Origin of the sequence: Phytomonospora sp. NPDC050363 (assembly GCF_040655735.1) — a bacterium.
Taxonomy (GTDB): Bacteria; Actinomycetota; Actinomycetes; order Mycobacteriales; family Micromonosporaceae; genus Phytomonospora.
Genome location: NZ_JBFAKK010000008.1, coordinates 54,328 through 108,642 on the forward strand (window position 1 = coordinate 54,328; position 54,315 = coordinate 108,642).

A 54,315-nucleotide genomic window follows, 5' to 3' on the forward strand; every position below is an offset into this window, starting at 1 on the left:
GAGTTCCGGCTCGACCGGGACGTCTACCGCGTCGAGGTCCGGGAGGGCGAGCTGGTCTCGTTGTGGCGCGGGCGGTCGGGGGAGCCGGCCGCGGTGGTCGTCGAGACCGATGACGCGACCATGGGCGAACTCTTCGGCGGTGCGCTGACGCTCGCCGGGGCCGTGGAGAGCGAGAGAGCCGCCGTCGCCGGAGATGTCTCCGACGCGCAGCGGCTCCTCGACGCTTCTCCGCTCAGCGCGGTCCGCTAGGCAGTCCCGGAAGGCCGGAGCCGCTCGAACTCGACGGTCCGGGGGGTCCACCTAGGACGGTCACGGTCAGGACGGTGACCGGCATCGGTGGCGGGCCGGCGTAGGACGCGGCGCCGCCCTGGGCGGTGATCGAGTCGAGCACGCCGAAGCCGTCGATGACCTGGCCGATGACGGTGAGGTTGTTGGTCGGCACCGACTGGCCGCGGATGAGCGCGAACTCCGCGCCGGAGCGGCCGTCGGCGTCGTTGACGAGCGCGAGCGCGTCGACGACGGCGGTGTCGGCGAAGGGGTGCTCGCCGCGGACGCGGTAGCCGGGTCCGCCCTGGTCGGTGGGGATGCCGCAGCGCAGGATCAGCGTGGGCTCGGTCAGTGCCGAGGTCATCGAGGGGCAGGTAGCGGAGTTGTAGGACCCTTGGCGCGACAGGTGGGTGAAGGACGCGACGCCGCAGGGCGCGAGGTCGCCGAAGAGCATGACGGTGACCTGGCCGAGGTTGGTGGTCAGGACGGCCGTGGAGCGCTCGGGGATGCCTTCGACGGCTGGAACGCCTCCGTCGCCGGGCATCTCGTCGACCGTGCGCAGCTCGCAGGGGCCGCTCGGGTCGCTGACCGCGCCGGTGGAACCGTCCTCAATGGACGGGCGCAGCATGGCCCAGCCGATGAGGCCCGCGGCGCCCAGGAGGGCCACGGTGAGCAGGATGCCGATGACGGCGTTGCGGGGCCGGCCCGGGCTGTCCCAGGGCGGGGTGTCCTCCTGGGGCGGCGCCGAACGGCGCGGCGGCTCCTCGGCCTTGAGTACCTTCGTGTCGTCGAGGGGCTCGGAGTCCCTGATGGCGGAGTCGGGCTTTCCCGACTCGCCCTCGCTTGCGGCTTCTTCCGGCTTCTGGGCGTGCTTGCCGGTCGGCTCGTCGTCGTCGGCGGGCTTCACTGCGTCGTCGTCCACGAGGGTCGATCGTAGGGAGTATGGCGCCGGGATGCCAACGCGTACCCGCCCGCGAGCAGCAGATAGCCGAGCGCGATCGCCACGATCACGGCGAGGGACTTGCCGTTGTCGGGCAGCACCAGCGCTCCCGCGAGCTGGCCGAGGACCCAGCAGACGTTGAAGGCGGTGTCGTTGAAGCTGAAGACGCGGCCGCGGAACTCGTCGTCGCAGGCGATCTGGATCGACGTGTCCAGCACGATCTTGAGGCTCTGCGACCCGATGTTGAGCACCAGCGTCGCCACTATCAGCAGGATCTGCAGGAACGGCGAACCGAACACGATGATGTCGGCACCGACCCCGCACAGCACCACCAGGACCCACATGCGGGGACCGAACGCGCGTGTCAGCCTCGGGGTGATCAGCGCGCCGATGAGACCGCCGATCGAGCCGGCCACGAAGACGGCCGCCAGTCCGCCGATCGCCTTCTCGGAGTGGTCGCCGGCCTCGAAGTAGACGCGGAAGAGCTGGAGCGTGGCGATGGTGAGCACGCCGTAGAGGAAGCGGTAGATCCCCTGCACGATCATCAGGTAGGCCGCGCCGCGCCGGTCGACGAGATGCCTTACGCCGTCGACCATCCCGCGCGTCGTGCGGCCGATCTCGGCGACGATGCTGCGATCGGCGTGGCGTTCGGAGGCGTCGGGCCCGAGCGTCTCGACGCCGAAGGACGCCCGCGCGATGAAGGCGGCGCACAGGTAGCCGACGATGGCGATCATCGAGATGGTGCCGTAGTCGGCGGAGGTGTCGCCGATGAGCAGCCGGATCCCCGCCGCGGAGCCGATTCCGATCGTGTAGGCCGCCGTCCCCAGCGTCGGCCCGATCGAGTTGGCCGTCACCAGGTTCTCCCGGGTGACCACGTGCGGCTGGGCCGCCGACAGGCCGGCGAGGATGAAGCGGTTGACGGCGATGATGAGCAGCGCTCCCGTGGCGTAGAGCCACAGGTCCGCGCCGAAGCCGATGAGCAGCGCGGTCGGCACGACCAGCGCCGCGCGCACCAGGTTCGCCTTGAAGAGGATGTTGCGGCGGCTCCAGCGATCGAGGAAGACCCCGACGTAGGGCCCGAGGACCGAGTAGGGCACCACGAGCAGCGCGAAACCGGCGGCGACGGCCATCGCGGTCGTTTGGTTGTTCGGGTTGAACAGCAACGTTCCGGCCAGTCCGGCCTGGAAGAAACCGTCGGCGACCTGACTGGTCAGGCGCACTGCCAGCAGGCGGCGGAAACCGCTTTCCCGGAAGACCGCGCGCAGATGACCCTCGGTTCGCATTGGGCGAGCCTACGTGCTCGGACCGTGCGTGGGCTTCCTGCGGGGACCATCGAGTTCATGACGCCTCGTGTTCGCCGTAGTGTCACACCCGTGCGCCAAACTGCTCACATGCGCTGGACCACTGTCACCTCCCCGATCGGCGAGTTGAAGCTGGCCACCGACGGGACCGCCCTCACCGGGCTGCTCTTCGCCGCCGCCCCGGATCCCCGTGGTGAGCGCGATGACGCCCATCCGCTGCTCGCCGAGACGGCCAGACAGCTCGGCGAGTACTTCGACGGCACGCGCACCGAGTTCGAGGTGCCGCTGTCCATGGCCGGCTCGGACTTCGAGCGCCTGGTGTGGAAGGAGCTGCTCGCCATCCCCTACGGGCAGACCGCGACCTACACCGAGATCGCCGTGCGGGTCGGGCAGCCGCGTGCGGCCAGAGCCGTCGGCATGGCCAACAGCTACAACCCGATCGCGGTGATCGTGCCGTGCCACCGGGTCGTGGGCTCGAACGGGACGCTGAACGGTTACGCCGCCGGGTCCGAGGTCAAGTCGCGGCTGCTGGAGCTGGAGGCGGGGGTGCGTATGCGCGCGGAGTTCAAGGCGGCTTAGGGGCTGCTCTTCATGGGACGGGAGCCCGGTTTCCATGGGCTCTAGTTGACTAACTGGTTAGTTAGATTTAGTCTTCACGCACCATCGACCACGGAGCCACCCATGTCGCACGACCGCACGCACCTCTTCATCGACGGACGCTGGACCGAAAGCGACCGCCCCGACCGCCTCCACGTCGTCGACCCCGCCACCGGTGAGGTCTTCGGCACCGCCCCCGACGCCTCGGCAACCGACACCGCCTCGGCCGTCGCCGCCGCCCGCCGCGCCTTCGACGACGGCCCCTGGCCCGCGATGTCGCCGAAAGACCGCGCGGGACACCTGCTCGCCCTCGCCGAGGCGATGGAGCGACGCGCCGCCGACCTGATCGACCTGGTCGTCAAGGAGGGCGGCTTCCCGGTCTCCCAGGCCGGGCCCGTCCACGTCCAGACCCCCATCGCGCACCTGCGCGACGTCGCCGAGCGCCTGCTGCCCGCGTTCGCCTTCACCACACCGCTCGCCCCGCACAGCGGCTACACCCTGACCGGTCTCCCGCAGGCGATCCAGGGCGTCGTCGACCTGGAGCCGCTCGGCGTCGCCGCGCTCATCACGCCGTTCAACGCGCCCGTCGCCGGTGCCGTGCACAAGATGGCCTGGGCGCTGGCCGCCGGCTGCACCACGGTCATCAAGCCGTCGGTGCACACGCCGCTGACCGGCCTGCTGCTCGCCGAACTCGCCGAGGAGGCGGGTTTCCCGCCCGGAGTCGTCAACGTCATCACCGGCGGCCTCGACGCCGGAGTCGAGTTGACGACCGGTCCCGGCGTCGACGTCATCAGCTTCACCGGCTCCGACGCGGTCGGCCGCGCGGTGATGGCGCAGGCCTCGGGCCGCCTGACGAAGGTGATCCTCGAACTCGGCGGGAAGTCGGCCAACATCGTCTTCGCCGACGCCGATCTCGACCGCGCCGCCGCGGAGGCGGCCGGGAACATCGCCGCGAACTGCGGCCAGGGCTGCCTCCTGCTGACCCGGACCCTCGTCGAGGAATCGGTGCACGAGGAGTTCGTCGCCCGGGTCGTGGCGATGCTGGCGCACGTCACGGTCGGCGACCCCGCCGACGCGGCGGTGACGATGGGGCCGCTCATCCACGGTGCCGCGCGTGATCGCGTCGAGCTGATGATCGCCGGCGCCGAGGCCGAGGGCGCCCGGGTCGCCTTCGGCGGCCGCCGTCCGGCGCACCTCGACCGCGGCTTCTTCCTCGAACCGACACTCCTCACCGGCGTCGGCAACTCCATGCGCGTCGCCCGCGAGGAGATCTTCGGTCCCGTCGGGGCCGTCATCGGCTTCCGCGGCGACGACGAGGCCGTCGCCATCGCCAACGACAGCGACTACGGCCTCAACGCCGGCGTCTTCACCCAGGACTTCGCCCGCGCCCGCGCCGTCGCGGCCCGGCTGCGCACCGGCATGGTCAACGTCAACTCCTCCTTCGGCGTCCACCCCGACGCGCCTTTCGGAGGACGCAAGGCCAGCGGTCTCGGCCGGGAAGGCGGCGCCTACGGGATCGCGGAGTTCCTCACCGAGAAGGCCGTCACCTGGCCGGTCGGGAGGATCTAGGCGCCCGCGACGGTGGCTAGAGTGATGCCATGTCCCGCGCAGAGGCGACCAAGGCCCGCATCCTCCAGGCCGCCACCGCCGAGTTCGCGGCACATGGCATCGCCGGCGCGCGCGTCGACCGCATCGCCGCGGCGGCCAAGGCCAACAAGAACCTCATCTACGTGTACTTCGAGAACAAGCTGCGGCTCTTCGACGCCGTGTTCGACGCCGAGGTGGCCACGGGTCTCGAACGGGTCCCGTTCACCGTCGAGGACCTGCCCGGCTACGCCGTCCGGCTCTTCGACTACTACCGCGAGCACCCCGATGTGCTCCGGCTGGCGACCTGGCGGCGACTGGAGATCGGCGACGCCGGGACCGAACCCGCCGACGCCGGCGAGGTGCACGCCGCGAAGCTCGCCGCGATCGCCGACGCGCAGGCCGGCCGGCGGATCAGCGCGCGCATCCCGCCGGCGGCCCTGCTCACGATCATCCTGGGCATCGCCTCGGCCTGGGCGCCGGTCGGGACCGGCGCGGTGCCGCACGGCGCGGCGTCCGGGCAGGATCCCGAGGCGAGCCGTGCGGCGATCATCGAGGCCGTGCGGGCGCTGATCGCCTAGGGCACGCTCCAGGGCGCGAAGGCTCGGGGAAGTTCTCCCGGCCGAAATGTCGAAAAGCCGTCGAGGGCTGCGACCACCAGGTGAGCGGCCGTCCAGAGGCCCGCCCGAACCCGAGGAGCAGTCACATGAGCAAGGTCATCACCGACATGGCGATATCCCTCGACGGTTTCGCCGCCGGACCCCGTCAGAGCCTCGACAAGCCCTTCGGTGAGGGCATCTTCGAGCGGCTGCTCCAGTGGCGGTTCGATGAGCCGGAGAAGCACGCCGAGGTCCTTGAGCGCATCACCGACGCCGGGGCCTTCATCATGGGCCGCAACATGTTCGGCCCCGGCCGTGGCGAGTGGGACCTGGACTGGACCGGTTGGTGGGGTGCCGACCCGCCGTACCACGGCCCGGTGTTCGTCCTGACCCATCACCCGCGCGCCTCGATCCCGATGGAAGGCGGCACCACCTTCCACTTTGTCACCGACGGCATCGATTCCGCCCTCACTCAGGCTCGCGAGGCGGCCGGCGACCGGGACGTCTCCATCACGGGCGGCGCGCACACCGTCAACCAGTACCTCGCCGCCGGGCACATCGACGAGATGCGTCTCCACATCGCTCCCATCGTGGTCGGCAAAGGCGAGCGCCTCCTGGCCGGTGTGGGCGACCCGAAGCTGACACCGGTCGAGGTCACCGGCACCGAGCTCGTCACGCATGTGACCTATCGCGTCGGGTGAACGGCACGTCGGGGACCGGCGCCGTGCGCGGGGGCTGTGACGACGGGCGAATTTCTTTCGGCGGCCGGACGCGCCCGAGTCGAGGTCGGTGGCCGCCGTCTTCGGGCAGGTAGAAGGACCGAGCCCGCGCGCTCGATCACGGTCGGCGGCACGGGCCGCGCACGCGGAGTCGGCGGCGGGTTGGCCGATTCGGCCCCCAAAGGGCGTTTCGCATATGACGATGGACCCATGAGCCACGATCCGACGCCGCAGCCGCCAGGCCAGCCCGGTCGCCCGGACCCGGCACAGCCGATTCCCATCCCTCCGAGCCCGCCGGGCCGTCCCGGGGACCCCTGGTCCCCCGGTCCCGGCCCGAACCCACCGAGCCCGACACCGCCGGATCCGACGCGGCCCGAACCCATGCCGCCCTCGCCGGCCCCGACACCGCCGAGTCCGACGGAGCCGGCGCCCGAGCCTCCGAGGCCGCCCTCACCAGGGGATGTGCCTTCGCCTCCGGGCGCGGAGGAGCCGCCGACGGCGATCGTGCCGCCATCGCTTCAACAGCCCGGCACCCCTTATGGGGTGCCGGGCTTTCCTGGCGGAGGGCCCGGTGGCGCGCCTCCCGGCGGCGTTCCCGGCGGGCCGTTCAGCGGCGGGCCCCCGCCGAAGAAACTCTCGACCGGTGCGGTCGTCGCGATAATCGCGGCGGCCGTCGTCATCCTGCTGTGCCTGGTGTGCGGGATCCTCGGAGTCATCCGCGCCAACGACGACCGCGCCACCGGCGGCCTCGCCGTCGTGCCCACCCCCGGGTTGCCGACCGCGCCCAAACCACCCGCCGTCGCCCCCAAATCGCTCGTGCCGCCGAAGACCGACAGGCCCGCCACCGCCTTCGCCGGTGAGGGCACCTACCTCGTCGGCACCGACATCACGCCCGGCCAGTTCCGCGCGCTCGTGCCCGAGACGGCGATCCTCTGCTACTGGGAGCGGCTGTCGGGGACCAGCGGCGAGTTCGGCGACATCATCGCCAACGGCGAGGCGCAGCCCGGCGCGCCCGAGATCGTCACCATCGCCCACAGCGACAAGGCCTTCCGCACCCGCGGGTGCGGTTCCTGGAGCCTCATCGCCTGAGTGGTGCCCGGCCCTCCCCTGCCGCTAGTGTCGTAATCCCTTCAGCGGCAAGGTTTCCGAGAGGTGGGCAGCATGGCGGGCATCGATGACGTCAAGTCCGGGATCGCACAGGCGGCCGACTCCGCGCAAGACGGGGCCGCGCTGATCCAGTCGGCGATCGACAAGCACAACGAGGCCATCGCGCAACTGCGCGACAGCACCTCCGGCTCGTCGAACCCGAAGGTCGAGAGCAGCATCGGGCTTCTCGACCAGGTCATCCAGGCCCTCAACGAGGCCCTCGCCCACAACTCCGGCGCGATGAACGACGCGAACGATTACGCGGGGATGCTCTGATCCCTGCTCGCTGCGCTCGCAAGGCGGGGGAGACTGCGTCTCCACCCGCACCCCCTCTGGCTCGGGTTGCGCTGGGTGGGGTGCCCCGTGGGAAGTTTGCATACAGCCGGTGGTGCGCGGCTTGCTCTACACGTTGCGCTCGTAAGGCGGAGGAGACTGCGTCTCCACCCGCGACTCCTTCAGCTCGGCTTGTGCCGGGCGGGGTGGCGCGGTCTGCGGACGCAAGCCCATGCGTGAGCCGGGTATGGGCACCGGGCATCGGTGGCGGGTGAGCACCGTCTTCCCGTAGCGGCCGGGCCGCCGCGTGGGCCGGTCTTGGCGTCGCCACGGTGGCGCGAGGGTGTCGCGGGGGTTCGGCTTTGCCTCTCCGGCGGGTCCGAACGTCTCCCCTTGCCCTGTCGCAACGCGTGCTCACCTGCCTGAACACTGTGTCAGTCGGCTGTCAGGGGTCGCGACAGCGGAGCGTCAGGGCGTTGTCAGGTCGGCCGCCGATAGTTGCCGACATGAACAACGCCAGCACCGCCTCCGCCCCGTCCGTCCACTTCTCCGCCTCCACCTCCAGCGCCTCCACTCCCGCGCCCGCTTCCGTTCCCGCAGCCGCCGGTGTTCTTCCCTCTCTCCCCATCGGCGGGTACGCCGAGGTCGGTGGGCGGCGGATCTTCGTTCACCGTGCCGGTGACGCGGCCGGTCCCGCGGTCGTCTTCCTTCCGGGTGCCAGTGCGATCGGGCTGGACTACTTCGGTCTGCAGCAGCGGGTCGCCGGCTTCGCGACCGCCGTGGTCTACGACCGGGCCGGTACCGGCTTCAGCGACGATGCTCCTCTCCCCCGGTCGGGCGAGGCCGTGGTGACCGAGCTGCACGAAGTCCTGGCGTCGCAAGGGATCGAGAGTCCTTATGTCCTCGTCGCGCACTCGCTCGGGGGTGCGTTCGCGCATCGCTTCGCGCAGCTCTTCCCCGACGACGTCGCCGGACTGGTCTGGGTGGACGCCTTCCACCGTGACTGGGACGCGTTCCTGCCGGTCGAGGCGGGCTTGGCGGCGGGCGAGGAGCTGGCGCCCTCGGCCGAGCAGCTCGAACAGGCCCTGCCGTTGATGCGGGACATGATCGCCGCCATGTTCGCCGACTACCCCGAGGCCGTCCGTGACGCGGTCGTCGACTACCACGTGTCGCGGCGCTGGATCACCGCCGGCATCGCCGAGCGAGGCCAGATGGTGTCCCTCGCCGAGGAACTGCACACCGGGCCGCAGGTGCCCGACGTCCCGGTCATCGCCTTGACTCCCGTCGGTGTCGACCCCGCACAGCAGTCCCTCATGTCGGAGGAGGTCATGCAGGCCGTCCACGACGGGAAGGTGCGCCTCGACGCGGCACTGGTCGCCTCGGTCTCCAACGGTGAGCAGCGGATCCTCAGCGACACCAACCACAGTCAGATCATCGTCGACCGCGCCGATGCCGTCGTCCAGGCCGTCCGGGACGTCATCGACCGCGCCGGCCGCTGACCTCTTCGGCGACGACCTCCGCAACTCGGCAAGACCTCACCGCAGACCACGTCACATCTTCACCGGTACATTTTCCAAGGAGCACCAGTCATGACCGTCAACCTCTCCGACCAGGACAAGGCCACCATCCGCACCGCCGCCTTCGGCGCGATCACGCTGCTGTCCTTCGCCGACGTCGCCGGCTCGCCGCACAAGGTCGCCACCCACGGCACCCTCGCGCTGAACTCGGCGACCGGCCTGGTCGGACACGTCCTGTCCGCCAAGTCCAAGGACTTCAGACTCCAGACCAAGTCCGGCGCCGTCCTCGCCGACCAGGTCTTCCCCGCGCTCGCCGCGTCGGTGACCCTCCTCGATGCCCACGATCCCGCCGAGGCCGACAACTTCCGCGCCACCATCGCCGTCGCCCTCGACGCCGCCGCACGCGCCGGCAGCAGCGTCCCCAGCGCACCCCTGACCGAGATGATCCGCAAGATCACCGAAGTCATCGCCGTCGCGTAGACAGATGAGGGCTTCCCCGCCACCACCGTCACGAGGGCCCGGCTGGCCCCACACGGTGGTGGCCTTTCCAGTGATCGGGAACGTCAGGCCGGCGGCGTGTTTCGGCCAATGGTGTTGCCCTGAGCCGATCTTGCCGCCACACTCGCCGCATGTCGTTGCGTCACCATGAGATCGCCGAGGCGAACCACCGGATCCTCAATCCCTTCACCGAGTCCAAACTGGACCTTCTCGGTGAGCTGTGCCGGCTGCGGGCCGGCATGCGGCAGCTCGACCTGGCCTGCGGGAAGGGTGAGATGCTCGCGCGCTGGTCGTCGACCTACGGGATCACGGGTGTGGGCGTCGATCTGAGCGACTACTTCCTCCTCGCCGCCGAGCGTCGGGCCGCTGAGCTGCGGGTCGCCGACCGGCTCACCTTCGTCAGCGGCGACGCCGGCGCCCACGTCGCCGAGGAGGGCGCTTTCGACGTGGTGTCGTGCATTGGGGCGACGTGGATCGGTGGCGGACTGGCCGGGACGCTCGACTTGATGAAGCGTGCCCTGGCTCCCGACGGGTTGTTGCTGGTGGGTGAGCCGTACTGGATCGACGAGCCGCCGGCGGAGGCGGTCGAGGCGCTGGGGGCGCCGGACTCGGTGTCGCTTTCGGGGACGCTGGAACGGTTCGAGGCAGCGGGGTGCGAGCTGATCGAGATGGTCCACGCCGACCACGACTCCTGGGACCGTTACGTCGCCGCGCAGTGGCGGACGATCGCCGACTGGCTGCGCGCCAACTCCGGCGACCCTGAGGCGCAGGCGATGCGCGACTTCGCCGAGCAGTCGCGCAAGTCCTACATGGCTTACGGGCGCCGGTATTTCGGGTGGGGCGTGTTCATGCTGCGGGTGGTCTGAGGCTGCGGCCGACAGCTGTCAGGGTCGGCGGCGGGGGCGGATGATGACCTCGCTGCCGATCGGTGTGAAGCCGACGGCGAGGAACGCGCGCAGCGACCTGGCGTTTCCCGGTGAGACGGCGGCGAAGACGGGTTCTCCCGACGGGGCGAGCCCGAGGGCGTCGGTGAGGAGCGATCTCCCGCGACCGCGGCCGGTGTCGGTGACCTCGATGCTGAGTTCCCGGCGGCCGGCGAGGCCTTGGGAGATGGTGACCAGTCCGCGTTCGTCGCCGTAGACCTCGACGTTGCGGCGAAGGCCGAGGGCGTGGGCGACGCGGGGGTGCCCGGCGAGGTCGTCGCGGGCGGGTGGGCCGCCCAGGCCGGTGCCGAAGGCGACGAGGGTGGCGTCGAGGACGCCGATCTCGCCGTCCGGGCCGCCGAGGAGGCGCAGGACGTCCGGCGACATGGAGCCGCCGAAGCCGTCGGCGCCGGTGAGGGCGGCGGCGGGGAGTGCGGTGGCGATGAAGGCGTGGCCGGTGAAGGCGACGGAGGCTTCGAGGCCGTCGTCGAGGGGTGGGAGGACGGTGACGGCGCCGTCGACCTCGGGGAAGGTGCCGTCGGCGGCGGCGAGGAAGTGGTCGAGGAGCGGGTGGGCCATGGGGGAACGATATTCGCGGGGCCGGAGTGTGCGGCGGGGGTTAGCCTCGCCGCATGTGCGTCTACGCCGAGACGGCCTACAAGTTGCACTATGTCTGCGTCGTCTGCCGGTTGAGCTTCAAGCGGCACGCCGGGGAGCACGCGTGCCCGGCGTGCGGGGCGGCGATGGCGTGTGCGGGGCACGACTTCGCAGCGCCCCGGCGCGGTGACGTGAGCGGATGGTCGGTGGTGGTGGCGGTGCTGCGGGAAGGGCTGCGTTACGAGGGATTCGAGCCCTGCGGGTGCGGGAGGGATCCGAAGTACCGGCCCCGGACCAGGGCGCAGTTGCGGGTCCGCGAGGTGGAGGGCGAGCGGGCGGGGCTGTCGCGGGGCGAGGCCCTGGCGAGGCGGGATCCCTGGCCGAGGGGTTGAGCGGGCCGAAATCGCTGGACGGTTTCCGGGGGCCTCGTCGTACTCTGCGCACGTGACGAAACTGCGTTTGGAAGAGATCACTCCCGACAACTTCGACGCCGCCACCGCGGTGAGCGTGCGGGAGGACCAGGGGCACTTGGTGGCGCCGGTGATGAAGTCCCTCGCCGAGGCGTCGATGTACCCGGGGGTGGCGTGGCCGAGGTTGATCCTCGACGGGGATGACGTGGTGGGGTTCCTGATGGCGTTCCTGGACATCGACTGGCTGGGCGACGGGTCGAGGAGTGTCGTCCGGTCGGGGTTGTGGCGGTTGAACATCAACGGTGGGACGCAGGGGAAGGGGTACGGGCGCTTCGCGGTGGGGGAAGTCGCGGCGGAGATCCGGCGGCGTGGGGGGACGGAGCTGTACGTGACGTATCACCCGGGAAGTGATGGGCCGCAGGAGTTCTACCGGAAGTTGGGGTTCGTGGAGAACGGGGAGATGAGCGGGGACCAGACGGTCGCCGTGCTCGCCTTGGGGTGAGGCGGTGGGCCGGCGCGGGGTGAGGGCGTGAGACCGGGGCTCGGCGGGGTGGGGTGCCGCCGCCGGGCCGGAGGGGGTTAGAGGGTGTCGAGGCGGCCGGTGCGGAGGTCGGCGAGGAAGGCCGACCAGGCCGGGGTGGTGAGGGTGAGCACCGGGTAGTCGTGGCCGGCGGAGTTTTTCGAGTCGCGGACGGCGACGGTGGCCGGGGCGGTGGGGGCCACCTCGACACACTGGGCCGTGCCGTTGCTGCTGCGGGACGACTTGCGCCAGGGGTGGTCGTTGAGGCAGGCGACCTCGACGCACTGGCCGGTGCCGTTGCTGCTGCGGCTGCTTTTGCGCCAGACGGTCATTCGAGCTCCTTGAGCAACTGCCGGATCTTCGCCGCCGAATCGGCTGGACTTAGCGCGGCGGACTCGAGGCGATCGTATCGCTTGGCGATCACATCGGCCTCTTCTCCTTCGACCCACAGGTTTCCAGAGACTGTGTCGATGTGGCCGACATGCGGATACGGCTCGGGAAGATCGAGTAGCGCGAACGCGCCGTTCGGTGCGGGGTGGACGCGTGCATCACCTGGCAGAACGCGGATCTGGACCGAGCTGTTGTCCGCGAGGTTCAGCAGGTGGCGTAGCTGGCCGCGAATCACTTCGGTACCACCAAGCCGACGCCTCAACACTGACTCATCGACGACCGAGCTGAAGCGCACCGGCTGGTTTCCAGCGAGGATGCGCTTGCGCTCCATGCGAAGGTCGACCCACTTGTCGATCTGACCCGAGCTGACGTCCGGGTCACCGGCGGCGATCAAAGCGCGGGCGAATTCCTCTGTCTGGAGCATCCCGTGGAACACGATCGGGTCGAACGAGCGGATGTGCCGGGCGCGGCTCTCCATCCACGCGAGGTCGAGCATCCAGGCGGGCGCGTGTTTCGAGTAGCCGTCCCACCAACCCTTCTGCCAGGCGTCGCGGCTGATCTGTTCGAGGTTGGCGCGGACCATCGGGTCGTCGACGCCGTAGAAGTTGAGCAGCGCCATCACGTCCGCCACGCGGGCCGGGACGAGGCCGTTTTCGATGCGGCTGATCGTGCCCTGATCCCGCTGTAGGTACTGCCCGGCGTCGGCGAGCGTGACGTTGGCGTCCATGCGGTGCTTGCGCAGTTCCTCGCCGAGCCACTGGGCGCGAAGAGTCGGGAACTTCTTGGCAGGCATTGGTGTCCTCCAATATCGCGGGATCGAAGCGTTGTATTTACCCTTCTTGCACTCTACCGAACTCGTGTGTAATGCTGTCACTTGGGTAACACCAGCATCACGTTCTGGAAGGTGGGGGCCATGACCAGCGCGGACACGCCCGATTTTCGAGGGAAGGCGTTCACGGATCTCGTCGCCTGGCTCGGTGCAAAACGGGAGAACCACATTTTCGCGTTGCTCGCCGATTACGCATCCCTGTGGGGGACGTCGGGGACTTGGCGGTGCGAGGAAGACATCCGGTGGGCGGTGCACGTCGTGGGGTGCGAGCCCTACAAATCCGACGAACTGCGGTGGGCGACCAATCTCCTCGCGCGGCTTTCACTCACAGCTGATGAGGCGAAGGGAATTCGTTGTCGTGAGCGGCACTAATCCGCCTGAACCAGACCCGTGGACGGTGCACCGCCTGCACACCCGAGGCCGCTCGGGCCGCTGCGTCACCTGCAACGGCCCCTACCCCTGCGACGCGCTCGCCAACGCCATCGACGAGATCCGCGCTCGCCTCGATCGGCCCGAAGACCGCTGGCACTTAGTCGTTCGATCCCTAAACAGAGTGCAGCCGCCCGTGGCCTAGACAACTCCGGGCGGCTGCGATGACAGAGAAATCAGGTCTCAAATGTCACCGGAGAACGTAACACTCCTCGTCGGCGCCACCCTCCTAGCGACACTGCCTGTCGCGGCTGCGGTCGCCACTCTCGTCAGCGCCGCTCATAACCATGACCTCTCGGTCTTCAAGTACTGCACCTGTTACTTCTGTCTGCTGGCTTACCAACTCGACAGGCACCATGGGCGGCATCGGCTCGAAGACCACTACTCGAAGCAGCACGCGATCAGGGCGGACTTCCATCGCCTCCGCCCCGACAGTTGACCGGACAGTCGAACAACCCGCCAAAAGAGCCGCCCCCCACCTTCCGGTGAGGGGCGGCCCGAAGTACAGAACCTAAAGAGCTCAGCTCGCGATCTCGCCGCGGATGAACTGCTCGACGGCCTCGTGCGCGTCGTGGTCGGCGTACTGCACCGGCGGCGACTTCATGAAGTAAGCCGACGGCCCCATGACCGGACCCGCGATCTTGCGGTCGAGGGCGATCTTCGCCGCACGCACCGCATCGATGATGATGCCGGCGCTGTTCGGCGAGTCCCACACCTCAAGCTTCAGCTCCGCGTTCAGCGGAGTGTCGCCGAAGGAACGGCCCTCAAGCCGGATGTAGGCCCACTTGCGGTCGTCGAGCCACGGCACGTGGTCGGACGGTCCGATGTGGACATCGCTCTTCCCCATCTCGTGGGGGATCTGCGAGGTCACCGACTGGGTCTTGGAGATCTTCTTCGACACCAGACGCTTGCGCTCCAGCATGTTCATGAAGTCCATGTTCCCGCCGAAGTTCAGCTGGTAGGTCCGCAGCAACTCCACGCCACGGTCCTCGAACAGCTTCGCCAGCTCGCGGTGCACGATCGTCGCACCGACCTGGCTCTTGATGTCGTCACCGACGATCGGCAGCCCGGCGTCCTCGAACTTCTTGGCCCACTCGGGGTCCGAGGCGATGAACACGGGCAGGGCGTTGACGAAGCCGCACCCGGCGTCGATCGCGGCCTGCGCGTAGAACTTGTCGGCCTCTTCGGACCCGACCGGCAGGTACGACACGACCACGTCGACCTTCGCCTCGCGCAGCGCGGCGGCCACGTCGACCGGCTTCTCGTCGGACTCCTGCACCATCTCGCGGTAGTACTCCCCGAGACCGTCGAAGGTCGGTCCACGCTGCACCATCACGCCGGTGGGCGGCACGTCGGCGAACTGGACCGTGTTGTTCTCCGAAGCCGAGATGGCCGCGGCCAGATCCTGGCCGACCTTCTTGGCGTCGACGTCGAAAGCGGCCACGAACTGCACGTCACCGACGTGGTAGTCACCGAACTTGACGTGCATGAGACCCGGGACCCGCTGGCCTGGATCGGCGTCCTTGTAGTACTCCACGCCCTGCACGAGCGAAGACGCGCAGTTGCCGACACCGACAATGGCCACACGAACAGCACCCATCGCGCATGCCTCCTTAGTTCTCTTCTTTTCGGGCGGCGTCCGGCTCTGCCGGGGACGCCTCCTCAACGGATGGAGCCTGCGGCTCCGGGTTATTGGACCCGCCGACGGTCGTGACCGACGGCGGTCTGCCGGACTGCTCGGAGACGATGAGCTCGTTGAGCCACCGCACCTCCCGCTCGCAGGCGTCGAGTCCGTGACGTTGTAGTTCGAGGGTGTAGGCGTCGAGCCGCTCGACCGACCTGGTCAGCGTCTCGCGCAGGCCTTCCCGGCGCTCCTCGATGCGCCGGCGGCGGCCTTCGAGGATCCGCAACCGCTGCGCCTGGTCGAGCCGGGAGAAGAACGCGAAGTGGACCCCGAACCCGGAGTCCTCGTAGGTCTCCGGACCCGCCTGGGCGAGAAGGTCGGCGAACCGCTCCTTGCCCTCGGCGGTGAGCTTGTACACGATCCGCCCGCGCTTACCGGTCAGCGGCGGCACCAGCTGGTCGGGGTCGCCCGCGTCCTCGGCGATGTAGCCGGCCTCTTTGAGGCGCTTGAGCGTGGGATACAGCGAGCCGTAGCTGAACGCGGCGCGAAACGCCCCCAGCAACGACGTGAGCCGCTTGCGCAACTCGTAGCCGTGCATGGGCGACTCGTGCAGCAGACCGAGTACGGCCAACTCCAGCACGCGCCTCGCCTCCCATCCCGCCTCGTCGCGCGCGGTGATCTCCGTCCCGGCCGGGGACACCGGAGGACCACCGTTCACGAACCTCGATAATGTCAACCGATACGTGCGTCGATGTAGCCCGCAGATGTATCGGTCTGATACATCGAAACCCTAGCGCTCATCCTCCGAACCGGCAAGAGCTTGAGTCATGTTCCACATGAATGCGGACAAGGCGGGCGGCCAGGCGTGTCCAGGTGGCCCAACCCGCGTACGCTCTTGCCCGTGCATGCTCAGCGTCAGGTGGTGGACTACTCGCTTCAACGGCGAGCGCTTCTGCGTGACGTCTACTCTGGACGAACCGGTACGGCCGAGGTGTGCGACGCCTCGCCGTACCTGCTGAATGCGGCCAGGTTTCATGGTGAGGCGACGCAACGTCGCTGCCCCATCTGCCGGCGCGACAACGTCCGGAACGTGCACTACATATTTGGCGACGAACTGAAGACGTCGGCCGGACAGGCGCGCAGCCTCCGCGAGCTGGCCCTCATTGCGAACGGCTTTCGTGAATTCGAGGTCTACGCAGTAGAGGTCTGCCGCGGTTGTGGGTGGAATCACCTGGTGTTCCGCTTCCTCCTGGGCAAGGCGCACGGCTCCGGCGAACCCCGGTCGTCTTCACGTCCGAACCAGCTTGAAGAGGTGTGACCGAATGGCCGACCACTCCAGTCGCGGCTCAGCCCGCGTGCCCGGTGGTTACGACAACTACGACAACGGAGACCGCCGCTACGGCGAGGTTCCCGTGAGTGGCGGACCCGCAGGCGGACAGCCGTACGGGGACCGCCGCTACGGCGACGGCCCGGTGAGTGGAGGACCCGCGGGTGGGCAGCCGCCCGCCTGGGGTGACGGATACGACTACTCCGACCCGGCGCGCAACCACGCCGAGCCGGCGAGCGGTCGCGCGTCGGTGCCCGGCATGGTCTCGGCTCCGCCCGCGCACGACCCCTACGACTACGAGCCGCCCACCGTGGGACGCGCCTCGGTCGGCAAGGCCGAGGCGAAGGGCCGCGCGACCGTCACCGGTCCGCGCACGAAGCCCTCCGACGAGGAGCTCGCCGCCCGCAAGAAGCGGCTCAAGAAGAAGAAACGCATCCGCAGATGGGCCATCTTCGGCTGTGTCGTCGCGGTGCTGGGAGGCGTGAGCGTCTTCGGCGTCGCGACTTTCTGGGCCGGGGTCCCGCTGCCCGACGAGCTCGAACTGACCGCCTCCTCCTCGGTGACCTACGCCGGCGGGGAGTCGATGGGCGGCATCGGCAAGGAGTTTCGGGTCAACGTCCCCTACGAGCAGATCCCCGAGCACGTGAAGTTCGCGGTGATCGCGGCCGAGGACGAGACCTTCTACACCAACCCCGGTGTCGACTTCAAGGGCGTCATGCGCGCCTTCTGGAACAACATCACCGGCGGACAGAAGCAGGGTGCGTCGACGATCACCCAGCAGTACGCGGGCATCGCGGCCAACATGCGCGACGAGGCGACCTACGGCCGCAAGGCGCGTGAGGCCGTCATCGCCATGAAGCTCGACGACGAGTACAGCAAGGACGAGATCCTCGGCTTCTACCTCGACGTCGTCTACATCGGACGCTCCGCCTACGGCATCGGCGCCGCCTCGCTGGCCTTCTACGGCAAGCCGGTCACCGAGCTCAACCACGCCGAGGCCGCGTTGCTGGCCGCGCAGATCAAGTCGCCCGACGGCTTCTACGACCCCGAGCACCCCGAGGGCACCGGTACCGAGGCCGACGTGATCGGCCGGTACCACTACGTCCTCGACAGCATGCTCGCGATGGACAAGATCCCCGCCGACGAGCACACCAAGGTCTACAACGAGCTGCCGAAGGTCGAGAAGAAGACCAGCAACCCCGCCGACTTCGGCTACAACAAGTCGACCGGGTTCGTCTCCCACCGCTACGTCATCGACGAGCTGGAGAAGCGCTACGGCATCACCTCGGACATGCTCTACGGCAACGGCAACACCGCCGAGGGCATCCCGAACACGATCGAGAACGCCGGTGGTTACACGATCACCACGACGATCGACAAGAAGATGCAGGACGCGGCCATCAAGGCGGCCTCTCGCGGCAAGAAGGGCGAGATCATGCCCGACCAGCCGAAGAACCTGCTCGCCGCGCTCGTCGCGGTCGATCCCCGAACCGGTGCGGTGAAGGCCTACTACGGCGGCACCGAGAACGGCACCGGTATCGACAAGGCCGGCCGCCCGCCGAAGATCAAGGACAGCGACCCCGAGGGCGACGCGCACCCGATGGGTTCGTCGTTCAAGATCTTCACCCTCGCCTCGGCGCTGCAGAGCGGCGCGTCGGTCGACTCCAAGTGGGACGGCTCGACCCCGCGCGAGTTCGAGGGCCGCATGAACACCGACCCGGCCGGCCCGGTGGTCAACTCCGGTGACAGCAGCGGCGCCTGCGCACGCTGCACCCTCGCCGAGGAGATCCGCCAGTCGTTGAACACGCCGATGTTCGCCATCGCCGACAAGTGGGGCGCCGAGAGGATCGTCGAGATGGCGGCCGCCATGGGCATCACCGGTCTTGAGGACAACCAGGGCAAGTGGCACGAGTTCGACAAGGACTTCGACTTCAGCAAGAGCCGTGAGTGGTTCGACCGCGAGGTGTCCTTCGGCCAGTACCCGGCCACCGTCTTCGACATGGCCGTCGGTGCGGGCACGATCGCCAACAACGGCACGCACATGGAGTCGCACTTCATCGCCGAGGTGACCAAGGACGGCGAGAAGGTCGAGCCGAAGTACGAGCCGGCGGCGACCCCCGCGATGGGCTCGGCCGAGTCGGCCGACATCTCCTGGGTGCTCTCCTCGGGGATCCAGCCCTCCGTCGGTCCGCTGGAGGGCGGCATGCGCCCGAACGGCAGCAAGACCGGCACCTGGGAGCGCGACTGCGTCAACGGTGAGGTCGAGAACTGCAACGACGGTGAGAACTCCAACACCTCGTATGTCGGATACACCCCGCAGCTGTCGACGGCGGTGTGGGTCGGCGACAAGAAGAACGACAACGGCAAGGTCACCGACGTCAACGGCAACGAGCTCTACGGCTCGATGACGGCCGGCTCGGTGTGGAAGAACTTCATGGAGAAGGCGCTCGCGGGCGAAGAGGTCATCCCCTTCCCGGCGAAGGTCGGAACCGGTGACATCAACGCCGGCGACGCCAAGCCCGACAAGGAGAAGGACAAGGACAAGTGCACGCCGATCATCGACCCGAACTGTCCCATCATTCCCGGTGGGCCCGGCGGCCCCGGGACCGACGGTGAGGACGGCCAGGACGCCGATGGCAACAATGGCAATGGGAACAACGACAACTGGGGTATCGCGGGGGGCGCCGGATCGGCACCCTTCGCGAGCGACGGTGCCATCCACAGTGGCGAGTCGGCTCACTTCGGTGACTCCATGAGCGTGCTTCCCTACGCCACCTTCGAGCGCGGATATTCGCTCAGCAGCACCTGATCCACACGAACCCGCCGACGAGTAGTCTTCGTCGGCGGGTTCGTCGTATCCCGGGCCGAAGTACCACCGTTCACGACGAATCCCCGAGGCACCACCAGACCTCCGTACCAGACCGAAAAAGGCGGGACCGGATGGGCAGGCACACCGATCGCGAACCGGCGCGCGGCCAGTACGACGACTCGCGGGCCGACTATCGCGACCACGGCGATTATCGAGACCACGGCGACCACGACGACTACCGTTCGTACGGTGATCGTGGCGGCCGGGCCGAATCGGCCGGACAACGCGACGGATACGCGACGGGCGGTGACCACCGCAACGACCGCCGCTATGACGACGAGGTCTGGGACGACTACGACTACCGGTCGCCGCGCGAGTCGCCGGCCCGGCGGAAGGCCGTCGCCGGAAGTGCCTCGGTCGAGGCGGTCGCCCAGGAACGCGAAGAGGCCCTGAAGGCCGCCTACGAACGGCGCGGAGGAACCCGCCGCGCCGGCGCGGGCAAGCGCCGGGTGGGAACCCCGAAGGACGACGATCCCGAGGGCAAGGCGAAGCTGCTCAAGAAGCGCAAACGCAAGCGGCGCCTCATCGCGATGGGATGCGTCGCCGTGATGCTCTCGGGCGTCGGGCTGCTCGGCGGGACGATGTTCTTCCAGAGCGTGGCGCTCCCCGAGGACATCCCCATGCCGCAGACGAACGTCGTCTTCTACGACGACGGTGAGTCGGAGATGGCGCGGCTGGGCAGCGCCTACCGCGAGAAGGTCGACGTCGCCACGCTTCCCGAGCACGTCAGGTACGCCGTGATCGCCGCCGAGGACCAGTCCTTCGAGACCAACCCCGGCGTGGACTTCAAGGGCGTCATGCGCGCCTTCTGGAACAACATCACCGGCGGCGAGACGCAGGGCGCCTCCACGATCACCCAGCAGTACGCCGGTATCGCCGCGGAGTTCCGCGACGAGGCGTCCTACGGCCGCAAGGCCGAGGAGGCGGTGATCGCGATGAAGCTCGACGACAAGTACACCAAGGACCAGATCCTCGGCTTCTACCTCGACCTCGTCCCCTTCGGACGGACCGCCGAGGGCATCGGCGCCGCGGCCAAGGCCTTCTTCGGCAAGAGCGCCACCGAACTGACCGTCGCCGAGGCCGCGCTGCTGGCCGGGCAGATCAAGTCGCCCAGCGGCGCCTTCGACCCGATGGACCCGCTCGGGATCGACAACGAGCAGCAGGTCAAGGAGCGCTTCGACTACGTCCTCGACTCCATGGTGACCATCGGCCACCTCGACGCCGCCACCCGCGCGTCGATCACCGAGGTCCCCGAGACCCTGGAGAAGACGAGCAACCCGGCCAGCGTCGGCGGCGACAAGCACACCGGTTTCGTGTCCCACAAACTGCTCCACGGCGAGCTGGAGGAGCGATACGGGATCTCCAAGGAGGCACTGGAGAAGACCGGCGGCTACACGATCGTCACGACGATCGACGAGAAGATGCAGAAGGCCGCCAAGGACGCCGCCTCGGACAAGGGCAAGGTCTTGAAGTCCCAGCCCGACAACCTGCGCGCCGCCCTGGTCGCCGTCGATCCCAGCAATGGTGAGGTCAAGGCCTACTACGGCGGCAGCGACAACGGCTCGGACGTGGACAAGGCCGGCCTGCTCAGCCCGCACCAGCCGGGCTCGTCGTTCAAGGTCTTCACGATGCTGACGGCGTTGCGCGGCACCGAGACCGTCGGCGGCGCCTCGATCGACTCGCTGTGGGACTCGACCTCGCCGAAGAAGTTCGACGACCGCGAGGTAGAGGTCACCAACTCCGAGAACGACAACAGCTGCGGCAAAGACTGCAAGATGATCGACGCCATCCGAAAGTCGCTGAACGTGCCGACCTACTCGATGACGACGACCTATGGTGCGGAGAACGTCGTGGCGACCGCGCGGGACATGGGCATCACGCACATGACCGGCGGCGGCGAGAACCACTGCAAATTCAAGCAGGTGGACCTCGACAACACACCGATCGAGGAATACCACAACTGCTTCGACAACGAGGTCGGCTTCGGCCAGTACCAGGTCAGCGTGCACGACATGGCCGCCGCTTTCGCCACCCTCGCCAACAAGGGCGAGCGCCACGAGGCGCACTTCATCAAGAAGGTGCTCAAGAACGGCGAGGAGATCGAGCCGACCAAGAAGATCGAGGGTGTCCAGGTGATCCCGCAGGAGGTGGCGATCGACGCCAGCCACGTCCTCAAGACGATTCACCCGAGCGTCGGCGGGACCACGCTGGACAACGGCAGCGAGTACGCCGGCAAGACCGGCACGTGGGAGCGGTACTGCAAGGACACCTGCGACGAGAACTCGCAGAACTGGTACGCCGCCTACATTCCGCAGTTGGCCGCGGCGAGTTGGCTGGGTGACAAGTCCGAGGAGAACGGCTCCCTCAAGGACGCCGACGGCAACCCCACCTACGGTTCCGGCCTGTCCGGGCAGGTCTGGTGGGAGTTCATGAACAAGGCCGTGAAGTACGTCAAGGACAAGGATCCCAAGGTCTTCGACCCGCCGACGAAGACGGGCAGCCCGACCAACGGCGACCACTCGGCGCCGATCGAGCCGGAGCCGACCAAGGAGCCGGATCCGACCGATGAGCCGGATCCGACGGGAACGCCCGATCCGACCGGTACTCCGGATCCGACCGGTGGCCCCTCGCCGACGCCGACCTGCGACTTCTGGGAGCCCAACTGCGAGGACAACGGCAACGGCAACAACCGGGTCGGTGAAGCCGACCCGGCGCCGGAACCCTTGGCGGGCGCGGGATCGGTGCTCGTGCTGGGGTTGGCCCTCGCGGGCCGTAGACGACGGCGGGCATTCGGCGATTGACGGCGCGCGTCGCCGCGTGATGTGAACGGCCCCGGGGCTTTCGAGTCCCGGGGCCGTCGTCGTATCCGGGGTCAGGTCGCGCGCAGCCAGTTCTCGGCGAGGTCGGCGGCGACGGCGGCGCCGCGGTCGTTGAGGTGCACGCCGTCGACCAGGACCCGGTACCCGTTGGAGCGCCCGATCTCGTCCCAGTTCTGCCCGAGGTAGTAGTGCCGCAGTCCCGCCAGGGCCGCCGAGCCCAGCGAGAAGTCGCTGGGCTGGGAGCCGCCTTCGGCTCGGACGGTCTCGGCCAGGGTCTCGTTGAGCGGGAGGTAGGCGGCGCCGTGGGCGAGGGCGACCTCGGCGACGACCTGGTTGAAGCGGCCGAGGCGGCGGTTGCCGTCGTCGTCGAGGTCCTCGCCGAGGGGCTGGAGGGAGTAGAGGGCGATCTCGGCGCGGGTCTCGGTGTCCAGGCGCGCGATGAGGGCTTCGAGGTCGCGGCGGTAGTCGGCGAGGGCGGTCTCCTCGTCACCGTCGGCGGCGGCGAGGACGTTGTTGGTGCCGACGAGAACGGCGGCGCGGTCGGGGTTGACGGCGACGATGTCGTCGGCGCGGGCGAGGAGGTCGGCGGCGGTGTCGCCGTTGGATCCGGCGTTGACGAAGGTGTGCCCGTCGGCGGCGAAGCGGTCGCGGAGGAGGCCGACGAAGTCGGCCGATCCGATGCCGTGCACGGAACTGGCTCCGGCGATGACGACGACGGGGCCGTCGCCGGAGCGGTCGCCGTCGAGGAAGTCCTGGGGGTCGAGCGCGGGCGGGCGCAGGAAGGTCAGGTAGGCGAGGGGTGCCATGGCGGCGACGAGTACGAGGAGCGTCGCGGCGGTCCAGACGAGGGCGCGGCGGCCGCGCCCTCGTGGGCGGATGGGCTCGGCGTCTTCTCCGGTGGGGGCGAGCTCTTCTTCGGTGCGCATGAGATTAGGTTAGTGAGTATTCACTAACCATGCCACGTGGGGCCCGTCACTCCTGCACGCGACGGTCGTTCACGCCGATCGGGCCGCGCGGAACGCCCGCCGGAGCGACAATGGGCGTGGGAGACCGCGCCACGTCGCGGCCACGTCGAGCGGACGGGGGAGCCATGACCTCGACGACACCGGACACGCCCAAACGCGGCATCTCGATCACCCGCATCGTCGTCGGGCTGATCATCGTCGGCCTGGCGCTGTGGTTCGTCTTCGCCAACACCGGCACCGTGACCGTCCAGCTGTGGGTGGCGAGCATGTCGATGCCCATGTGGATCACGCTGCTGGTCACCTTCGCGGCCGGCTGGCTGACCGGCCTGCTGCTGCGCGGCCTCAGGAAGAAGTAACCCGCGCGACGGGCTCGCCGCGACGCTCCGGCGGGTCGCGCACGGTCGCGGCCGGACGTCCGCCCACCGCTACCATTAGCCACCATGACGCCCGTCCAGGCCGCCCCGTCCGACACCGACCCGGTGGTCCGCGAACTCTCCGAGGCCATCGGCGGCCCGGTCGGCGAGCACGCGATCCGCCCGCCCCGCCGTCGCTTCTGGACGGTCCTGCGGGTGGTGCTCTTCGTGGCGATCATCGGCTTCGCGTTCTCCTTCCTGCAGAAGTCGCCCTGCCGCGACGGTGGTTGGGCGGACAACAGCCAGTACAAGCAGTTCTGCTACACCGACGTGGTCGCGCTCTACTACGCCGAGAACATCTCCAACGGCGCCGTCCCCTACCGCGACCACCCCGTCGAGTACCCCGTCCTGACGGGCGTCTTCATGGGCGTGCTCGGCCTCCCGGTGTACTGGATGGGCCAGGGGAACCCCGCCCTCGACCAGGCCCGCACCTTCTTCGACATCAACGCCGTCGTGCTGTCGTTGCTCGGGATCGGGGCCGTCGCGGCGATCTGGGCCCTGCGCAGACGCCGGCCGTGGGACGCGATGATGCTCGCGGCGGCACCGGCGATCATCTACACCGCGACGGTCAACTGGGACCTGCTGGCGGTGTCGCTGGCGACGTTCTTCCTGCTCGCCTTCGGGCGCAAGTACTTCGTGTGGGCCGGGATCCTGCTCGGCCTGGCGGTCGCGGCGAAGTTCTATCCGCTGCTGTTCGCCGGGCCGATGCTGCTGCTCGCCTGGCGGTCGAGACGCTACGCCGAGACCATGCTGACCCTGGGCACGGCGCTGCTCACCTGGGTCATGGTCAACGCGCCGGTCGCGCTGCTGTGGCCGGAGAGCTGGAAGCGCTTCTTCGAGCTGAACTCCGAGCGCGGCATCGACTGGGGCACGCTCTGGTACGTCCTGCGCTTCCTCACGCCCTCCGAGGGCGTGCACCTGCTCGACGGCCGCTCGTTCCTCAACTCCGCCTACCTGCTGCTGTTCGTGGTCGCCTGCGTCGGCATCGCCGTCATGGTCGCCTTCGCGCCCCGCAAACCGCGCCTGGCGCAGCTGCTCTTCCTCGTCGTGGCCGCGTTCCTGCTGACCGGCAAGGTCTGGTCGCAGCAGTACGTCCTGTGGCTGCTCCCGCTGGTCATCCTGGCCCGCCCCAAGTGGGGCGCGTTCCTGGCCTGGCAGTGCGCCGAGCTGTTCTACTTCCTCGCCTTCTACGGCGAACTCATCAACGCCAGCGGCGGCTTCGCGTTCCCCGAGTGGGTGTTCATCGTCGCCTCGCTCGGCCGGATCACCACCGTCGCCGTGCTGTGCGCGCTGATCATCCGCGAGATGTGGCGGCCCGAGCTCGACGCGGTCGCCGGGTACGCCGTCGACGACGACGAGGACTCCGTCTACAAGGGAGACTCGCTGCTGTCGCCGACGGCGCTCGGTACGGCCGAGAAGCCCGCCACGGCCTGACGGCCCGCTACGACAAGGTGAACACGACGATCTCGCCGAGATCGGCCACGAGCACCGTCGGGTCGGTCGGCGGGAAGTCGAGGACGTGCTGCCAGGAGGTCCCGGCGATCTTCTCGCGCTGCACCACGACCGTCTTCACGCCGAGCCGGCGCATTGCGGCGACCGCGTTGGCCTGCGGGAAGGAGACCGCGATGTCGAGGATGCGGTCCTGCGTCCTCGGCACGAAGGTCGCCGCCCCGTTGACGACCTGCGGGTAGCCCTGCGAGGACCACAGCATCGCCAGGGCGTCATCGGCGCGCGAGGACGGCAGCATCAGGGTCGGCCCCTGGACGGTCGCCAAGGCGGCGGGCGCCTGCGGGACGGTCGGATGCGCCATCACCGAGACGCCTTCGAGCAGCACCAGCACGACCGGCAGGAACAGCGCCACCCGGCCCAGCAGCGGCCGGTGGACCGGTTCGCGCGGGTCGATGCGGCGCTCGACGGCCATGTCGTGCAGGCGGTCGCCGAGCCGCGTGATCGTTCCCGCGGCGAGGATCGCCAGCACGATCGTCACGTAGAGCACGAGCCGGCCGCTGACGCGCAGCGCCTCGAAGCCCGGCAGGTAGCGGTGCAGGGCCGCGTAGGCCCACTCGCCGTCGTCGAGGAAGTTCGTGCCCATGGTGAGCACGATCCCGGCGACCAGGCCGATCGCGAGGAACCAGCGCTGGCGGCGAGACCACGCCGAGTACAGGAAACCGGCCAGCCCCAGGCCCAGCAGCGCGAAGCCGACCAGCAGCGTCGTCTCGGCCGGCCAGTACATCGCGTCGCGGGCCGGTGCGTGCAGTCCGCCCCACAGCCACGACTCGGCCGGCGCGGTGATGAAGCTCAGCCACGACGGCGAGAAGCGGTCGGCGAGGTCGAGGTCGGTCACCGCGTACGGGTACTGCTCGGCGACCCGGTAGTACGGAATGGACAGCGCCACGGCGGCGCCGGCGAAGACCAGCGCGCCGATGCCGTCGGCGAGCAGGACCCACTTCGGGATCCGCGGGCGCTTGGCGAGCAGCCAGGCGATCGCGGCGACGACGACGATCCCGGCGAGCAGGTACCCGAAGGGGACGCCCATGCCGAAGCCGAGGGTCAGCTGCCACACCGCGACGCCCCAGCCGGCCGCGACCCAGCCCCAGCGTGCGCGGCGGTGGCGGTATCCGCGCCGCATCGACCAGCCGTGGCCTTTGGCCAGCATCGCCAGGGCCAGCAGGATCCCGCCGACGGCGACGATCTGGATGTGCCCGGCCTGCGCCAGGCGCCACGGCGCGAAGGCGAGGGCGGCGGCGCCGAAGACGGCGCCGGGGACGCGCGATCCGATCTGCCGCAGGAGGGCGTAGGCGCCGAACACGACGAGCGCGACCGACAGCACGTAGAGGACGTTGTAGCGCAGCAGCGCCGCTTCCTGGCCGTGGCCGATGGTCCCGGCGGGCGCGAAGCCGAGGAGGGTGTCGCCGAAGGCGTAGCTGAGCGACTGGCCGAAGAAGACGTTGAGGTCGAACAGGTTCAGCGGGTCGGTGATCAGCGCGTGGCCGCCCCAGCCGATGAGATAGGCCGACACGAGGGGGTCGCCGGCGTCGTGCGGGATGGTGTGCGTCGGGTCGGCCATGGCCGGCCAGGTCATCCCGACGGCGGCCAGGACGCTGATGACCGCGGCGATGCTCCACTCGTGGCGGGCGACGAACCACGCGCGGACGCGGGCGCGCCGCCAGCGGTCGAGCTCGGCCGGGTCGGGGCCGTCGTCGTCCACTGTGGATCCGGTGGCGAACCTGTGCCAGGGGTCGGCGTCGGAGGCTTCGAGGAGGTCCTGCTCGGCGCTGAGGACCGAACCGCGCCGGGGCTCGGGAGCGGTCTCGGTGGTGAGCGGTTCGGCGACCGTCGTCGTGCCCGCGGCCTCGGCCGGGTCCGGCTCCTCGACGGCCGGTTCGCCTGCCTGGCTGGGAACCGCGGCCTCCGGGGGTTCCTTCGCGGGGCTCTGCTCCTTGACGGAGCCTCGCTCCTTGGTCGAGCCCTGCTCTTCGGTCGACTCGCCGGGGGTGGTCTCGGTCGTCATTTCAGAAGCTCTCGCAAGGTCGTGATGTCCTCGGACTGCTTGGCCGCCCCGCCCTTGGTCTCCACCACTGCCGGGCATCCCGCCTCGCGGATGACGTGCGCGATCGCCTCGGCGCCGATCTCGCCCTTGCCGATGTTGGCGTGGCGGTCGCGGCCGGAGTCGAAGCCGTCGAGGGAGTCGTTGGCGTGCACCAGGTCGATGCGTCCGGTGATCGCCTTGATGCGGTCGACCACGTCGGTCAGGTCGAGGCCGCCGGCGTGCGCGTGGCAGGTGTCGAGGCAGAAGCCGGGGTCGTACTCGCCGATGGCCTCCCACAGCCGCTCGATCATCTCGTAGCGGCGAGCGCAGGCGTGCTCACCACCGGCGGTGTTCTCGATGAGGACCCTGGTCGGCAGGCCGCCCTCCTTCTCCGCGTAGGCGAAGGCCTTGCGCCAGTTGTCGAAACCGGTGGCGATGTCCTCGCCGTCGCGCACGTGTCCACCGTGGACGATCAGGCCCTTCGCGCCGACCTTGGCGGCGGCCTTGGAGTGCTGGAGCATCAGGCGGCGGCTGGGCACGCGGATGCGGTTGTTGAGCGAGGCGAGGTTGATGACGTAGGGGGCGTGAACGAACACGTCGACGTCGGCTTCGGTGATCGCCTCGGCGTCCTCGCGAGCCGCCGGGGCCTTCCAGCCCTGCGGATCGGCGAGGAAGAACTGAACGAGGTCCGCGTCGCGCGCGGCCGCCTCGGCGAGTGGATCGACGTCGTCAACGTGTGCCCCGATGCGCATGCGGGTGAGCCTATCTGGTCGATGCGCCCCCGTGACGGCGTGATTACCAGGGACTCGGGTCTTTCGCAAGGGCAGCGTGCCTGTCTAAGCTTGGTGCGATGCCACCCGAAACGGCACATTCGGGCGTGGATCGAGAATTTTCTTCGCCGGTGCGCGTCACCGCCGAACATTCAGATCGTTACCTCCGATAGAAGCTTTCGACCTGGGGACCGACTCATGACGTTAAGCATCCGAAGAACGGCGAAAGGGGCCCACGTGCGTCACCGCAGGAAGTCGTCGAGAACGGTCAGCCGGCGCTCGGTCGCCATGACGGTCTCGGTGCTCGGACTCGGTGGCGCGATGCTGCTGGGCACTCCGTTCGCCTCGGCCGAGGAGACCACCGACGGCAAGTCGGTCACCTTCGACGGCGGCTGCGGTCTGCTCGGGCTGGTGGCGCCTTCATCGAAGCCGGACCCGGCCGAACTGGAGGTCCTCGCCGAGACCAAGGTGACCTTCACCAACGACCTCGGCCGCGACGCCGTCCTGCACATCGGCTCCACCACGGTCGATGTTCCCAAGGACGAGTCGAAGGTCGTGACGCTGGACGCCAAGTCCGTCGAGGTCGCGATGATCCCCGACTGCATGCTCGAACACGGCCTGTTCGAGAAGATGGAGAAGGCGACCATCACCGTCAAGGGCAGCACCGCGCCGCCCGACGACGTCGACCCGACGCAGCCTCCCGGTGACGACAACGGCGGCGGATCCGGCGACGGCGGCGACGACGAGGGCAAGCCCGCCGACGCCCCTGATTCCGGCAACCGGCCCGAGGTCGACACCGACCGCCCGGTCGCCGAAGGCGCCGTCCCGCCCGACTCCGGTGCCAAGGCTCCCGACGACGGCAACGGCCCGGCCGCACCGGTCGGGGGCAACACCCCCGGCGCCGGAACCGGCAGCGGTCCCGGCAACGACTTCGCCGTCGAACCCGTCGGCGGGGACGTGACCAACAGCGGCTCGACCGGTCTGCTCGCGCTCATCGCCACCGTCTGTCTGGTCGGCGTGGGAGCGGCGGCCGTTCGGACGGTCGCACAGCAGCGTTCGTCGGTTGCCCGCTAGCCCGGGAGCCCGGCAGAATACCCAGCTAGATCGAACCCTTCAGCAAAGGCCCCGCGGGGCATCGGATTTACGCACACGGTGTGGTCGTTCCTCCCCAGGTCCCACCCAGCTTGCGGATCCGGTGCCCCGCGGTCTCTCTTTTCGCGGCCGCTACCCCAGCTCGGCGACGTAGTGCAGCAGCGAACGCCGGTAGCGGGTCATGTGCCCGCCCAGCGCGCCCAGCGTCAACGCCAGCGCCTCCCGGTCGCGGCCCGCGCTCGACAGCGCCAGCGCGAGGAACGCCGTCACGGCGTCGTCGAGGTCGTCGGAGGTGCGCTCGCGCTCGGCGGTGAGCAGCGCGACGGCCCGCTCGTGCTCGCCGACGTTGCGGTGGGAACTCGCCAGCTGGATCACGCACTGGCGCCTCCGGTCGCCGTCGAGGCCGGCGGCCAGGGCCTTCTCGTAGAAGCCGATCGCGGCCCGCTCGTCGCCGGTGGCGTCGCGGGCGCCGCCCCGCTCGAAGAGCCCTGCCGGGTCTCCGGCGGGCAGTTCGGCGGCGAGCGCGTCGATCCGCTCGATGTAGGTGTCCTCGTCGTCGGAGGCGAACACCTCGTCGACGCGGTGCTGCCAGTTCTCGTCGGCCGCGGTCATCGCGTGCTCCCTCCCGGCGCCCACCCGGCGGTGGACGCCTGGATCATCGCTCAGGCCGTCTCGGGCTCGACGAGCAGGCGGGCGTAGTTACGGGTCGAGCGCTGGTAGCGGGGCAGGTGCGCGGCCATGGCGGTGACCACCATGGACAGTCCCTCGCGTTCGCGGCCGAGGTCGGCGAGGGCGAGCGCGGACATGACGACGACGGCGTCGTCGAGTTCGTCGCTGGTGCGCATCCGCTCCTCGGTGAGCAGGGCGAGGGTCTCGGCGGGGCGGCCGAGGTTGCGGATCGAGCTGGCCATCTGGATGACGACGCGGCGGCGGCGCACGCCTTCGAGGCCGAGCGCGAGGGCGCGGTCGTAGAGGGGGACGGCCTTGTCGGAGTGGCCGGTGGAGTCCCAGGCGCAGGCCCGCTCGAAGAGCGAGACCGGATGGTCATCGCCGAGGACGGCGGCGTGGTCGGCGATGAGTCGGCGGAAGTCGGCGGGGTCGTGGTCGTCGATGGCGGCCCACAGTTCGTCGTTGCGGGTTTCCCACTCGGGGGTCACGGCGGTCATGTCGTTCTCCTCAGTTCGTCGGTGCTTCGGCAACCCTGCGCAAGCGGGCTACCGTTGATCAAGAGATTCGGGGAGATCCGAATCATTCGAGAGGACCGGTGTGCCCGTCACCCTGCGCTTCACCCCCGCCGACCTGGGACGGACCCGCTTCGCGGTGTCCCCGGTGTGGGAGACCCTCGCGGCAGTGCGGCTCACCTCGCCCGAGGAGGGCAAGGGCCCGCACGCCGCCTGGTTCGACGCGCTCCCCCGCGACCTCGACCTGCGTCCGATCACCATCCTCCAGCCCCGGCGCGGCTACTCCCCCGACTTCTGGACCCCGACGCCGCTGGGGCCTGCGACGACGTTCGCGATGGACCTCGCGCGCGTCCGGCTCACATCGCCCGCGCGCGTCCGCGCCGAAGTCGAGCGCGCGCTCGCCGAGCGCCCCGGCGCGGCCGACAGCGAGATCGGCCGTCTCCTGCTCGGCGAGCCCGCCGGGGTCCTGGCGTTCCTGTGCGACCTGATCGCGCGGGCGTGGGAAACCCTCGTCGAGCCGCACTGGACGAAGGTGCGCGCGCTCCTCGACGCCGACCTCGGCTTCCAGTCGCGACGCCTGGCCGAGGGCGGCCTCGACAGCCTCTTCGCCGAACTCCACCCGGCGCTGCGCTGGCACGACCACGTCCTGACCCGCTCGCGCGGCGACGCCGAGCACCGCGATCTCGTCGGCGAGGGCGTGGTGCTGATGCCGAGCGCGTTTCGGTGGGACCAGGTCATCGTCATCGTCGACGAGCCGTGGCAGCCGACGGTCGTCTACCCCGCGCGCGGACTGGGCACGCTGTGGGAGACGGCGACCCGGGAGACCGATCGCGCGCTCGGGCGGCTCCTCGGCCACACGCGCGCGACGCTGCTGCTCGGGCTCACCGAGCCGGCGACCACGACCGGCCTCGCCCACCGCTACGCCTACGCCGCCGGAACGGTGTCGGAGCACCTGAAGATCCTGCGCGACACCGGGTTGATCGCCGGCGAGCGCCACCGGCACGAAGTCCGCTACCTCCGGACCGAGCTCGGCGACGCCGTCGTGGGCGGACCGAGGTGATGTTTCACGTGAAACACAGCGTCACGTCGTGGTCGCGCGGTCAGCCTCGGGGGCCGCGCACGGACTGCCAGACGCGTTCGGGGATGAGGCGGGCGGCGTCGTTCATGTCGATGCCCGGGTCCCCGGCGAGCCAGCGCTTGGTCGTCGCGGCGACCGGGCCGCAGACGAGCAGCTCGATCATCACCGGCGCGAGCGGCTGGATGTGCCCGGAGACGAGGTAGGGGTTGAACCACATGACGATCTCGCGGTAGAGGTCGGCGGGTTCGGGATCGACCGGCTTGGCGTTGTCGGGCAGGTAGCCGGCGTAGGGCAGGAAGTGCACGATGCGCGCCTTCGCCGGGTTCTTCGCGCTCCACTCCAGGTAGCCCGCGGCCATGGCGCGAACACCGTCGGCGGCGTTGTCGTGGGGGTCGAGGCAGGCGAGCAGCTCGGTGAGCAGGTCGGCGGTGCAGCGGTTGTAGAGCGTCGCGGACAGGCCGTCGAAGTTGCTGAAGTGGTGGTAGAGGCTGCCGACGCTCACACCGCTGAGTTCGAGGACCGCGGTGAGGCTGAACCCGTCACGCCCGCGCTGGCTGTACACGTCGAGGGCGGCGTCGAGCAGCCTGTCGACGGTCTCCTGACCGCGTTTGGCGGGCACCGGCATCACCTCTCCTTGACAGGGCTAGAGAATATCTCTAGAAATGGCTTCTAGTCCAGGTCGGCGCAAACGACAGGCCACGAGGACCCCCACCCTTGGCATTGTCGCCCCACCGCCGCCCACTCGTCGAACACGACGACGGCGTGGCGCCCACCGACCGGGCACCACCCTCAGGGAGAAGACCCCCATGCGCACACGGACACTCGCCCTCACCGCGACCGCGGCGCTCGCCCTCACCGGCTGCGCACCCGACGGCGTGCTCGTCACCCCCGACACGATGCCCGCCGAGTCGCTCGCCCTGGTCGAAGCCGGCCTCGACGCTCTCGCCGCCCGGCCGATCATCGCCTTGGAGGGGACGCAGAACAGCCTCACCTCCAACGTCGACGAGGTCCAGGTCTCGTGGCAGGTCACCGCGGGCGGGTTCGCCTACGGCACGGCCGCGACCGGGGAGTACGAGACCGGGATGCTCTCCGCCGAAGGGCTCGTCTTCGTCCGCGCGTCGGAGGACTTCTGGCTCGCCGACAGCAACTACGAGGAGTCCGTCAAGGGCATCGGCGACGACTGGGCCCGCGTGTACGACCAGGGCTGGATCGACCCCGGCGAGTTCATGACGCCGCCGGTCTACGCCGATGGCCTGCGCGAGGCGATGGACGAGGCGGGCGTCTTCTTCCGGCCGTTGCCCGAGGCCGTCGCCTACGCCGGCGGGCTCGCGCACCCCGTCGAGGTGGGCGAGGGCACCGTGCACATCGCCCCCGACGGCGCGATCGTCGGCATCGAGGGCGTCGCCGTCACCGGACTCAAGGAGACCGGCGTCGACTTCACCGGGAACGTGACCTTCCCCGACCGCGCGGCCGTCGAGAGCCTGCGCGAGGAGGTGCTCGGCGAGGTCGCCACCCTGGGGAAGGTGCGCTGGTACGACAACATCTTCAGCTCCCTCGAAGACGAGCAGGTCGACATCGACTGCGCCAACGGAGGCGTGTGCACGCTGTCGATGAAGGTCGGCCTCCCCCGCGCCGAGGAGGAGAAGGACGACGACTTCTCCTTCATGGTCGAGCTGTCCGCGCGGGCCTGGGTCACCGACGGCGACGAGGAGAGCTGCACCGACCGCGCCGAGGTCGCCGCCGGCAAGACCGTGAAACTGTCCTGCAAGGCGCGGGTCCGGCTCACCGGCGACGCCGAGACGTGGATCAGCGGGGAGGGCACCGCGCAGATGCTCTACGCGATCTACCGCACCGACGTCGCCGGACTCACCGAGGCGGTCGGTGGCGAGCTGGAGCGGACCCTGGCGGCGAGCGGCTGACCTGCCGTAACTCGCTGTCGGCGGCTCGTGTACCTTTGTTGAGTTGCGCTGCGGGCGTCTCTCGCGCGCGACACGCAAAGGCCCTCCTGCCACGGACAGTCCGTGGCCGACGAGACCATAGGAGGTGGAGAAGTCTTGCGTCATTACGAGGTCATGGTGATCCTGGATCCCGATCTTGAGGAGCAGAAGGTCACCCCGTCGCTGGACACGTACCTTAACGTGATCCGCACTTCGGGCGGGACCATCGAGAAGCTCGATGTGTGGGGGCGTCGTCGTCTCGCATTCGAGATCAACAAGAAGAGCGAAGGCATCTACGCCGTCATCGACCTGCACTCCACGCCGGAGGCTGTCGCTGAGCTCAACCGTCAGATGCGGCTCAACGAGTCGATCATGAGGACGAAGGTTCTTCGTCCCGAGATGCACTGACACACCCCACTGATAGACCTAATCTCACGCCACGTTAAGCGACCCATCAAGGAGTGGTCATGGCAGGAGAAACCGTCATCACGGTCGTCGGGAACCTGACCGACGATCCCGAGCTTCGATTCACCCCGTCCGGTGCCGCCGTGGCGAAATTCCGGGTGGCCTCCACGCCGCGCTTCTTCGACAAGGAGAAGAACGCGTGGACCGACGGTGAGCCGCTGTTCCTGGCCTGCAACGTCTGGCGTCAGGCCGCGGAGAACGTCGCGGAGTCCCTCACCAGGGGTTCGCGCGTCATCGTTCAGGGCCGGTTGAAGCAGCGCTCGTACGAAACCCGCGAGGGTGAGAAGCGCACCGTCATGGAGCTGGAAGTCGAAGAGATCGGTCCGTCGCTGAAGTTCGCCTCGGCGAAGGTTCAGCGCATGGGACGCGAAGGCGGCGGCGGTGGTGGCGGCGGTGGCCGTTCCTCCGGCGGCGGCGGTGGCGCCCCGATGGACGATCCCTGGGCTACCGCTTCCCCGGCTGGTGCGTCGGCCGGCTCGTTCAACGACGAGCCCCCCTTCTAAACCCGCGCTCCTCAAGCACGCAAGAAAGGCACCAACACCATGGCGAAGGCTCCGCCGATCCGCAAGCCTAAGAAGAAGGCGAACCCTCTCGACAAAGAGGGCATCACCTACGTCGACTACAAGGACACGGCCCTGCTGCGCAAGTTCATCTCCGACCGCGGCAAGATCCGTGCCCGCCGCGTCACCGGTGTGAGCGCCCAGCAGCAGCGTCAGATCGCGCGCGCGATCAAGAACGCTCGCGAGATGGCCCTCCTGCCGTACACCGCGACGACCCGCTAAGGAGGCGAACGTGAAGATCATCCTCACCCAGGAGATTTCCAACCTCGGCTCCGCCGGCGACATCGTCGACGTGAAGCCCGGCTACGGCCGCAACTACCTGCTGCCGCAGGGCTTCGCGATCGCGTGGACCAAGGGCGCCGAGAAGCAGGTCGCCACGATCAAGCGCGCCCAGTCGGCGCGTGAGATCCGCAGCCTCGACCACGCCAACGAGGTGCGCGCCCAGCTCGCCGCCGTTCAGGTTCGCCTGACCGCGCGCGCCGGCTCCGGCGGTCGCCTGTTCGGTTCGGTCACCCCGGCCGAGATCGTCGACGCGGTCAAGGCCGCCGGCGGTCCCGCGCTGGACCGTCGCCGCCTCGAACTGACCAGCCCGATCAAGGCGCTCGGCCAGTACCAGGTCAACGTCAAGCTGCACCCCGAGGTCACGGCCGGCTTCAAGCTGGACGTGAACGCGGCGAAGTAGCTCGCGTAGTTCGAAAGCAGCGGCCCCGGGTTTCCCGGGGCCGCTTCTTCATGCTCGCCGGCGAGATCCGCTCCTACGACCGCGGTGTGCTGTCCGAGCGCCACGTCGTCAGACGGGGACGTCCCGGCAGTTCGGTGCGCCCGGTGGACCACAGCAGGGTGAGCCAGGGATCCTCGCCGGCCGGAGCCTCGGGAAACAGGCGGGCGAGCACCCGCGAGCAGAGAGCGGAGGGCGGGGCCCAGGCGAGCCCGAAGCCGACCGCCAGATCGTGCGTGTGCACCAGCGTCTCCTGCAACGCCAGCGCCGCGAAGCCCTCGGGGTCCGACACCCCGGCGGCGTGGTGGGCGCGGACGTGGGGCGGCGTGGTCCGCACCATGGCGACCAGCAGCGCGCCGCACGCCTCCAGCACCTGCGCCAGGCCCGCCGGTCCCGCGTCACGCTCGGCGAGGAAGAAGACCGCAGGTCCGTTCGGCCAGCGCCGGCTCAACGCGAAGGGCACATGGGTGTCCAGCGGAGGGCTTTGCGGCCCCAGTTGCACCGCGTAGTAGAAGAGGTCGTTGGCGAGGTGTTCGGCGGTCTCCCAGCAGTTCCACTCCAGCGAACCGGCCTTGGCGTCCCACCGGTCGGCGGGTGCGTCGCGAAGGACGCTCACGGCGAGCCGCACGGCGAGGTCGACGTCGTCGGCGGTGACAGGAGACGAGCTCGAACCCGTTTCGGCTGATCGAGACATCGCATCACCGTATCGCGAGGGACGTGGGCGAGCCCTCGGGCCAGTGCGCCGGTGATCGGTTCCGGTCAGTGCACTACAGGCCCTCGACGGCGTGCTCGGCGCCCGGCGCGAGGAAGTTGAGCAGGGCGGTGGCCTCGTCGCCGACCTGGGACCCCTCGGCCGGGGTGAACGCGCGAGCGGGGCGCAGCCGCAGGGTCGCGCGGGCCTCGGTGCGGGAGAGTTCCCAGGTGGCGGAGGGGAAACCGTCGACGAGGACGGTGCCCTCGCTGTCCCCCGGAAGGAAGCGCACGGGCGCGGGCGTCGCGGGGTCGGGGATCTCGGCGCCGGGCAGGTCGAGCAGGGTTTCCCCGGCCGCGCCGGTATGAGTGGGCAGGTCCATCAGCGCGACGACCTCGGCCAGGCGGGACAGCCCCGACCACGCCTCCAGCTCCCGGACCGAGGCCGGACCGGCGGCGGCGAGCCTGCGCCGGATGAGCCGCTCCGGGTCGGGCTCGGCAACGCGCCGCCCCAGCCAGGTCTCCACGGTCATGTACACCGGCTCGGCGCCGCCGGCCGGCCACGCCTCGCGCGGCGGCACCGCGACCAGCCCCGTCAGGTGGCCGACCGCCACGGCCAGCGACTCCGGGCGCCGCTCGCCCCAGCCGACCTCGCGGCCGTGCGCGGCGAGCGAGCGGCCGAGGTCGGCGGCCGACAGGGGGCCGTCGCGGTCGACGATCGCGCGACCGGTGGCGGTCAGCTCCCGCAGGTCGATGCCCTCGACGGAAGGGCCGAGCGCGCGCCGCATCAACCGCTGCCTCGCCGGGGCGAGAGTGGGCAGCGCCCACAGGCAGTCGGCGGCGGTCACCAGGTGCGGGCGCGAGCCGGCCAGGTCCGTCAGGACGATCTCGCCGTCCAGGCGCAGGCGCGTGGTCGTCTCCGGCCGGTAGGCCGACAGTCGCGCCCACAGACCGATGTGGATGTCGCGGCAGGAGTCCCCGCGCAGGCCGGCGAGGCGTTCGAGTGCCTCGGTCACGGGAAGATTCGAGCGCCCGAGCAGCAGCGAACGGGAGAGCCGGGCGCGGTTGAGGGCACGATCGTCGATCTTGGGCACCCGACCATCCTGACTGGTGGGACGAGCCGACCGGGTACGGCGAGGCCGGAGTCACAATGAACTCCGCGAAACGGAGAGGACGACCCCGATGCCTCAGCTCAGTCAGCTCGCGGGTTTCGCGGCGATGGCCTTCGTGCTCATCGCCGTGCCCGGCCCCAGCGTGCTGTTCGTGATCGGGCGCGCGCTCGCGCACGGCCGCCGGACCGCGCTGCTGACCGTCGCGGGAAACACCGTCGGCGCGTTCGTGCAGGTCACGGCGGTCGCCTTCGGGATCGGCGCGATCGTGGCGAAGTCGGCGGTGGTGTTCTCGGTGCTCAAGTTCGCCGGGGCCGCCTACCTGGTCTACCTCGGGGTGACGGCGTGGCGGCAGCGGCGTGACCTGCACGCGGTCTATGAGGCCACCGGTGTCGAGCGCGGTTCGGTGTGGTGGACGATGCGCGACGGGTTCGTCGTCGGCGTGACCAACCCGAAGGCCGCGGTGTTCTTCGCCGCCGTGCTCCCGCAGTTCGTACAGCGCGAGGCGGGCGGGGTTCCGGCGCAGATGGTCGTGCTCGGCGCGCTGTTCTGTGTGCTCGCGTGCGTCATGGACGGTGCGTGGGGGCTGGCCGCCGCGGCGGCCCGGCAGTGGTTCGGGCGCTCGGAGCGGCGGATGGCGATGGTCGGCGGGACCGGCGGGCTGGCGATGATCGGTCTCGGCGTGACCATCGCGGTCACCGCCCGCAAGGACTGACGGGAATCCCGCCCGGGACACGCGGTCCGGGGCGGGAGGCGTCGGGGTTTCGGCTAGGGGACGGCCGGTCCGTGCGGCTCCGACGACGGTGACGGGCGGGCCGAGGGGCGGTTCTGCGTCGTCAGGGCGCGGAAGAACTCCACCGCGGGAACGAGTCTGCCCTCCTTGCCGATCGGTGAGGGCGCCAGCGGCACCAGCAGGTCGGTGACCGGCGAGTGCAGCCACAGCGCCATCACGTACAGGGCGGGGATGCGCAGCAGGCGCAGTTCGAAGCCGCCGACGGCGAGCTGCGGCAGGCCGCGGATCGCCTTGACCGCGTTGTCGGTGGCGGCCACGAAGGGGCCTTCGGTGAACTGGGTCAGCTCGTGCGTGCCGTCGTCGGCCTCGCTCGTCTCGGCGCTGGCGATGAGGGCGCCGTCGTCTTCGACGAGGAAACGCCAGCCGCCCGGGCGGGCCTGGTCGAGTCCGTGGCCGGCGGCGATGTCGTCGAGGCCGAGCGTGTAGATCCGGTGCGGGGTGGACACGTCGAGCCGTTCCTGGCTCGCCTGACTCAGGGCGCGGGTGGTGAACCGCGCGCCCTCGGCGAACTCGGTGAGCTTGGCGCGGATGGCGTCGGGGGCGCCTCGGGGTGGGGTGGGCAGGTTCAATGCCATGGTTCGACTCCTCAGCCCTTGGTCGTCGTATAGGTGGTGCGCCAGGTGCCGCTGTCCTTGTACCGGTTGAGGAAGTTGTCGTAGGTGACGTCGGAGTCGCCGTCCCACGGGTCGGCGACGCTGACGTACTCGACACCGTTCGACACGAATCGGCCGCGCACGACCACGGCGTGGCCGCCGCCTCCGGCCCAGTAGGTGCCGACACCGAAGGGCGCCGACTTGTTCATCTCGGCACCGACCTCGACCAGCGACAGCGCGCGGTTGAGGTACTGGTTGAGGTTTCCCGTGCGGCGCAGGGCCAGGTCGGGGTACCAGGGTCGGTTGCACGCCGTGCCCGAGCCGGCCGCGCCGCAGCAGTTGTCGAGCTCGTACTCTTCGTTGACGAGCTTGCACTGGGTCCAGGCGGTGGCCGGGTCGTAGTAGGCGTTGATGCTGACGGTGGTGGCCGCCCAGCACCATTGGGTCTGCTGCTGGTGCTGTTCGGCGAAGGCGAGACGCTGGTCGGCCATGGCGATGACGAACTTCTCGTGGCTGCCGCCGTTGGCGTTGAACTGGGCGTTGACCAGTCCGCCGCCGGCGCCGGCCGGGGCGGTGAGGCCGGTGGCGATCATCCGGAGGAACACGTTGGGAGAGGCGACCGACTCGATAGAGAAGGAACCGTCCGGTTGGGCGTTGAGCTTGAACTTCTCCCGGGCACCGCCATTGGCGTTGAACTGGCAGTTGACCTTTCCTCCACCGTTCGTGGTCTGGGTGGTCACTCCGGTTCCGTCGAGGCGCAGGTAGACGTTGGGGAATGCGATCGACTCGAAGGAAAAGCTGCCGTCGGCCTGCTTGCGGAGCTTGAACTTCTCATAGGGGCCGGTGGCGCCGGGGGCGAACTGGCAGTTGACGGTGCCGGCGCCCTCGGTGGTGGTGGAGGTGACGCCGCGGCCGTCGAGCCGCAGGCAGACGTTGGGGAAGGCGGTGGAACGGATGGTGATGGGAGTGTCGCCGAGAATAGCTAGTTCAGGTGCTGATAACGGCATCTGTGGACCCTTTCGGGTTGGGCTGGAGTCAGGTCAGTCGCCCGGTTCTCGGGCATGGGGAACCGTGGAGGAAATCGCGGGGTTGCGAAGGAGTTCTGCTCATCGTGACCGAGAGATCGCTTTACGTTGTTCCTTATAAGAATATGGTCGCCGAGGGTCGGGAGTGTCAACCGGCGTGTGGTCGGAGTTGGCCAGGGTTCTCAAACTGTTGACGGCATTTTCACGGGTGCGGAAAGAGGGCACCACTGCACTGCGGGAATCGCGTGAAGCTTGGACGCGGCGTGCTTTTAGCGGGCGTGCACTGAGCCCGTCGTCCCCACCACGGCGAGGTCGCCGGGTTCGGTTTCCAGAACTCTGGCGACCTCTACGACCCGGCCGTCGCTGCCGTGTTCGTCACCGCCGCGGCGATCGCGGCGGCGGTCTCCCTTCGCCGAAGGGACCGCGTCAGCCCTTCGACGCCTTGAGCGCGATGTCGGTCCGGTGCTGCGAGCCCGCCAGCCCGATCCCGCCGACCAGGGCGTAGGCCGCCTCGCGCGCCGAGGTCAGGTCCGCGCCGGTCGCGGTGCAGCACAGCACGCGCCCACCCGCCGACACCAGCGCGCCCGCCTCGTCGCGCGCGGTCCCGGCGTGCAGGACCCCGGGGACACCGTCGGCACCGGTGATGACCTTGCCCGTCACGGGCTTGTCGGGGTAGTTCTCCGACGCGACGACCACGGTCACCGCGTTTCCCTCGCGCCACTTCAGCGCCGGCACCGTCGCCAGTTCCCCGCGCGCGGCCGCCCACAGCAGCGCCCCCAGCGGCGACTCCAGCAAGGAGAGCACCACCTGGATCTCGGGGTCCCCGAAGCGGCAGTTGAACTCGATGACCCGCGGGCCCTCGGCGGTCAGCGCCAGGCCGCAGTACAAGACCCCCACGAACGGGTTGTCCCGGCAGGCCATCTCGGCGAGCGTCGGCTCGGCGACGGTCCGCATGATCGTGTCGACCAGGTCCTCATCGGCCCACGGGAGGGGCGTGTAGGCGCCCATGCCCCCGGTGTTGGGGCCCTCGTCGTTGTCGCGGATGCGCTTGAAGTCCTGCGCGGGCAGCAGCGGAACGGCCGTCGTGCCGTCGGTGATGACGAACAGGGAGACCTCCGGCCCGTCGAGGTACTCCTCGATCACGACCCGCTCGCAGGCGGCGGCGTGCGCCAGCGCCTCCTCGCGCGAAGAGGTGACCACGACGCCCTTGCCGGCGGCGAGGCCGTCGTCCTTGACGACGTAGGGCGGGCCGAACTCGTCGAGCGCGGCCGCGGCCTCCTCGGGAGTCGAGCAGCCGTGGGCGCGCGCGGTCGGCACACCGGCGTTCGACATGACCCGCTTGGCGAACTCCTTCGAGCCCTCCAGCGCGGCCGCCTCCTTCGACGGACCGAACACCGCGATGCCCTTGGCGCGCACGGCGTCGGCGGCACCCGCCACGAGCGGCGCCTCAGGGCCGACGACGACCAGGTCGGCGCCCACCTCGACGGCGAGCGCGGCGATGGCGTCGTTGTCGGAGATGTCGACCGGCACGCACCGGGCGACCGCGGCGATCCCGGGGTTTCCCGGCGCGCAGATCAGTTCGGTCACGGACGGGTCGGCGGCGAGGGCGAGCGCGAGGGCGTGCTCCCGGCCCCCGGTGCCGATCAGGAGAGTACGCACGCCATGAGGTTACGTGTCACGTCCGCGACCGGCCCCACCAGCACTCCCCACGGGGGATGCGAGGATGACCGGGTGATCCCGAACGTGCTCGCCGCCCGCTACGCGTCCCCCGAGATGATCTCCCTGTGGGACCCGGCCGCGAAGATCCGTGCCGAACGCCGACTGTGGCTCGCCGTGCTCAAGGCGCAGGCCGACCTGGGCGTCGACGTGCCCGAGGGCGTGGTCGAGGCCTACGAGTCCGTCCTCGACGACGTCGACCTCGACTCGATCGCCGAGCGCGAGCGCGTGACCAGGCATGACGTGAAGGCGCGCATCGAGGAGTTCAGCGCGCTCGCCGGGCACGAGCACATCCACAAGGGCATGACGAGCCGGGACCTGACCGAGAACGTCGAGCAGCTCCAGGTCCGCGACTCGCTGCGGCTGGTCCGCGACCGGATCGTGGCGACGTTGGCGCGGCTGGCGTCGCGGGCCGTCGAGTACACCGACCTGGCCATGGTCGGGCGCTCCCACAACGTCCCGGCGCAGGCGACGACGCTCGGGAAACGCTTCGCGTCGGCGGCCGAGGAACTGCTGATCGCCTACGAGCGCGTCAGCGACCTGCTCGGGCGCTACCCGCTGCGGGGCATCAAGGGCCCGGTCGGGACGAGCGCCGACCAGCTCGACCTCCTCGACGGCGACGCGGCGAGGCTGGCGCGGCTCGAAGAGCGGGTCGCCTCGCACCTGGGTTTCACGCGTGTCTTCGACAGCGTCGGACAGGTGTACCCGCGCTCGCTCGACTTCGACGTCGTGTCGAGCCTGGTGCAGTCGGTGGCGGCGCCTTCGTCGCTGTCGCTGTCGATCCGGCTGATGGCCGGCGCGGAGCTGGCCACGGAGGGCTTCAAGGCCGGCCAGGTCGGCTCCTCGGCGATGCCGCACAAGATGAACACGCGCTCGACGGAGCGGGTCAACGGGCTGGCGGTGATCGTGCGCGGGTACGCGTCGATGGTCGGCGAGCTGGCCGGCGACCAGTGGAACGAGGGCGACGTGTCGTGCTCGGTGGTCCGCCGGGTCGCGTTGCCCGACGCGTTCTTCGCCGCCGACGGGCTGTTCGGGACCTTCCTGACCGTGCTCGCCGAGTTCGGGGCGTTTCCCGCGGTGGTCGAGCGTGAGATCGAGCGGTACTTCCCCTTCCTGGCGACCACGAAGATCCTCCTGGCGGCGGTCCGCCGGGGTGTGGGCCGCGAGCAGGCGCACGAGATCATCAAGGACAGCGCGGTCGCGGCGGCCCTGGCCATGCGCGAGCAGGGCAGCGCGGACAACGACATGCTCGACCGGATCGCCGCCGACGGCCGCCTCGGCCTGTCGCGCGCCGACCTCGACGCGCTGATCGCCTCGCCGCTGGAGTTCACCGGCGCGGCAGGCGCGCAGGTGGCGGCGGTCGCCGCGCGCGTGGCGAAGGTCGTCGAGGAGCACCCGGCGGCCGCGGCGTACGTGCCGGGCGCGATCCTCTGACGCGGGTCAGGCCGCGAGCTTGGCGGCCACCTCGTTGATGGTGTCGATGACGACGACGCGCAGCACCTCGGCGCGGACACCGTCGCCGGCGCCGTTGACGATGAACTCGGCGGTGAGCAGCAGGTTCCCGTCGTGGACCTGGACGAGGACCTGGCGGGTCGCGGTGTCGGAGGCGTCGAAGGCGATCGCGGGGATGTCGAGGCCGTCGGTGGGCAGCGCGACGGGGTGGAGGTCGGCGTTGGTCGCGAAGTCCTGGGCGGCGCGCGCCTCATCCTCGAAGAACTGGGCCGACACGCGGAAGGTCCCGGTGGCGCCCTCGTCGCCGTACTCGTCGACGTTCGTCAGGTTCAGCGTGCACTGGTGCGAGCGCGAGTCGCCGTAGTCGCGGGTCGTGTCGTTCCAGTTGTCGACCGACAGGACGTAGCCGACGCGCAGCCTGTCGACCTCCTTGCACAGCCCTCCCCCGCCGGGTTCCTGGTGGGCCGCGCCGGGCGCGGTCGGCGGGACCTGGGCCTTGTAGCTCTGCGGGTAGGACGGCGAGCCGGCGGTCATGCCGTCGACGGTGTCGTCGCCGCCGAGGAACGCGTACCAGCCGCCGAAGGCGCCGAGCCCGCACAGCGCGAGTACGGCGACCACGACGATGACGATCACCCCGGCGTTGCTCTTCTTCGCGGGGAGGGGACGCGGGGGTCCCGGCGGTGGGGGCGGGGGACCGTAACCGCCGGGGGCGGGGGGTGGGCTGTAACCGGCGGGCGGCGGCGCCGGGTGCTGCGGTGGCGGCGGGCCCAGCGTGTACTGCTGCGGCGGCCCGTTCTCCCCGAGCACCGGTGGTGGCGGGACCGCCGGGAAACTCAGCGGACGCAGCTCGCCGCTCGGGTTCGCCTGCTCGGGATGGGGGTGGGACACACTCGCTCCTTCGGCCGGGGTGGCTGAGGGACCAGTGTCAGGCGGGAGACCCGCGGAAATCTTGAGTCGACCTTGAGCGGGCGGGTCACGCGGCCTTCCCGCCGGTCAGGTCGGCGGCACCGAGCACCGGTTCGTGGGACTTCCCGACGAGGGCGGTGCTGAACATCCGGTTGATCCCCGGGATCGCCATCGCCTTGATCGCCATCCGCCGCGCGAACAGGCGCCCCCTGCTCGGCGGCAGGAACCACTCCGCGCCCTGACGGCCCCGGCGCTGCCGCTCGGTGACGACCGGCATCCACCGGCGCTCGAACTCCGTGAGCGCGCCGGCGACCGTCGGCTCGGCGCGCAGAGCGCCCGCCAGGAGGTGGGCGCCGGCGATGCCGAGCGAGGCGCCCTGACCGGCCAGGAGGGAGACCGCGTAGGCCGCGTCGCCGAGGACGACGACCCGGTCGCGGTGCCAGGACGGCATCTCGACCTGCGCGACGAGGTCGTAGTAGATCTCCTCGGCGGCGGGCAGCGCCGCCAGCGCCCTCGGCACGATCCAGCCCAGGTCACCGTAGGTTTCCCGCAGCGTCGGACGCGGGTCGGCGGGGATGTCGAGGGAGTCGGTGCGGTGCACCGTGAACACCGCGACGCGGCCGTCGCGCAGCCCGTAGAAGCCCATCTCGCGGTCGACGCTGTCGGTCAGCGCGAAACGCGGCCCGACGGTCTCGCGCACCTGCGGGTCGTCGAAGATGAAGGCGGCGGTGTGCAGGCCGAGCGGGCGGATGAAACCCGTGCCGAAGACCAGCTCGCGGGTCCGCGAGTGGATCCCGTCGGCGCCGACGAGCAGGTCGGCCTCGACGCGGGAGCCGTCGGTGAAGGTGGCGGTCACCCCGTCGGGACCGTTGTCGATCCCGGCGATCCCGAGCCCATAGCGCGGCTCGACGCCCGCCGTTTCCCGCAGCGCCAGCTCCAGGTCGGGGCGCATGATGCTGAGCAGGTCCCCGTCGATGCCCTCCTTGAAGCTCTCGTAGGCGATGCCCGCGCGGCGGCGGCCCGCGCGGTCGAAGTAGGCGACCTCCTCGACGTTTCCCGCCAGCTCCGTCAGCCGGGGTTCGAGACCGGCCCGGCGAGCGGCCTCGTAGCCGGGCCCGAAGAAGTCGATCATGTAGCCCTGGGCGCGCGGACCGGGCGCCTTCTCCACGAGCGTGACGTCCCAGTCGAGTTCGCGCAGACGGGCGGCGGTGGCCAGACCGGTGATCCCGGCGCCGACGACGACGGCTTTCATGACGGGTTTCCTTCCCGTTCGGGGTGCAGGATCGCGCGCAGCACGGCCTTGGTCCCGACGAGGTCGAGGGCCGGGTCGAGCGCCTTGTGCAGGGCGAGCCCGTCGAGGGCGGCGGTGAGGACCGTCGCCGTCGGCGAGGGGGCGGGGTGACCGTGCGAGGCGAGCCAGCCGGCCAGCGAGGAGTTGAACGCGGCGGTGAGCTCGCCGACGCGGCGGCGCAGGTCGGGGTCGCGGGTGGCGGCCAGGTAGGTCTCGCTGAACAGCAGGGAGATCGCGCCGGGTGCCTCGGCGATCGTGCCGACGAGAAGGTCGAGGCCGTCGTCGAGGGAGAGTTCGGCGGTGAGCGGCGCGGTGTCGGCGAACCGCGCGATGGCGCCGGTCGCGGCCTCGTTGAGCAGCGCCGGGAGGCTGGCGAAGTGGTAGTGGACGAGGCCGGGCCGCACGCCGGCGCGCTCGGCGAGGATGCGGGTGCTGACCGCGTTCCAGCCGAGTTCGGTGATCAGCTCCACCGCCGCGGCCAGCAGGCCGCGGCGGACCTCGCGGCCGCGTTCCGTCGCGATGCGTTCCATGCGCCCTCCAGGTTTGGACGATCGCCCTGGGCGATCGTCCAAAACTATACCCCGGTCGGAGTAGGAGGGCGCGAACTACTCCTGGGGGTGCACTGCCGAATGCCTCCCGCAGTCCGATGACGTGCGGTTTCTCCTGAAGGACCATCGAGGTCAGCCCAGAGAAATGGAGACCCTCATGCCGCTCCTGCGCCACATCGAAGCGATCCCGCCCGCCCGCGCGACAGGCCTCCTCGCCGAGGTCTACCGGCAGATCGACGCCGAGTTCAGCAGCGCCGGGCCGGCCGTGCGGATGACCTCGCCCGCACCGGAGCTCATGGCCGCCGGGTGGGCGCTGATGCGCGAGGCCCAGCTCGTCGGCGAGGCTCCCGCCGTCACCAAGGCCATCGTCGCGCTGGGGGTCTCCCTGTGCAACGGCGTCGACTACGACGTCGAGGGCTACCTGGCGATCCTGCGTGCCCTGGGTGCCGTCGAGACCGCCGAGGCGATAGCCGCCGGCGGGCTGCCATCCGACCCGGAGTTCGCCGAGCTGCTGTTCTGGGCGCGCTCGACCGGCGGCTTCAGCCCCGAGCCGGTTCCCGCCGAGCACGCCGTCGAATACCAGGGCACCGCCCTGTTCACCCACTACGTCAACCGGATGGTCGCCGCGTTCCTGCCCGCCGGGCTGCGCCCGGGCGGCATGCGCGCCGAGGACCCACCTGCCTTCGAGGGCGCGCCCGTCCTGCGCGAGCTGACCCGATCGCGCGAGCCGGGCACGTCCTTGGCGCTGATCTCGGGAAACCCGACCCGGCAGGCGCCCGACTGGGCGGGGGACACCCCGATCGGGGCGGCCTTCGCGGGACTGTCGGCGACCGCCGCGCAGGGTTCGGCCTTCCTGAGCGCCGAGGGGCGCGATCGGGTCAGCGAGGTCATCGCCGTGCACAGAGGGCTGATCACACCCGGCTTCGACCTCGGTGCGGTGCTCGACGACCTCGATGACGGCGACCGTGCCGCCGCCCGCGTGGCGATCCTCGCGGCCCTGGCGCCCCACCGCCTCCAAGACGCCGAGGTCGCGGCCTGGCGCGCGACGAACCCCGCCTTGAGCGACCACTGCACGGTCTTCCTGGTGGCGTACGGCGCGATGGCGGCCGTCGACCACATCGCCGAGCGGGTGGGGGCGGGTGAGGCGGTGTCTTGATGTTCAGTTCGCAGAAGATCGGTAACGATATGGCCCCGGCCGGCCCCCGTTGGCATCCGCGGAGTCGGGTGGCGAGGAGTTCAGGGCGTGGGCGCGGCTGGTGGCGTGTTGCGAACCCCGGCTGCGGCTTGGGCCAGTGCGGCGAGGGCCGGTGAGTGGTGGCCTGCCGGCCATGCGAGCACGGTCGTGATCTCGGGGGCGTCGATGACGGGCACCGCGACATGGTCGGGCCACTGCCAGGCGCGGCTGGAGGCAGGGATGACGAGCAGGGTCTTGCTGAGCGCGACGAGCTGAGCGAGTTGTGACTGGGTGTGCACCTCCGGCCCGGGACCGTCGGGGTAGGAGCCGTCGAGCCGGGGCCATCGGGCGATGGGAAGGTCCGGCACGTTACCGACGTCCGCGAGGGTGAGCTGGGGACGTGCGGCGAGCGGGTGTCCCGATGGGAGGAGTGCGACTTGGCCTTCGGTGCAGAGGTCTTCGGTATCGAACCCGGCCAGGTCGTCGACCGGCCGGTGCATGAGGGCGACATCTGCCCGACCGCTGCGCAGGAACCGTGCCTGCTCACCGACCTCGCACAGGACGACTTCGACCGGTGCTGTATCGGTGACGGCTGCCGACGAGGCGAGGAGTTGTCGCAGCAGTTCGTGTGATGCGCCGGCTTTCGTCACCAGTACCAGTGGCCGCTGGAAATCCTCGGCCCGCCGGGTCCGGCGCGCGGCAGCGGCGACCGCATCGAGGGCTACCCGGGCTTCGCGCAGCAGGACACGGCCGGCGCCGGTGAGGGCCACCCCTCGTCGGTCCCGGTCAAGGAGCTGGACGCCGAGCCGGCGTTCCAGCTGCCGGATGGCGCGTGACAGCGGCGGCTGTGAGATCTGGAGCCGCTGGGCCGCACGCCCGAAGTGCAGCTCCTCGGCGACCGCGACGAAGTACCGCAGCTCACGGGTTTCCAGGTCGTCCATGCGCACACCTATCCACCCTGTGATACCCGTCGGGTATCACAGCCTACTTGATCGATATTGGACGAAACGGATGCCGCGCGCTGAGTATGGGCAGCGTGAACAACACCAGGACCGCGCTTGTCACCGGCGCGAACAAGGGAATCGGCTTCGCCATCGCTCAGGGTCTGGGATCCCTCGGCTTCACCGTCGCCGTGGGGGCGCGTGACGATGTCCGCCGCGAGGAGGCCGTGCAGCGGTTGCACGCCGCAGGCGTGGACGCGTTCGGAGTCGCCCTCGACGTCACCTCCGACGCGAGTGTCGCCGCAGCGGCGGCGAGCATCGAGAAGGAAGCCGGGCGACTCGACGTCCTCGTCAACAACGCGGGAATCTCCGGCCGGTTCGCCGACGGGGCGCAGGACCCCACGACCCTCGACCTCGACGTCCTGCGCACGGTTCTGGAAACGAACGTCTTCGGGGTGGTCCGGGTGACGAACGCGATGCTCCCGCTGCTCAGCCGTGCCGCCTCACCCCGGATCGTCAACATGTCCAGCAACATGGGCTCGCTGACGCTGCGGACCGGTCCGGTCATGGCCGCCTACGCACCCTCCAAGTCGATGCTCAACAGCGTCACAGCCCAGTACGCCCGCCGATTCGCTGACACGAACATCATCGTGAACGTGGCATGCCCCGGGTACGTCGCCACCGACTTCACCGGATTCGCCGGGGAGCGAACACCCGAGCAGGGCGCCGCGATCGCCCTTCGTCTGGCCACCCTGCCCGACGACGGCCCCCGAGGCGGCTTCTTCGACGACAAGGGAGCCGTCGCCTGGTAACTCGCGCGCGAGAGCGCCGCGGTGCCAGCGGACGCGCCACGCCCTCGCCAGGAACCGGGGTGCACTCCACACCACACCGCCGCGACGCGTACCCCGGCCGGCTTCCTGCCCACAACCACCACCGGAGACACACCGCCCCAGGCCGTGTCCGGGTGATCACTGCGGGGCTGCGGCGGACTCGCACCCACAAGATCACCAGGACACGCCCTAGAGGGGCTGCCACCCCGCCGGACGCGTCCCTGACCTCTCGGGTCAGTACACCTAGCCCTCCTCGGGCCGCAGCACGGCGACCGGGCACGCGGCGTGCTGCACCGCCGCCTGGCTCACCGAACCGAGCAGCAGGCCTTTGAAGCCGCCGCGCCCGCGCGAGCCGACGACCAGCAGCGACGCCTCCTCCGAGGCGGCGAGCAGCGCCTTGGCGGGCTCGCCGTCGACGAAGCGGATGTCGAGGGAGACCTCGGGGTACCGGCCGGCGAACCCGCCGAGGGACTCGGCGAGCAGGTGCCGCTCGTAGTCGCTGACCTCGCCGCCGAATCCGTGCACCGCCACCAGCGGTGCCTTGCGGACCTCGGCCTCGGCGAAGGCGAAACCGACCGCCGCCTCCGAGGGGGCCGATCCGTCGACGCCGACGAACACCGGGCCGTCGGGCGAGGGCGCGTCACGCACGATCACGACCGGGCAGGGCGCGTACGAGGCGGCCTGCGAGCCGACCGAGCCGAGCAGCAGCCGCCCGAACCCGCCGAGCCCGCGCGACCCGACCACGAGCATTCCCGCGGTGCGCGCGGCGTCGAGGAGGACCGCGCCCGCCGCGCCGGTGACCACGGCTGTGGTGACGATCACTCCCGGGGCCGTGGAGGCCGCCGAGCCGGCCGCCTCGCTCAGCCATTTCTCGGCCTGCTCGCGCAGTCCCGCGGTCCCCGTGGGCACCCGCATGAGCGGCCAGATGAAGGCGTGCACGATGCGCAGTTCCCGCTCGTGCCAGGCGGCCTCGCGGGCGGCGAAGTCGACCGCGAGCTGCGAGCACTCCGATCCGTCGACGCCGACCACCACCGGGCCCCCACGACTCAGTGACATACCGCCCCCCTCGGCCGGACGCGACAAGTCGTACACGCGGGGACGACCCCCGCAAGCCACGTACCTCTGAGTATGTCGCAGGCGACATTCCCTGAAGGCGCTTCCACGGACGGGGGTCTGCACGTGGACGATCAACAAGGGCCGCATATTCTCTTCACCGGGGCCCTACAACTCTTACCGACAGGAGCACTTCCGTGGCGCGCGTCCTCGTCGACGTCATGCTCAAGCCGGAGATCCTCGACCCTCAGGGTGAGGCGGTGGCCAACGCGCTGCCGCGCCTGGGAGTCAACGGCATCACCTCGGTGCGGATCGGCAAGCGCATCGAACTCGAATTCGAAGGCGAACCAGACCTCGACCAGGCACGAGCCGTCGCCGACGCGCTGCTGGCCAACCCGGTCATCGAGACCTTCACTCTGCGAGTCGACGACACCGCGGAGGCCGCGGAGACCGGCGAGGAGAACGCGGCGTGACGGCTCGGATAGGGGTCGTGACGTTTCCCGGCTCTCTCGACGACCGCGACGCGCAGCGCGCGATCAGGCTCGCGGGGGCGCAGCCGATCGCGCTCTGGCACGGTGACACCGCCCTGCGAGGCGTCGACGCGGTGATCCTGCCCGGCGGCTTCTCCTACGGCGACTATCTGCGCGGCGGCGCCATCGCCCGCTTCGCGCCCGTGATGGAGTCGCTCGTCGACGCCGCGCGCGGCGGACTTCCCGTCCTCGGCATCTGCAACGGCTTCCAGATCCTCTGCGAGTCGCACCTGCTGCCCGGGGCGCTCACCCGCAACGCGCACCTCCACTTCCGCCGCCGCGCCCAGGGGCTGCGGGTGGAGAACACCTCCTCGGCCTTCACCGCGCACTTCGACGCCGGCCAGGAGATCGTCATCCCCGTCAAGAACGGGGAGGGCCGCTTCGTCGCCGACGAACGCACCCTCGACGAGCTCGAAGGGGAAGGTCGCGTCGTGTTCCGCTACGTGGACGGAAACCCGTCCGGCGCCATGCGCGACATCGCGGGAATCAGCAACGCCGCCGGCAACGTCGTCGGCATGATGCCGCACCCCGAACACGCCGTCGAGGCGCTGACCGGCCCGTCGGTCGACGGCCTCGGGCTGTTCACCTCAGTGATCGCCCACCTCGGGCAAGCCGCGGTGGGAGCGGGGAGCTAACGGACATGACCGGCACACAACCAGCCGACCGCACGGAGAGTTTCGACGAGCTGGACACCGTCGACGTCGCCTCGAAGACGCCCGACGAGCCCCAGCCCTACGCCGAACTCGGTCTCCGTGACGACGAGTACGCCAAGATCCGCGACATCCTCGGACGTCGGCCCACCGGATCCGAACTGGCGATGTACTCGATCATGTGGTCCGAACACTGCTCGTACAAGTCGAGCAAGGTACACCTCAAGAAATTCAGCGAGAAGAACCCGCGCACCGACCGGATGCTGGCGGGCATCGGCGAGAACGCCGGGGTCGTCCAGATCACCGAAGACCTCGCCGTGACGTTCAAGGTGGAGAGCCACAACCACCCCAGCTACGTCGAGCCGCACCAGGGCGCGGCGACCGGCGTCGGCGGGATCGTCCGCGACATCCTCGCCATGGGCGCCCGCCCGGTCGCGGTGATGGACGCGCTGCGCTTCGGCGACGCCGAGCACCCCGACACCAAGCGGGTCCTGCCCGGCGTGGTCTCGGGAATCTCCTTCTACGGCAACTGCCTCGGGCTGCCCAACATCGGCGGTGAGGTCGTCTTCGACCCGTCGTACCAGGGAAACCCCCTGGTCAACGCGTTGAGCGTGGGCGTGCTCCCGGTGTCGCGGCTGCAGAACAAGAACGCCTCGGGCCTGGGCAACGTCGTGGTCCTGCTCGGTCAGAAGACCGGTAAGGACGGCATCGGCGGTGTCTCGGTACTGGCCTCGGCGACCTTCGAGGACGGCGACACCGACAACCGGCCGAGCGTCCAGGTCGGCGACCCCTTCGTGGAGAAGCTGCTCATCGAGTCCTGCCTGGAGATGTACGACGCCGAGCTCGTCGTCGGCATCCAGGACCTCGGCGGCGCCGGGCTGACCTGCGCGCTGTCGGAGACCGCGGCCGCCGCGGGCATGGGCATGTACGTCGACCTCGACCGCGTCCCGCTGCGCGAGGCGTCGATGGAGGCGCACGAGGTCCTGGCCAGCGAGTCGCAGGAGCGCATGCTCCTGATCGTGTCGCCCGACAAGGTCGGCGAGGTGCTCGCCGTCGCCGACAAGTGGGGCGTCCTGGCGACCGCGATCGGGCAGGTCACCGACACCGGCAGGCTCATCATCAACTGGCACGGCCAGACGGTCGTCGACTGCCCCCCGGGCAGCCTCGCCGACGACGGCCCGGTCTACAACCGGCCGATGAAGGAGCCCAACGACCGCGCGCTCATCGCCGCCGACCGGGCCGAGACGCTGCCGCGTCCCTCGACCGACGAGGAGCTGCGGGCGACGGTGCTGAACATGGCCGGGTCGCCGAACCTGGCCGACAAGACGTGGATCACCGAGCAGTACGACAACATGGTCGGCGGCAACACCGCGCTGTCCATGCCCGACGACGCCGGCGTGCTGCGCCTCGACGCGACCGGAGCGGTCGCGCCGGGGACCGGGCCGGTCGGGATCGCGCTGTCGACCGACGGCAACGGGCGCTTCACGCGCCTCGACCCGTACACCGGTGCCCAGCTCGCGCTGGCCGAGGCCTACCGGAACGTGGCCGTCACGGGCGCGACGCCGATCGCGGCCTCGGACTGCCTGAACTTCGGCAGCCCCGAGGACCCGCACGTGATGTGGCAGTTCGCGCAGGCCGTCGAGGGACTCGCCGAGGGTTGCGCGCAGCTGAACATCCCCATCACCGGCGGGAACGTGTCCTTCTACAACCAGACCGGCATGACGGCGATCCACCCGACGCCCGTCGTGGCGGTGCTGGGCGTGCTCGACGACGTGCGCCGCCGGGTCCCGATGGGATTCGACAACGACGGCGACGTGATCGTGCTGCTCGGTGAGACCTACGCCGAGCTGTCCGGGTCGGAGTGGGCGTGGTCCCAGCACGGGCACCTCGGCGGGATCCCGCCGGCGGTGGACCTCGCCGGGGAGCAGGCCCTGGCGGCCGTCATGCGCCGTGCGGCCGAGGTCGAGCACGTCTCGGCGGCGCACGACCTGTCCGACGGCGGGCTCGCGCAGGCGCTCGTCGAGTCGGTGCTGCGCAACAAGGTCGGGGCGCGCATCAAGCTGCCCGACCACGCCGACCCGTTCGTGTGGCTGTTCGCCGAGTCGACCGCGCGCGCACTGGTGTGCATCCCGCGCGGGCACGAGAAGGCCTTCGGCGCGCTGTGCGAGGAGCACGACGTGCCGTGGACGCCGCTGGGGATCGTCGACTCCTCGGCCGGCGGCCTTGAGGTCGTCGACCACTTCTCGATCTCGACGGCGGAGTTGGCCGAGGCGTCCGAGGGGACGCTGCCGAGGCTGTTCGGCTGAGGTTTTCGGTAAAAGGGCCGTCCTTCGGGGCGGCCTTTTTACTGCCCTCGTGCGCCCGCTCAGCAGATGTGGTCCTTGGCGGCGGTGAGGATCAGCTCGGCGTCGGGTTCGGAGACGCCGGGGTAGAGGTCGGCGGCCGTTTTGAGCAGGAGGTCGTCCGACTCGTCGTCGGCGATGTGGTCGCACAGGACCTGCGCGGCGGCGACGGCGTCCTCGGCGTCGGAGGCCAGGGTGGCGTCGATGGCGGCGAGGTCGAGGAGGAACGCGGGAGCCTGGGCCTCCGGACCCGGGTTGCGCGGAGCGGGAGGCTCGGGGACCGGGGTCTGGTCGCCGGCGAAGGTGCAGGCGGTCAGGGCGGCGGTGGCGACGGCGAGGGTGAGGGCGGTCTTGGCTCTGGCGGGTCGCATGGTGGGCTCGCTCCCGTGAGGGGAGCCTGTGGGATACCCGGGCGGGGGTGGGGTTAGTCGTGGGGTGGAGTCGTGCCGCTGTGAGACCTTCCCCCCAACCCCCTCCCCCTGATACCCCCGCGCGGTATACATACCCCATGACGCACCCACCCGCCATCGACGCCATGCTCGCCGACGCCGCCGCGCGCGGCCTCACCGTCGAGGTCCGCCCCCGTCCGGTCGCGAACTCCCTCCCCGAGGCGGCCGAGATCCTCGGCGTCACCCCCGCCGACATCGCCAAGACCCTCGTCGTCCGCCAGGGCAAGGGCGCCTACCTGTTCGCCGTCGTCCCGGGCGACCGGGCGATCGCGTGGCCGAAGCTGCGTGCGGTCGTCGGCGTCAACCGCCTGTCGCTGCCGGACGCCTCCGAGGCGCTGGCGGCGACGGGCTACGAGCGCGGCACGATCACCCCGATCGGCAGCTCGCGGGCCTGGCCTCTCTACGTCGACGAACGCCTCAAGGGCGCCCGCGTCGCCATGGGGGCCGGCGCCCACGGCTTCAGCGCGTTCGTGCACGTCGACGAGCTGGTCGAGGGCTTCGGTGGAACCTTCGCCGACATCTCCGACTGAGCGGCGGCTTGCGTCTCCTATCGTTTGTCGATAGATTCCTATCGTGGAACGATTGAAGGAGTCTCCATGGGAAAGCTGACAGTCCTCGCGCTGCGAGTCGTCATCGTCGCGCTGTTCTGCGGTGCGCTGTTCTTCGAGGCCGTGATCGTTCCGATCATGATCTTCGACAAGGATCCGGGCGACCCGCCCCTCGCGCAGCGCGTCGCGTTCATCGTCATCTTCGCGCTCGGCCTGGTCACCGCCCAGGTCATCCTGGTCTGCGTCTGGCGGCTGGTGACGATGGTCCACCGGGGCACGGTCTTCTCGCCCGCGGCGTTCCGCTGGGTCGACATCGTCATCGGCGCCTTCGTCTTCGCCGCGCTCCTGACCTTCGGCTTCGGCGTGGCCCTCGCGCCCGGCGAGGAGGTCCCGCCGGGCTTCGTCCTGCTCGTCGGCGGGGTCGGCGTCGGGGTCCTCGGCGTCGCGCTCATCGTCCTGGTCCTGCGCATGCTCCTTGCCCAGGCCATCGCGCGCGAAGCCGAGGCCGCCCGACTCAAGTCCGAGCTGGAAGAGGTGATCTGATGCCGATCACCGTCGACATCGACGTCATGCTCGCCAAGCGGAAGATGTCGGTCGGAGAACTCGCCGACCGGGTCGGCATCACCCCCGCCAACCTCGCCGTCCTCAAGAACGGCCGCGCGAAGGCCGTCCGCTTCACGACCCTCAACGCGCTCTGCGAGGTCCTCGAATGCCAGCCCGGGGATCTGCTGCGCTGGGAACCCGAGTCCTAGAGCAGGTCCCCGACGATGGCGCGCAGCGCCGCGACGT

The 54,315-nt window shown here is 70.0% G+C and carries 59 protein-coding genes and 1 pseudogene (2 of these 60 cut by a window edge); 35 read left to right on the forward strand and 25 right to left on the reverse strand.

The annotated features are described in order from the left end of the window. On the forward strand, positions 1-249 hold the 3' portion of the coding sequence (locus AB0I28_RS22100; RefSeq protein WP_357496078.1) for a winged helix-turn-helix transcriptional regulator. The gene continues 390 nt to the left of window position 1, outside the view; 249 of the gene's 639 nt are visible here — the last part of the coding sequence; the start codon falls outside the window, past its left edge; its stop codon occupies positions 247-249. Here AB0I28_RS22100 and AB0I28_RS22105 read toward each other — a convergent pair. Both AB0I28_RS22105 and AB0I28_RS22110 read right to left on the reverse strand, forming a co-directional pair. Then, entirely contained in the window at positions 233-1,189 is a 957-nt protein-coding gene (locus AB0I28_RS22105) for a peptidylprolyl isomerase (protein ID WP_357496080.1), read from the reverse strand. The genes AB0I28_RS22100 and AB0I28_RS22105 overlap by 17 nt on opposite strands. After that, positions 1,171-2,490, reverse strand: coding sequence for an MFS transporter (locus AB0I28_RS22110; protein WP_357496082.1), 1,320 nt, complete (start codon positions 2,488-2,490; stop codon positions 1,171-1,173). Before AB0I28_RS22110 ends, AB0I28_RS22105 begins: the two co-directional genes overlap by 19 nt. A 108-nt stretch (positions 2,491-2,598) precedes the next feature. Between AB0I28_RS22110 and AB0I28_RS22115 the strand changes: the two genes are divergently transcribed. The 9 genes from AB0I28_RS22115 to AB0I28_RS22155 all read left to right on the forward strand — a co-directional run bounded on the left by AB0I28_RS22115 (position 2,599) and on the right by AB0I28_RS22155 (position 10,307). After that, the gene (locus AB0I28_RS22115; RefSeq protein WP_357496084.1) at positions 2,599-3,087 is read left to right on the forward strand and encodes a methylated-DNA--[protein]-cysteine S-methyltransferase; all 489 of its coding nucleotides are present in this window, start codon (positions 2,599-2,601) and stop codon (positions 3,085-3,087) included. Between the two features lie 102 nt (positions 3,088-3,189). Continuing rightward, on the forward strand, positions 3,190-4,674 hold the full coding sequence (locus AB0I28_RS22120) for an aldehyde dehydrogenase family protein (protein ID WP_357496085.1): 1,485 nt from the start codon (positions 3,190-3,192) through the stop codon (positions 4,672-4,674). A gap of 29 nt (positions 4,675-4,703) precedes the next feature. After that, positions 4,704-5,270 carry a TetR family transcriptional regulator gene (locus AB0I28_RS22125; protein ID WP_357496087.1) on the forward strand — a complete coding sequence of 189 codons (567 nt, stop codon included), beginning with the start codon at positions 4,704-4,706 and terminating at the stop codon, positions 5,268-5,270. 125 nt (positions 5,271-5,395) lie between these two features. Next, positions 5,396-5,989, forward strand: coding sequence for a dihydrofolate reductase family protein (locus tag AB0I28_RS22130; RefSeq protein ID WP_357496089.1), 594 nt, complete (start codon positions 5,396-5,398; stop codon positions 5,987-5,989). A gap of 561 nt (positions 5,990-6,550) precedes the next feature. Then, entirely contained in the window at positions 6,551-7,096 is a 546-nt protein-coding gene (locus tag AB0I28_RS22135; RefSeq protein WP_357496091.1) for a hypothetical protein, read from the forward strand. A gap of 72 nt (positions 7,097-7,168) precedes the next feature. Next, positions 7,169-7,429: a hypothetical protein gene (locus tag AB0I28_RS22140; RefSeq protein ID WP_357496093.1), complete on the forward strand. Its 261-nt coding sequence runs from the start codon at positions 7,169-7,171 to the stop codon at positions 7,427-7,429. 503 nt (positions 7,430-7,932) lie between these two features. Further along, positions 7,933-8,925, forward strand: a complete 993-nt coding sequence (locus AB0I28_RS22145) for an alpha/beta hydrolase (RefSeq protein WP_357496095.1) — start codon at positions 7,933-7,935, stop codon at positions 8,923-8,925. 90 nt (positions 8,926-9,015) lie between these two features. Further along, the gene (locus tag AB0I28_RS22150) at positions 9,016-9,423 is read left to right on the forward strand and encodes a hypothetical protein (protein ID WP_357496096.1); all 408 of its coding nucleotides are present in this window, start codon (positions 9,016-9,018) and stop codon (positions 9,421-9,423) included. Positions 9,424-9,572: 149 nt separating this feature from the next. Beyond that, on the forward strand, positions 9,573-10,307 hold the full coding sequence (locus AB0I28_RS22155; protein WP_357496098.1) for a methyltransferase domain-containing protein: 735 nt from the start codon (positions 9,573-9,575) through the stop codon (positions 10,305-10,307). 18 nt (positions 10,308-10,325) lie between these two features. On the opposite strand, the gene AB0I28_RS22160 is transcribed toward AB0I28_RS22155, so the two are convergent. Beyond that, complete coding sequence (locus AB0I28_RS22160; RefSeq protein ID WP_357496100.1) at positions 10,326-10,943, reverse strand: hypothetical protein; 618 nt, start codon at positions 10,941-10,943, stop codon at positions 10,326-10,328. A gap of 53 nt (positions 10,944-10,996) precedes the next feature. On the opposite strand from AB0I28_RS22160, the gene AB0I28_RS22165 reads away from it, so the two are divergent. Together AB0I28_RS22165 and AB0I28_RS22170 are read left to right on the forward strand one after the other, a co-directional pair. Beyond that, positions 10,997-11,353, forward strand: a complete 357-nt coding sequence (locus AB0I28_RS22165; protein WP_357496102.1) for a hypothetical protein — start codon at positions 10,997-10,999, stop codon at positions 11,351-11,353. A gap of 52 nt (positions 11,354-11,405) precedes the next feature. Next, the gene (locus AB0I28_RS22170) at positions 11,406-11,873 is read left to right on the forward strand and encodes a GNAT family N-acetyltransferase (RefSeq protein ID WP_357496103.1); all 468 of its coding nucleotides are present in this window, start codon (positions 11,406-11,408) and stop codon (positions 11,871-11,873) included. A gap of 77 nt (positions 11,874-11,950) precedes the next feature. On the opposite strand, the gene AB0I28_RS22175 is transcribed toward AB0I28_RS22170, so the two are convergent. Continuing rightward, the gene (locus tag AB0I28_RS22175; RefSeq protein WP_357496104.1) at positions 11,951-12,223 is read right to left on the reverse strand and encodes a DUF397 domain-containing protein; all 273 of its coding nucleotides are present in this window, start codon (positions 12,221-12,223) and stop codon (positions 11,951-11,953) included. Further along, positions 12,220-13,074 (reverse strand): helix-turn-helix transcriptional regulator, encoded by an 855-nt coding sequence (locus tag AB0I28_RS22180; RefSeq protein WP_357496106.1) that lies wholly within the window; start codon positions 13,072-13,074, stop codon positions 12,220-12,222. The genes AB0I28_RS22175 and AB0I28_RS22180 overlap by 4 nt, the downstream gene beginning before the upstream one ends. Before the next feature lie 120 nt (positions 13,075-13,194). On the opposite strand from AB0I28_RS22180, the gene AB0I28_RS22185 reads away from it, so the two are divergent. Next, positions 13,195-13,482, forward strand: coding sequence for a hypothetical protein (locus AB0I28_RS22185; protein ID WP_357496107.1), 288 nt, complete (start codon positions 13,195-13,197; stop codon positions 13,480-13,482). Positions 13,483-14,059: 577 nt separating this feature from the next. Here AB0I28_RS22185 and AB0I28_RS22190 read toward each other — a convergent pair. Together AB0I28_RS22190 and AB0I28_RS22195 are read right to left on the reverse strand one after the other, a co-directional pair. Further along, positions 14,060-15,139, reverse strand: coding sequence for an inositol-3-phosphate synthase (locus AB0I28_RS22190; RefSeq protein ID WP_357496109.1), 1,080 nt, complete (start codon positions 15,137-15,139; stop codon positions 14,060-14,062). 13 nt (positions 15,140-15,152) lie between these two features. Continuing rightward, positions 15,153-15,803 carry a PadR family transcriptional regulator gene (locus AB0I28_RS22195; RefSeq protein WP_357496699.1) on the reverse strand — a complete coding sequence of 217 codons (651 nt, stop codon included), beginning with the start codon at positions 15,801-15,803 and terminating at the stop codon, positions 15,153-15,155. Positions 15,804-16,064: 261 nt separating this feature from the next. Between AB0I28_RS22195 and AB0I28_RS22200 the strand changes: the two genes are divergently transcribed. The 3 genes from AB0I28_RS22200 to AB0I28_RS22210 all read left to right on the forward strand — a co-directional run bounded on the left by AB0I28_RS22200 (position 16,065) and on the right by AB0I28_RS22210 (position 22,160). Then, a complete protein-coding gene (locus tag AB0I28_RS22200; protein WP_357496111.1) occupies positions 16,065-16,481 on the forward strand; it encodes a DUF5318 family protein in 417 nt (138 codons plus the stop codon). Positions 16,482-16,485: 4 nt separating this feature from the next. Beyond that, the gene (locus AB0I28_RS22205) at positions 16,486-19,299 is read left to right on the forward strand and encodes a transglycosylase domain-containing protein (protein WP_357496112.1); all 2,814 of its coding nucleotides are present in this window, start codon (positions 16,486-16,488) and stop codon (positions 19,297-19,299) included. A gap of 131 nt (positions 19,300-19,430) precedes the next feature. Then, the gene (locus tag AB0I28_RS22210; RefSeq protein ID WP_357496114.1) at positions 19,431-22,160 is read left to right on the forward strand and encodes a transglycosylase domain-containing protein; all 2,730 of its coding nucleotides are present in this window, start codon (positions 19,431-19,433) and stop codon (positions 22,158-22,160) included. Between the two features lie 71 nt (positions 22,161-22,231). Here the strand turns inward: AB0I28_RS22210 and AB0I28_RS22215 are convergent, their stop codons facing one another. After that, the gene (locus tag AB0I28_RS22215) at positions 22,232-23,104 is read right to left on the reverse strand and encodes a GDSL-type esterase/lipase family protein (protein ID WP_357496116.1); all 873 of its coding nucleotides are present in this window, start codon (positions 23,102-23,104) and stop codon (positions 22,232-22,234) included. A 164-nt stretch (positions 23,105-23,268) separates the two neighbouring features. Between AB0I28_RS22215 and AB0I28_RS22220 the strand changes: the two genes are divergently transcribed. Together AB0I28_RS22220 and AB0I28_RS22225 are read left to right on the forward strand one after the other, a co-directional pair. After that, the gene (locus tag AB0I28_RS22220) at positions 23,269-23,499 is read left to right on the forward strand and encodes a LapA family protein (RefSeq protein WP_357496118.1); all 231 of its coding nucleotides are present in this window, start codon (positions 23,269-23,271) and stop codon (positions 23,497-23,499) included. 84 nt (positions 23,500-23,583) lie between these two features. Continuing rightward, complete coding sequence (locus AB0I28_RS22225; protein WP_357496120.1) at positions 23,584-24,990, forward strand: glycosyltransferase 87 family protein; 1,407 nt, start codon at positions 23,584-23,586, stop codon at positions 24,988-24,990. Between the two features lie 7 nt (positions 24,991-24,997). On the opposite strand, the gene AB0I28_RS22230 is transcribed toward AB0I28_RS22225, so the two are convergent. Beyond that, positions 24,998-27,067: a hypothetical protein gene (locus tag AB0I28_RS22230; protein WP_357496122.1), complete on the reverse strand. Its 2,070-nt coding sequence runs from the start codon at positions 27,065-27,067 to the stop codon at positions 24,998-25,000. Continuing rightward, positions 27,064-27,837: a deoxyribonuclease IV gene (locus tag AB0I28_RS22235; RefSeq protein ID WP_357496124.1), complete on the reverse strand. Its 774-nt coding sequence runs from the start codon at positions 27,835-27,837 to the stop codon at positions 27,064-27,066. Before AB0I28_RS22235 ends, AB0I28_RS22230 begins: the two co-directional genes overlap by 4 nt. 255 nt (positions 27,838-28,092) lie before the next feature. Between AB0I28_RS22235 and AB0I28_RS22240 the strand changes: the two genes are divergently transcribed. Then, on the forward strand, positions 28,093-28,929 hold the full coding sequence (locus AB0I28_RS22240) for a hypothetical protein (protein WP_357496126.1): 837 nt from the start codon (positions 28,093-28,095) through the stop codon (positions 28,927-28,929). Between the two features lie 150 nt (positions 28,930-29,079). Here AB0I28_RS22240 and AB0I28_RS22245 read toward each other — a convergent pair whose 3' ends face one another. Together AB0I28_RS22245 and AB0I28_RS22250 are read right to left on the reverse strand one after the other, a co-directional pair. Next, positions 29,080-29,559, reverse strand: coding sequence for a tetratricopeptide repeat protein (locus AB0I28_RS22245; RefSeq protein WP_357496127.1), 480 nt, complete (start codon positions 29,557-29,559; stop codon positions 29,080-29,082). A 50-nt stretch (positions 29,560-29,609) separates the two neighbouring features. Next, a complete protein-coding gene (locus tag AB0I28_RS22250) occupies positions 29,610-30,113 on the reverse strand; it encodes a tetratricopeptide repeat protein (RefSeq protein ID WP_357496129.1) in 504 nt (167 codons plus the stop codon). 100 nt (positions 30,114-30,213) lie between these two features. Here AB0I28_RS22250 and AB0I28_RS22255 point away from each other — a divergent pair, with 100 nt between their 5' ends. Next, complete coding sequence (locus tag AB0I28_RS22255) at positions 30,214-31,188, forward strand: DUF5937 family protein (protein ID WP_357496131.1); 975 nt, start codon at positions 30,214-30,216, stop codon at positions 31,186-31,188. A 40-nt stretch (positions 31,189-31,228) separates the two neighbouring features. On the opposite strand, the gene AB0I28_RS22260 is transcribed toward AB0I28_RS22255, so the two are convergent. Then, positions 31,229-31,831: a TetR/AcrR family transcriptional regulator gene (locus AB0I28_RS22260; RefSeq protein WP_357496132.1), complete on the reverse strand. Its 603-nt coding sequence runs from the start codon at positions 31,829-31,831 to the stop codon at positions 31,229-31,231. Between the two features lie 181 nt (positions 31,832-32,012). On the opposite strand from AB0I28_RS22260, the gene AB0I28_RS22265 reads away from it, so the two are divergent. The 5 genes from AB0I28_RS22265 (at position 32,013) to rplI (ending at position 34,850) form a co-directional block, all read left to right on the forward strand. After that, positions 32,013-33,125 carry a hypothetical protein gene (locus AB0I28_RS22265; protein WP_357496134.1) on the forward strand — a complete coding sequence of 371 codons (1,113 nt, stop codon included), beginning with the start codon at positions 32,013-32,015 and terminating at the stop codon, positions 33,123-33,125. A 135-nt stretch (positions 33,126-33,260) separates the two neighbouring features. Continuing rightward, positions 33,261-33,551: a 30S ribosomal protein S6 gene (gene rpsF, locus AB0I28_RS22270; RefSeq protein WP_357496701.1), complete on the forward strand. Its 291-nt coding sequence runs from the start codon at positions 33,261-33,263 to the stop codon at positions 33,549-33,551. Between the two features lie 59 nt (positions 33,552-33,610). Then, positions 33,611-34,111 (forward strand): single-stranded DNA-binding protein, encoded by a 501-nt coding sequence (locus tag AB0I28_RS22275; protein WP_357496136.1) that lies wholly within the window; start codon positions 33,611-33,613, stop codon positions 34,109-34,111. 39 nt (positions 34,112-34,150) lie between these two features. After that, entirely contained in the window at positions 34,151-34,390 is a 240-nt protein-coding gene (rpsR, locus tag AB0I28_RS22280; RefSeq protein ID WP_184792970.1) for a 30S ribosomal protein S18, read from the forward strand. A gap of 10 nt (positions 34,391-34,400) precedes the next feature. Next, positions 34,401-34,850: a 50S ribosomal protein L9 gene (gene rplI, locus AB0I28_RS22285; protein ID WP_357496139.1), complete on the forward strand. Its 450-nt coding sequence runs from the start codon at positions 34,401-34,403 to the stop codon at positions 34,848-34,850. 73 nt (positions 34,851-34,923) lie between these two features. Here the strand turns inward: rplI and AB0I28_RS22290 are convergent, their stop codons facing one another. Both AB0I28_RS22290 and AB0I28_RS22295 read right to left on the reverse strand, forming a co-directional pair. Next, a complete protein-coding gene (locus AB0I28_RS22290; protein WP_357496141.1) occupies positions 34,924-35,580 on the reverse strand; it encodes a hypothetical protein in 657 nt (218 codons plus the stop codon). A 73-nt stretch (positions 35,581-35,653) separates the two neighbouring features. After that, complete coding sequence (locus tag AB0I28_RS22295) at positions 35,654-36,670, reverse strand: winged helix DNA-binding domain-containing protein (RefSeq protein WP_357496143.1); 1,017 nt, start codon at positions 36,668-36,670, stop codon at positions 35,654-35,656. A gap of 88 nt (positions 36,671-36,758) precedes the next feature. Here AB0I28_RS22295 and AB0I28_RS22300 point away from each other — a divergent pair, with 88 nt between their 5' ends. Next, a complete protein-coding gene (locus AB0I28_RS22300; protein ID WP_357496145.1) occupies positions 36,759-37,400 on the forward strand; it encodes a LysE family translocator in 642 nt (213 codons plus the stop codon). 53 nt (positions 37,401-37,453) lie between these two features. Here the strand turns inward: AB0I28_RS22300 and AB0I28_RS22305 are convergent, their stop codons facing one another. The 3 genes from AB0I28_RS22305 to purD all read right to left on the reverse strand — a co-directional run bounded on the left by AB0I28_RS22305 (position 37,454) and on the right by purD (position 40,755). Then, the gene (locus AB0I28_RS22305) at positions 37,454-38,053 is read right to left on the reverse strand and encodes a hypothetical protein (protein WP_357496146.1); all 600 of its coding nucleotides are present in this window, start codon (positions 38,051-38,053) and stop codon (positions 37,454-37,456) included. Between the two features lie 11 nt (positions 38,054-38,064). Next, entirely contained in the window at positions 38,065-39,078 is a 1,014-nt protein-coding gene (locus tag AB0I28_RS22310) for a papain-like cysteine protease family protein (protein WP_357496147.1), read from the reverse strand. A 444-nt stretch (positions 39,079-39,522) separates the two neighbouring features. Further along, complete coding sequence (gene purD / locus AB0I28_RS22315; protein WP_357496148.1) at positions 39,523-40,755, reverse strand: phosphoribosylamine--glycine ligase; 1,233 nt, start codon at positions 40,753-40,755, stop codon at positions 39,523-39,525. Positions 40,756-40,827: 72 nt separating this feature from the next. Here purD and purB point away from each other — a divergent pair, with 72 nt between their 5' ends. Then, on the forward strand, positions 40,828-42,246 hold the full coding sequence (gene purB, locus AB0I28_RS22320) for an adenylosuccinate lyase (protein ID WP_357496150.1): 1,419 nt from the start codon (positions 40,828-40,830) through the stop codon (positions 42,244-42,246). Positions 42,247-42,252: 6 nt separating this feature from the next. Here purB and AB0I28_RS22325 read toward each other — a convergent pair whose 3' ends face one another. The 3 genes from AB0I28_RS22325 to AB0I28_RS22335 form a co-directional block, all read right to left on the reverse strand. Next, a complete protein-coding gene (locus AB0I28_RS22325) occupies positions 42,253-43,152 on the reverse strand; it encodes a hypothetical protein (RefSeq protein ID WP_357496152.1) in 900 nt (299 codons plus the stop codon). 85 nt (positions 43,153-43,237) lie between these two features. Beyond that, positions 43,238-44,422, reverse strand: coding sequence for an FAD-dependent oxidoreductase (locus AB0I28_RS22330; protein WP_357496154.1), 1,185 nt, complete (start codon positions 44,420-44,422; stop codon positions 43,238-43,240). Continuing rightward, on the reverse strand, positions 44,419-44,991 hold the full coding sequence (locus AB0I28_RS22335) for a TetR/AcrR family transcriptional regulator (protein ID WP_357496156.1): 573 nt from the start codon (positions 44,989-44,991) through the stop codon (positions 44,419-44,421). Before AB0I28_RS22335 ends, AB0I28_RS22330 begins: the two co-directional genes overlap by 4 nt. A gap of 175 nt (positions 44,992-45,166) precedes the next feature. On the opposite strand from AB0I28_RS22335, the gene AB0I28_RS22340 reads away from it, so the two are divergent. After that, positions 45,167-46,165, forward strand: coding sequence for a hypothetical protein (locus AB0I28_RS22340; RefSeq protein ID WP_357496158.1), 999 nt, complete (start codon positions 45,167-45,169; stop codon positions 46,163-46,165). A gap of 80 nt (positions 46,166-46,245) precedes the next feature. On the opposite strand, the gene AB0I28_RS22345 is transcribed toward AB0I28_RS22340, so the two are convergent. Continuing rightward, positions 46,246-47,124 (reverse strand): LysR family transcriptional regulator, encoded by an 879-nt coding sequence (locus AB0I28_RS22345; protein WP_357496160.1) that lies wholly within the window; start codon positions 47,122-47,124, stop codon positions 46,246-46,248. A 95-nt stretch (positions 47,125-47,219) separates the two neighbouring features. Here AB0I28_RS22345 and AB0I28_RS22350 point away from each other — a divergent pair, with 95 nt between their 5' ends. Beyond that, a complete protein-coding gene (locus tag AB0I28_RS22350; RefSeq protein WP_357496162.1) occupies positions 47,220-47,936 on the forward strand; it encodes an SDR family oxidoreductase in 717 nt (238 codons plus the stop codon). Positions 47,937-48,197: 261 nt separating this feature from the next. On the opposite strand, the gene AB0I28_RS22355 is transcribed toward AB0I28_RS22350, so the two are convergent. Continuing rightward, on the reverse strand, positions 48,198-49,010 hold the full coding sequence (locus AB0I28_RS22355; RefSeq protein WP_357496164.1) for a universal stress protein: 813 nt from the start codon (positions 49,008-49,010) through the stop codon (positions 48,198-48,200). A 194-nt stretch (positions 49,011-49,204) separates the two neighbouring features. Between AB0I28_RS22355 and purS the strand changes: the two genes are divergently transcribed. The 3 genes and pseudogenes from purS to purL all read left to right on the forward strand — a co-directional run. Beyond that, positions 49,205-49,480: a phosphoribosylformylglycinamidine synthase subunit PurS gene (purS, locus tag AB0I28_RS22360; RefSeq protein WP_357496166.1), complete on the forward strand. Its 276-nt coding sequence runs from the start codon at positions 49,205-49,207 to the stop codon at positions 49,478-49,480. Then, a complete protein-coding gene (purQ, locus tag AB0I28_RS22365; protein WP_357496168.1) occupies positions 49,477-50,172 on the forward strand; it encodes a phosphoribosylformylglycinamidine synthase subunit PurQ in 696 nt (231 codons plus the stop codon). Before purS ends, purQ begins: the two co-directional genes overlap by 4 nt. A 5-nt stretch (positions 50,173-50,177) precedes the next feature. Next, a pseudogene (gene purL, locus AB0I28_RS22370) lies at positions 50,178-52,490 on the forward strand (phosphoribosylformylglycinamidine synthase subunit PurL); the annotation flags it as partial. Positions 52,491-52,552: 62 nt separating this feature from the next. Here purL and AB0I28_RS22375 read toward each other — a convergent pair. Further along, positions 52,553-52,900, reverse strand: a complete 348-nt coding sequence (locus tag AB0I28_RS22375; RefSeq protein WP_357496170.1) for a DUF732 domain-containing protein — start codon at positions 52,898-52,900, stop codon at positions 52,553-52,555. Positions 52,901-53,037: 137 nt separating this feature from the next. Here AB0I28_RS22375 and AB0I28_RS22380 point away from each other — a divergent pair, with 137 nt between their 5' ends. The 3 genes from AB0I28_RS22380 (at position 53,038) to AB0I28_RS22390 (ending at position 54,278) form a co-directional block, all read left to right on the forward strand. Beyond that, the gene (locus tag AB0I28_RS22380; protein WP_357496171.1) at positions 53,038-53,508 is read left to right on the forward strand and encodes a YbaK/EbsC family protein; all 471 of its coding nucleotides are present in this window, start codon (positions 53,038-53,040) and stop codon (positions 53,506-53,508) included. Between the two features lie 66 nt (positions 53,509-53,574). Next, positions 53,575-54,069, forward strand: coding sequence for a DUF2975 domain-containing protein (locus AB0I28_RS22385; protein WP_357496173.1), 495 nt, complete (start codon positions 53,575-53,577; stop codon positions 54,067-54,069). Then, a complete protein-coding gene (locus AB0I28_RS22390; RefSeq protein WP_357496175.1) occupies positions 54,069-54,278 on the forward strand; it encodes a helix-turn-helix transcriptional regulator in 210 nt (69 codons plus the stop codon). Before AB0I28_RS22385 ends, AB0I28_RS22390 begins: the two co-directional genes overlap by 1 nt. Here the strand turns inward: AB0I28_RS22390 and AB0I28_RS22395 are convergent. Further along, positions 54,275-54,315: the end of a transcriptional regulator gene (locus AB0I28_RS22395; protein ID WP_357496177.1), read on the reverse strand. 259 nt of this gene lie beyond the right edge of the window; the window shows 41 of its 300 coding nt (coding positions 260-300); its start codon lies beyond the right edge, outside the window; it ends in the stop codon at positions 54,275-54,277. The two genes, AB0I28_RS22390 and AB0I28_RS22395, sit on opposite strands and share 4 nt — an antisense overlap.

Excerpts from the sequence above, each read along its gene's own strand:
- AB0I28_RS22115 (WP_357496084.1), top strand. The coding sequence starts at position 2,599 with ATGCGCTGGACCACTGTCACCTCCCCGATCGGCGAGTTGAAGCTGGCC.
- AB0I28_RS22165 (WP_357496102.1), top strand. The coding sequence starts at position 10,997 with ATGTGCGTCTACGCCGAGACGGCCTACAAGTTGCACTATGTCTGCGTC.
- AB0I28_RS22265 (WP_357496134.1), top strand. The coding sequence starts at position 32,013 with ATGCGCACACGGACACTCGCCCTCACCGCGACCGCGGCGCTCGCCCTC.
- AB0I28_RS22340 (WP_357496158.1), top strand. The coding sequence starts at position 45,167 with ATGCCGCTCCTGCGCCACATCGAAGCGATCCCGCCCGCCCGCGCGACA.
- AB0I28_RS22330 (WP_357496154.1), bottom strand. The coding sequence starts at position 44,422 with ATGAAAGCCGTCGTCGTCGGCGCCGGGATCACCGGTCTGGCCACCGCC.
- AB0I28_RS22310 (WP_357496147.1), bottom strand. The coding sequence starts at position 39,078 with ATGCCGTTATCAGCACCTGAACTAGCTATTCTCGGCGACACTCCCATC.
- AB0I28_RS22375 (WP_357496170.1), bottom strand. The coding sequence starts at position 52,900 with ATGCGACCCGCCAGAGCCAAGACCGCCCTCACCCTCGCCGTCGCCACC.
- AB0I28_RS22190 (WP_357496109.1), bottom strand. The coding sequence starts at position 15,139 with ATGGGTGCTGTTCGTGTGGCCATTGTCGGTGTCGGCAACTGCGCGTCT.
- AB0I28_RS22130 (WP_357496089.1), top strand. The coding sequence starts at position 5,396 with ATGAGCAAGGTCATCACCGACATGGCGATATCCCTCGACGGTTTCGCC.
- AB0I28_RS22180 (WP_357496106.1), bottom strand. The coding sequence starts at position 13,074 with ATGCCTGCCAAGAAGTTCCCGACTCTTCGCGCCCAGTGGCTCGGCGAG.
- AB0I28_RS22210 (WP_357496114.1), top strand. The coding sequence starts at position 19,431 with ATGGGCAGGCACACCGATCGCGAACCGGCGCGCGGCCAGTACGACGAC.
- AB0I28_RS22275 (WP_357496136.1), top strand. The coding sequence starts at position 33,611 with ATGGCAGGAGAAACCGTCATCACGGTCGTCGGGAACCTGACCGACGAT.
- AB0I28_RS22305 (WP_357496146.1), bottom strand. The coding sequence starts at position 38,053 with ATGGCATTGAACCTGCCCACCCCACCCCGAGGCGCCCCCGACGCCATC.
- AB0I28_RS22345 (WP_357496160.1), bottom strand. The coding sequence starts at position 47,124 with ATGGACGACCTGGAAACCCGTGAGCTGCGGTACTTCGTCGCGGTCGCC.
- AB0I28_RS22390 (WP_357496175.1), top strand. The coding sequence starts at position 54,069 with ATGCCGATCACCGTCGACATCGACGTCATGCTCGCCAAGCGGAAGATG.
- AB0I28_RS22250 (WP_357496129.1), bottom strand. The coding sequence starts at position 30,113 with ATGACCGCCGTGACCCCCGAGTGGGAAACCCGCAACGACGAACTGTGG.
- AB0I28_RS22120 (WP_357496085.1), top strand. The coding sequence starts at position 3,190 with ATGTCGCACGACCGCACGCACCTCTTCATCGACGGACGCTGGACCGAA.
- AB0I28_RS22175 (WP_357496104.1), bottom strand. The coding sequence starts at position 12,223 with ATGACCGTCTGGCGCAAAAGCAGCCGCAGCAGCAACGGCACCGGCCAG.
- AB0I28_RS22385 (WP_357496173.1), top strand. The coding sequence starts at position 53,575 with ATGGGAAAGCTGACAGTCCTCGCGCTGCGAGTCGTCATCGTCGCGCTG.
- AB0I28_RS22185 (WP_357496107.1), top strand. The coding sequence starts at position 13,195 with ATGACCAGCGCGGACACGCCCGATTTTCGAGGGAAGGCGTTCACGGAT.
- AB0I28_RS22145 (WP_357496095.1), top strand. The coding sequence starts at position 7,933 with ATGAACAACGCCAGCACCGCCTCCGCCCCGTCCGTCCACTTCTCCGCC.
- AB0I28_RS22245 (WP_357496127.1), bottom strand. The coding sequence starts at position 29,559 with ATGACCGCGGCCGACGAGAACTGGCAGCACCGCGTCGACGAGGTGTTC.
- AB0I28_RS22225 (WP_357496120.1), top strand. The coding sequence starts at position 23,584 with ATGACGCCCGTCCAGGCCGCCCCGTCCGACACCGACCCGGTGGTCCGC.
- AB0I28_RS22125 (WP_357496087.1), top strand. The coding sequence starts at position 4,704 with ATGTCCCGCGCAGAGGCGACCAAGGCCCGCATCCTCCAGGCCGCCACC.
- AB0I28_RS22140 (WP_357496093.1), top strand. The coding sequence starts at position 7,169 with ATGGCGGGCATCGATGACGTCAAGTCCGGGATCGCACAGGCGGCCGAC.
- AB0I28_RS22160 (WP_357496100.1), bottom strand. The coding sequence starts at position 10,943 with ATGGCCCACCCGCTCCTCGACCACTTCCTCGCCGCCGCCGACGGCACC.
- AB0I28_RS22215 (WP_357496116.1), bottom strand. The coding sequence starts at position 23,104 with ATGCGCACCGAAGAAGAGCTCGCCCCCACCGGAGAAGACGCCGAGCCC.
- AB0I28_RS22380 (WP_357496171.1), top strand. The coding sequence starts at position 53,038 with ATGACGCACCCACCCGCCATCGACGCCATGCTCGCCGACGCCGCCGCG.
- rpsR (WP_184792970.1), top strand. The coding sequence starts at position 34,151 with ATGGCGAAGGCTCCGCCGATCCGCAAGCCTAAGAAGAAGGCGAACCCT.
- AB0I28_RS22290 (WP_357496141.1), bottom strand. The coding sequence starts at position 35,580 with ATGTCTCGATCAGCCGAAACGGGTTCGAGCTCGTCTCCTGTCACCGCC.
- AB0I28_RS22155 (WP_357496098.1), top strand. The coding sequence starts at position 9,573 with ATGTCGTTGCGTCACCATGAGATCGCCGAGGCGAACCACCGGATCCTC.
- AB0I28_RS22150 (WP_357496096.1), top strand. The coding sequence starts at position 9,016 with ATGACCGTCAACCTCTCCGACCAGGACAAGGCCACCATCCGCACCGCC.
- AB0I28_RS22205 (WP_357496112.1), top strand. The coding sequence starts at position 16,486 with ATGGCCGACCACTCCAGTCGCGGCTCAGCCCGCGTGCCCGGTGGTTAC.
- AB0I28_RS22230 (WP_357496122.1), bottom strand. The coding sequence starts at position 27,067 with ATGACGACCGAGACCACCCCCGGCGAGTCGACCGAAGAGCAGGGCTCG.
- AB0I28_RS22220 (WP_357496118.1), top strand. The coding sequence starts at position 23,269 with ATGACCTCGACGACACCGGACACGCCCAAACGCGGCATCTCGATCACC.
- AB0I28_RS22355 (WP_357496164.1), bottom strand. The coding sequence starts at position 49,010 with ATGTCACTGAGTCGTGGGGGCCCGGTGGTGGTCGGCGTCGACGGATCG.
- AB0I28_RS22335 (WP_357496156.1), bottom strand. The coding sequence starts at position 44,991 with ATGGAACGCATCGCGACGGAACGCGGCCGCGAGGTCCGCCGCGGCCTG.
- AB0I28_RS22235 (WP_357496124.1), bottom strand. The coding sequence starts at position 27,837 with ATGCGCATCGGGGCACACGTTGACGACGTCGATCCACTCGCCGAGGCG.
- AB0I28_RS22260 (WP_357496132.1), bottom strand. The coding sequence starts at position 31,831 with ATGCCGGTGCCCGCCAAACGCGGTCAGGAGACCGTCGACAGGCTGCTC.
- AB0I28_RS22300 (WP_357496145.1), top strand. The coding sequence starts at position 36,759 with ATGCCTCAGCTCAGTCAGCTCGCGGGTTTCGCGGCGATGGCCTTCGTG.
- AB0I28_RS22110 (WP_357496082.1), bottom strand. The coding sequence starts at position 2,490 with ATGCGAACCGAGGGTCATCTGCGCGCGGTCTTCCGGGAAAGCGGTTTC.